Consider the following 56,952-nt stretch of genomic DNA (forward strand, 5'->3'; position numbering starts at 1 on the left):
CCCCGTGCCGCCGGTCGTGACGATCAGCTTCACGCCGCGGGCCAGCGCGCGTCGCAGAGCGTCGGAGACGGAGTCGGCGCCGTCGGCGATGATCTCGGCATCCGGGCAGTGCCATCCCGCCTCACGCAGCAGCCCGACGGCGATGGGGCCGCCGCGATCCTCGCGCTCCCCCGCGAACGATCGGTCGGACACGGTGATCACACAGGCGGAGGGCGAGGTCATGCGTCCACCCTAGGACGCGCCGGGTCGACCCGCACAGGTCAGTTGACCCGTACGAGCGAGCGCTGCCAGCCCGACGAGCCGTTCGGCGCGATCGGGGCGCGCTCCTCGATCTGCGTGTCGCCGTTCTTGTTGATCGCCCGCACCGCCACGTAGTGGGTGCCCGGCGTCGCATCCCATTCCATGAACCACTGCACCCAGGTGTCGTCGTTGATGGCCTTCGACAGCGTCACCGGCGTCCATTCGCCGTTGTCGATGCTGACCTCGACCCGGTCGATGCCCACCGACTGCGCCCAGGCGACCCCGGCGATCGGGATGCGTCCGGCCTCGACCGCCTCGCCGAGCTTCGGGGTGTCGACGCGCGACGAGAACTTGATCGGGGCCTCGGCGCTGTAGCCGCGCGGGGTCCAGTACGCCTCGTCGTCAGCGAAGGTCGTGACCTTCAGCTCGGTCAGCCACTTGGTCGCCGAGACGTATCCGTAGAGGCCCGGCACGACCATGCGCACGGGGAAGCCGTGCTCGAGCGGCAGCGGCTCGCCGTTCATCGCCACGGCGAGGATCGCGTCGAGGTTGTCGTCGGTCAGCGACGCCAACGGCGTGCTGGCGGTGTAACCGTCGACGCTGCGCGAGAGCACCATGTCGGCACCGGACTTCACGCCGGCCTTCGCGAGCACGTCGCGGATCGGTACGCCGAGCCACTTCGCGTTCCCGACCAGTTCGCCGCCGACCTCGTTCGACACGCAGGTCAGGGTGATGACGTACTCGTCGAGCCCCATGCCGAGCAGATCCTGGAAGCTCAGCTCGACCCGCTCGTCGACCATGCCGTCGATCACGAGGCGCCAGGTGTCGGGGTCGATCGTCGGAACGGTGAGCGCCGTGTCGACCCGGTAGAAGTCCTTGTTCGGGGTGAAGAGCGGGCTGATCCCCGGCACGTCGAGCTCGGCGCCGTCGGGGATGGTGACGGTGCTGGCCGGAGCGGGGATCTTGAGGGCCTTGCGGATGCTCTCGACCGACGAGACCGTCATGCTCACCGCGCGCGATGCCACCCCGACGACGACGGCCGAGATGCCGGCGATCGCGGCGAGGCCGAAGAACCCGCGGCGGCTGACGCCGACCTTCGAGTCGGCGGTGGCGAGGTCGGTGGGCGACGGCTTGGTGAGCGGGGGCGTCGACGGGTCGACGGGGGGCTTCTTCGCCGCGGCCGGGGCCAGGGCGGCCTCGCGCCAGCGGCGCAGTCGGCGGATCAGCAGGACGAGGATGAACGCACCCGCGACCGTGCCGAGCACGGGAGGCAGGAAGGCGAGGGGCGTCACGCCGGCGCGCGTCACGATCGCCGCGGTCGACAGCACGCCGGCGATGCCGAGCGCGATCACGCCGAGCGGCGCCCGAACGAGCTGCAGGATGCCGGCGATGGCCGAGGCGATGACCACCGCGAGGCCGAGTCCGGCGAGCAGGGCGATCTTGTCGTACTCGCCGAAGGTCGCGATCGCGAACTCCTTGAACGGCTGCGGCACGATGTCGATCACGAACCCGCCGACCGCGAGAACGGGACTCGCGTTGCGTGCGACGAGGAGCGCGAACAGCTCGGCGACGGCGAGGAACACCGCCCCGCTGATCAGGCCGGCGAGCGCCGCCCACGCGATGAACCGCTTTCCACTAGGCCGATCGGCCATGATGCCCTCCTCGTCCACCGGTGACGGTGCTCCCCGGTTCTTCGGAGCGGACGACCGATCGGATGGCGCCGAGGCTACACCTCGACGATGCGCGGCGGGGGCGGGGGCGCGAGCTGGCGCTTCGGCACCCCGTGCGCCTCGCGGTGCAGCCGCTCCATGCGGGTGTCGAGTTCGGCGGCGGCCTCGGCGGCATCGCTCAGGCTGTCGACGAGATGCGAGGGCACCTGATTCGAGAACTTGTAGTAGATCTTGTGCTCGAGGCTGGCCCAGAAGTCCATCGCGATCGTGCGGAACTGCACCTCGACCGGCACCGACAGCGCACCGGTCGACAGGAACACCGGCACCTCGATGATCGCGTGCAGGCTCTTGTAGCCGTTGGACTTGGGCGTGGCGATGTAGTCCTTCACGACGCGCACCGTGATGTCGTCCTGCGCGGTGAGCAGGTCGAACAGCCGGTAGACGTCGGCGACGAAGCTGCACGTGACCCGCACGCCTGCGATGTCGGTGATCTCGGAGCGGATGAGCTCGAAGTCGGGCTCGTCGATGCCCTTGCGCGCGAGCTTCTCGACGATGCTGTCGGGCGACTTCAGCCGGCTCTTGACGTGCTCGATCGGGTTGTACGCGTGGTCGTGGGTGAACTCGTCGCGCAGGATCGAGATCTTCGTCTCGACCTCGCGCATGCCGAATTCGTACTCGCGCAGGAACCGCTGGAACTGGTCCCGCAGGGCCTTGGTCTCCTGGATCGAGATCTCATCGACGGGGAGGGTGGTCATGATCTCGACGTTATCCACCCGTGATCGGAAACGGCTGTGCATCTGCGGGTTCGACCCCGCGCGTCGGGCGGAGAACTCCCCGATGGGCGGAGACCTGAGGCCGAAGCATCCGCCCGACACGGAGAACTCCGCCCGCGGCGATGGGCGCCCGCGCGCACTCGGGAGGAGATCTCGCGTTCCGCAGGAGCATCCGCCAGCATTCCTCCTGCGTTGCGAGAGATCTCCTCCTTTGCGGATGCCGCCACCCGAGCCCGCCCCCAGACTCACCGCATCGGGCGGAGAACTCCCCGATGGGCGGAGACCTGAGGCCGAAGCATCCGCCCGACACGGAGATCTCCGCCCACCGGCACGCCCCGGGCACGTCCCCTCGGGCACACCCGCTCCGGAGGAGATCTCGCGTTCCGCAGGAGCATCCGCCAGCATTCCTCCTGCGTTGCAAGAGATCTCCTCCTTTGCGGATGCCGCCGCCCGGCAGCGCGTAAGGATTCCGTCAGGGCGCCCCGGCGGCCCGTAGGGATTCCGTGAGGATGCCGTCAGGATGCCGTTCGGCAGGAGTAGTGTCGCCCGACGTGTCGGAAGAATTCAGAGAGGGCGGCGATGCGCCGGCGGTCAAGCGCATCCTCATCGGCGAACCCCTGACGAGCGCCCAGGTCGACGACCAGTTGCTGCCGAAGCGCATGGCCCTGCCGATCTTCGCGTCGGATGCCCTCAGCTCGGTCGCGTACGCCCCGCAGGAGCTCGTGATGATCCTGCTGATCGGCGGGCTCACGTTCCTCTCGTTCACTCCGCTCGTCGCGGTGGCCGTCGTCGTGCTGCTGATCGTGGTCGTGCTCAGCTACCGCCAGCTCATCAAGGCCTACCCCTCGGGCGGCGGAGACTACGAGGTCGCCTCGAAGAACCTGGGCGAGATCCCCGGCGTGATCGTCGCGGCCGCCCTGCTCGTCGACTACGTACTGACGGTCGCGGTGTCGGTCGCCTCCGGTGTCGACAACATCATCTCGGCGCTGCCCGGCCTCGACCCGTTCCGCGTGGAGCTGGCGGTCGGGTTCGTGATCCTCATCATCATCGTGAACCTGCGCGGAGTGCGCGAGGCATCGCTCGTCTTCGCGATCCCCACCTACGTGTTCATCGGCTCGGTCGCGTTGATGATCGTGACCGGTCTCGTGCGCACGTTCCTCGGCGATGCGCCGGTCGCCTCCAGCGCGGACTTCTCGGTGCAGGCCGAGAGCCTCAGCCAGGCGGCCGTGATCCTGCTGATCCTGCGCGCCTTCTCGAGCGGATGCTCCGCCCTCACCGGCGTCGAGGCCGTGTCGAACGGAGTGCCCGCCTTCCGCGCCCCGAAGGTGCGCAACGCCCAGTCGACCCTGGTACTCATGGGCACGATCGCGATCTGTCTCTTCTCCGGCCTCACCGCGCTCGCGCTCATCACCGGCGTGCACTACGCCGAGAACCCGTGCGACCTGATCGGCTTCGACTGCACGAATCCGCAACCCAGCCTCATGGCGCAGATCGCCTCCGCGACCTTCGGCGGCGGCAGCATCCTGTTCTTCGTCGTACAGGCCGCGACCGCGTGCGTGCTGCTGCTGGCGGCGAACACCGCCTTCAACGGGTTCCCGCTGCTGGGCGCGGTGCTGGCCCGCGACGGCTACGCCCCGAAGTCGCTCAACACCCGCGGCGACCGCCTCGTCTTCTCGAACGGCATGATCCTGCTGGGCATCGCCGCGATCGCCGTGCTGGTGATCTTCCAGGCGAAGCTGACGACGCTGATCCAGCTGTACATCATCGGCGTGTTCGTGTCGTTCTCGCTCGGGCAGATCGGCATGGTGCGGCACTGGCGGCGCGTGCTGCGCGGACACGATGCGGCGTCTCGCGACGGCGCAGCGGCATCCGATCGCCGATCCGCCCGCGTGGGCCTCGTGATCAACTCGGCCGGTGCGACGCTCACCGTGCTGGTGCTCCTGATCGTCACGATCACGAAGTTCACGCACGGCGCCTACCTGGTGTTCTTCGCGATCCCGATCCTGGCGTTCCTCATGCTCGGCGTGAAGCGCTACTACCGCGACGTCGAGCACGAGATCGCGATCGACGACACGACTCGGTTCGGGGCATCCGGCGACGTCGCCATCGTGCTCGTCAGCCACCTGCAGAAGCCGGTCATGAAGGCCATCGACTACGCGATCGCGGCGAAGCACGACAAGACCCTGGCCGTGCACGTGGCGGTCTCGGCAGATGAGGCGGCGACCCTGCAGAAGGAGTGGGCCGACCACCTCGTGCCGGTCCCTCTCGTGATCGTCGAGTCGCCGTACCGCTCGTTCGCGCAGCCCGTGACGCAGTTCATCACGCAGTACCGCGAGAAGCACGGCTCGTCGGTCGTGACCGTGTACCTGCCGCAGTACATCGTGGGGCACTGGTGGGAGTCGTTCCTGCACAACCGCCGCGCGCGCCGCCTCGCCAGCCAGCTCATGCTCGTGCACGGAGTCTCGATCACGCTCGTGCCCTGGCTGCTCGATTCGTCGGAACTCATCTACGGCCGTCGCTCCCGCCCGCTGCCCGGGCAGGAGCGCGCCGGGCGCCCGGTCGCTCCGGTGGTCGTCTCGGGCCGTCGGGCCCACCGCCCGGAGGGCCCGCCCCAGCAGTGACGTTCTGACACGCGCGTGCGACCGGCCGCTATCGTGAAACGCATGACCCGTCGGCGCCGCGTTCGTAAACGCCCGTACCGCACACCCGGACTCTGGTTGATCGGGATCGGTTCGCTGCTGATTCTCGCCTCGATCCCGCAGTTCTTCTTCGGCATCCCGGTGTCGGACGGTTTCGCGCCCGCCGGGCTGAGCCTCGGTCCACTGACTCTCATCGCCGGCGTCATCCTCTACTTCTCTCAGCGGCCCGGTCGCGGCGATGGAACCTTCGACGACAGCGCGACCTTCCGGTGGACCGACATCTCGCAACCATGAGCGGCGCCGATTCGGACATCACCGACGGTCGGGGCCAGGCCCTCGGCGCCGTCGCCCGCAACAGCGCCGACCTCCCGATCGAGGCCTTCATCGATCGGGAGGTGGTGTCGTGGCATCCGCCCTATGCGCGGAGGGTCGCGGCTCTACGCGCCGCGATGGAACCCGAGGCACGCGCGCGATGGGAGTCCACCGTGGCCGAGAAGATCCGAGCGAACCCCGGGGCGCGCGACGAACTCGCCCCTGCCCCGTGGCGAAACGCCCTGCGCGTGATCGGCGTCGTCGCGGCGGCGGCGACCCCGGCGGGCATCCTGGCAGGGCTCGGGCTGGGCCGCGGCAGCACGGTGCTCGATCCGGCGACAGGCGCCGTGGTGATCGCCGCGGCCGGAATCATCGCCGTCGGCGCACTCGGCGGCTCTCTGGTCCGCCCCGCCCGGATGGGCGTACCGAGTCGATTCGCGGCCGGGGCACTCTGGATCGCGACGGTCGGCACCCTCGGCTCCGTCGTCGCACTGCCGCTGCGCCGCAGCCAGTGGGCGGACGACACGTTCGCCTGGTGGTGCGCCGCGCTCGCCGCAGGCGTCCTCGCCCTCGCCCTCGCCCTCACCGTGGCCGTCTCGCGAAGGCGCACGGCTGCCGGTAATCGCTTCACCGACCGAGACGCCGATCACCTCCGCCGTGGCGTCCTGCAGTCCGTCCTCGACGAAACGGAAGGGGCCATCGTCGATGCGTGGGGGAGGGTGGACGCGGCTACCCGCGCCTCGATCGAGCGCGAGCGCGATACCGCACTGGACTCCGTGCTCGAGCGCGACCCGCGCGCGATCGACGCGGCGTGGATGCGTGCGGTGCCCCCGGGCATCCGCGGACTCCCCCACGCGGTCGACGAGATCCACAGCTCGATGCACCTCGGGGCGGCACAGCTCGCGGATCGCGAAGCCGGCGGACGATACGGGCATTTCGTCACCATGGCGCGCCGCGAGCACTGACGGTTTCAGGCGACGAGGACCAGCGCCAGCACCGCGACCGCGACCGTCGGGATCGCCGCGATTGCACCCCAGAGCATGAACCGGCCCCAGCGGATCTCGACGCCGAGCGCCGTGATCCGGTGGTGCCACAGCAGGGTCGCGAGCGATGCCCACGGCGTGATGAGCGGGCCGAGGTTCACGCCGATCAGCAACGCGAGGAGAGCGACGGGGTCGCCCGCCGCGGGCTCGAGCACGAGGTAGGCGGGCAGGTTGTTGATCGCGTTGGCGCTGACCGCGCCGAGAGCCGCGAGGCGGAACAGGTCGCCCGGTCCGTCGCCGGCGACCGGGCTGGTGAGGAAGTCCAGGATGCCGCGGGCGTGCAGCGTCTCGACGATCACGAACAGGGCCGCCGCCAACGCGAGCGCCTGCCAGGGCACGAGACCGAGCCGCAGGGCGCGGCGGCGGCGCACGGCGAACAGCACGATCAGGGCCAGGGCGGCGACGGATGCCGGGACCCACACGTCGTGGGTGAGGGCGAGCAGCGGCATGAGGACGACCAGGATGCCGGTGGCCGACCAGAACAGCACGGGATCGCCCGAGCGCCGAGGAGGCGGCACGTCGTAGGCCGAGAACAGGGTGCGCCGGTGCACGAGGGTGAGGATCGCCACGGGGATCAGGATGCCGACGAGTGTCGATGCCCAGCTCAGCGCGAAGTACGCTCCGGGACCACCGATCTGTCCTGCCGCGAGCAGGTTGGTGAGATTCGACACGGGCAACGCGAGCGATGCGGTGTTCGCGAGCCACACCGTCGCCAGCGCGAAGGGGATCGGCGGCACGCCGATGCTCTGCGCCAGCACCACGACCACGGGCGTGACGATCACGGCGGTCGTGTCGAGCGAGAGGAACACGGTGCTCACCACGGCGAGCGCGATCACGAGCGCCCAGAGCAGCAGCACCCGGCCATGACCCCAGCGGGCGAGGCGCTGCGCGACCACGTCGAACACGGCCGCATCGCGGGCGAGCTCGGCGACGATCGTGATCGCGACCACGAACCCGAGCACGGGCGCGATCCGCTCGCCGAGGGCCCCGGCATCCGTCCCCGGCAGCAGGCCGGTGAGCACGCACACGACGGCGGCCACGACGAGCCCGATCACGACCCACGTGCCGGTAGCCACCCGGCCGGCGATGTTTCCCACCTCGTGAGCATAGGCCCGTTCGCCCCGGCCGAATGCGGCGGGGCGAGACCGGGCTCTCCTCGACGCGGGCCGTCAGGCGACGGGGACGGGTGAGGTCGCGAAGCCGAAGAGGTCTTTCGGGTCCTCGGGGGCGGCGACGAGGTCGATCTCGGTGTCGAGACCCGTGCCCGCGAGGTCGGCGCGCAGGTGCCGCAGCGCCGAGAAGTCCTCGATCGCGAAACCGACCGAATCGAAGATCGTCACCTGCTCGGGCGAGGTGCGCCCCACCGCCGTGCCGTTCAGCACCTGCCAGAACTCCGTCACCGGGAAGTCCGCCGCGACGTTCTGGATCTCCCCCTCGACGCGCGTCTGCGGCGTGTACTCCACGAACACCGGACCCCGATCGAGGATCCGCGGGTCGAGCTCGGTCTTACCCGGGCAATCCCCGCCGATCGTGTTGATATGCATACCCGGGGCGACATCGGCATCCGCCAGCACCTGCGCGACCGCCTTATCGGCCGTGCACGTCGTGACGATGTCAGCACCGGCGGCCGCCTCCGACGCCGACGCGCACACCGTGATATCGAACCCGCGCGGCGCGAGATTACGCACGAACTTCGCCGACGCCGCAGGGTCGACGTCATAGATCCGCAGCCGCGAGACACCCAACACCCCCCGGAACGCGAGCGCCTGGAACTCCGCCTGACTACCCGCCCCGATCATCGCCATCGTCGACGAATCCGGCCGCGCGAGACGACGGGCGACCATCGCCGACGTCGCCGCCGTCCGCAACGCCGTGAGCATCGTCATCTCCGCGAGGAACACCGGATAACCGTTGTGCACATCCGCGAGCACACCGAACGCCGTCACCGTCTGATACCCGCGACCCGGATTGAACGGATGACCGTTCACGTACTTGAACGCGTACACGTCGGGATCGCTGATCGGCATGAGCTCGATCACCCCGAACGGCGTATGGTTCGCGACCCGCTCACTCTTGTCGAACGACTCCCACCGGCGGAAGTCCGCCTCGATCGTGTCCGCCATCTCGGTCATGATCGACTCCGCACCACGGCGCGAAATCCACTCCACCATGTCCTGCACACCCACGAACGCGGTCATGCGGTCACCTCGGAATCGTCGGCCAGCACACGGGCGACCTCGACGAGGGTCCGCACCGGCACCCCGGTGCCGCCCAGTGGCGTGTACCCGTAGGCCGAATCTGAGTTGTAGGCGGGCCCGGCGATGTCGAGATGCGCCCACGAGACTCCTTCCTCGACGAATTCGCGGAGGAAGGCCGCCGCGCCGAGCATCCCGGCCGCAGGCTTTCCGACGTTCTTGAGGTCGGCGGTGCCCGACTCGTAGGCGGCGAGCACCTCTTCCGGGATGGGCATCGCCCACATCGGCTCGCCCATCGCATCGGCTGCGCGAACCACGGCGTCGCGTGCACTCGGCACACCCATGACGCCCGAGGTCCGATAGCCGAGCGCCGTCACCTGGGCGCCGGTGAGGGTCGCGAGGTCGAGGAGCAGGTCCGGCTTCTCCTCCTGCGCGGCCACCAGAGCATCCGCGAGCACGAGACGCCCCTCGGCGTCGGTGTTGATGACCTCGACGGTCTTGCCGCCGTAGATGCTCACCACGTCGCTCGGGCGCAGCGCCGACCCCGAGGGCATGTTCTCGGCCAGCGCCAGCCAGGCGGTCACCCGCACGGGCAGAGCGAGCTCCGCGATGGCGAACAGTGCCTGTGCCGCCGCCGCAGCTCCGGCCATGTCGGACTTCATCTTCTCCATGTTCGCCGCAGGCTTGATGGAGATGCCGCCGGAGTCGAACGTGATCCCCTTGCCGACGAGCGCGAGATGGCGGGACGCGCCAGCCGGAGCGTACGAGACCCTCACCAACCGCGGTCCGCGGACGGAGCCCGATCCCACGCCGATCAAGCCCCCGAATCCTCGCTGACGCAACTCGTCGTCGTCGATGATGTCCACGTCGACGGAACGGTCAGCACGCTCCCCGGCCTGGACGATCATCGCATCGGCGAAGGATGCCGGGTACAGATGAGACGGGGGCGCGTTCACCAGATCGCGGGTCGCCGCGACGGCGCGCGCGAGAGTCGCGGCACGGTCGAGGGCAGGGCGCGCGTCGTCTCCCCCGGCGACCGCGATGGTGCGCTCGGTGGTCGTCGTCGACCTCGGGGTCCGGTGCGCCGTATGACGGTACGCCCCCAGCAGCGCACCCACCGCCACGGCTTCCACGCTCGCGAGATCGGTCACGGGGAAGGCGATCCCGACCCGCTGCACGGAGTCGAGGGAGCGCAGGGCCGAGCCGGCGGCCCGGCGCAGCACCTCGGCGGCGGCCGGGGCCTCGTCCGTCCCGGGTCCGGCGACGTCTCCGAGGCCCACGAGTACGACGGATGCCGCACCGATCGCTGCCGGCGACGGCATGCGCGCGACCGTCCCGGCGGCACCCGTATGCCCGACCGCCACGGCCGCGGCGGTCAGCGCCGAGCAGACCTCGTTCGGCAGGGCGGGGGCGGCGACGTCCGGCGCGCCGTCGCGCATCCCGACGCCGACCACGAGGACGTCGACGTCGGCCGACGCGGCGTCATCGGGCAGCGCCTCCAGCGTGGGCAGCGTCGTAGCGATGAGGCTCATGATCCTTCTTCCAGACGAGTGCGGATTCGACGCGACTGAAGCGCCACCAGGCCGAGAACGGCTCCGTACTGCACCCCGACCACGTCGCTGACGGGGATGCCCTCCGGGCGCTCGTCGGCGTCACGGCGTGCCAACCAGCCGTTCCACGATCGAGCGAGCTCATCGGCCGCTCTCCGGACGGCGACGGGGGCGAACCCCGCTGCGACCTCCGCCCGCAGAGCGCGCAGAAGAGCCCCGCCGAAGCGCAGACGGTACATCCACACGACCGACATCGGCCGCTCGGCCACGGCCGCGATCCGATCGTTCGCCGGATCGCTCGCGCGATCGACCATGTGCTGCCCCGCACGCGTCATTCCGGGCACGAACGCCGTCGCGCTCCGGAGGAAGGGCGAGTCGAGGGTGAGCGACGGGCGGACCTGCTCGAGCAGTGCGGTCAGGCGCGTACCGGTCTCGATGAGCGCCTCCCCCGCCGATCGGAGCAGGGCGGCGTAGTTCTCTCCCGAAGGCCGGGTGTCGTCGGCGCCGAATGTCCGCCAGATGGGGAGCTCGGCGATCAGCGAGAGTGTGCCGTAGCGGCTCGCATAGCTGGTCGAGGACTGGCCGGCTCCTCCGGGCGGCGCGGGGTCGAGGTCGTTCTGAACGCGCCACTCGTAGACGTCCTCCGAGGTCCCGGCGGCGAAGACGGCCGGGGCCAGTTCGGTGAAATGCGAGGCCTCGGGCTCGCCGAGGTGCAGGGGGATACCGAGTTCAGCGGGAAGGCGATGCAGCAGTGGCGCCAGGTCGCGTGCGTCCGGAGACAAGTAGTAGTAGGCGCCGCCCGTCTCGGAATTGTGCAGCGGAATGTACAGGTCGGGCCGAATCTCGTCGATGGCACGCTGTAGAGCCCGGGTCTCGGGGAGCGTGGCGTCGAAGTATTTCTGTTTGTAATCGATCGGGAACGTCCACTCCACCTGCTCGTGCCCCGGCGGACGATAGAAGTGGCGGAAGTAGGTCTCGCCGTCGAAGGGCTCGTCGAACCACCCTTCGTTCAACCGCATGCCGTCGGGATCGATGCAGGGGATGACGTGCCACACGGCGCGCAGGCGTTGCCGCAGCGACGCGTCGTACAGAAGATCGTCGAGCAGCCGGATGACCGTGTGCGAGCCGATCGGTTCGTTCGGATGGATCCCGCCGACGACCAGACACCGCGTGCGCCGATCGTCGGCATCCGACCCGCCGTCGACGATGTACTGCATGATGGGCTCCCCCAGACGGGAGGTGCCCACGCGGCGCTTCGTGACCAGGTCGGGGAACTCCTCCCGCAGCGCTTCGACGCGCTCGAGCAGTTCGTCGACCGTGGGGTACCCGTCGAGCTCCGGCAGGGAGGATGCCCGCACCACGATCTCGTCGTCCGAGACCATCGCGGTTATCGCTTCCGTCGTCATACCCTTCCTCTCTCTCTTCGTCGTCTCTGCTGGTGTTCCGGGTCCGGCACGGGCGCTGCATCGAGAAGCCGGCGAGTGTAGTCCTCCCGCGGATTCGACAGGACCTCACGCCGTTCCCCCTGCTCGACGATGCGGGCATTGCTCATCACCACGATCCGGTCCGCGAGGCTGTCGACCACGGCGAGATCGTGGCTGACGAACAGGCAGGCGAAACGAAGCTCCTGCTGCAATCGGCGGAAGAGGTCGAGAACGGTGGACTGCACCGAGACGTCGAGCGCCGAGGTCGGCTCGTCGGCGATCAGCAGGAGCGGATCGAGGGCGAGGGCGCGGGCGATCGCGACGCGCTGGCGCTGCCCGCCCGACAGTTCGTGCGGGTACCTCGTGGCCCATGACCGGGAGAGGCCCACCGCATCGAGGAGTTCGTCGGTGCGGGCCTTCAACGCCTGACCCCGCATCCGCCCGTGCACACGGAGCGGCTCACCGATCGACTCCGCCATGGTCCACCGGGGGTCCAGAGCGCCCTGCGGATTCTGGAAGACGATGCCGATCTTCTTCTTCAACGCGATCGCCTCGCGGCGGGGAGCGCGCACCGCGTCGACGCCGTCGATCACGATGCGCCCCTCCGTCACCGGCGCGAGACCGGTGATGGCCTTGCCGATGGTCGACTTGCCCGACCCCGACTCTCCGACCAGGGCCACGATCTCGCCGCGCGCGATGCTCAGCGACGCGTGCTCAACGGCGGTCACGGATCGGATCCCCCGTCGATACTCGACGCTCAGATCATCGACCTCGAGGATGGGCACCTCGTCGGCGATGGACTCGCGCTCCGCCACGTCCAGTCGAGGCACCGCCTGAAGGAGCTGCCGCGTGTACGCCGCCTCCGGGCGCTCGAAGATCCGGGCGACCGTCTGCGTCTCCTCGACCTGGCCGTGTCGCATCACGACGACGCGGTCGGCCACGTCGGCCACGACACCCATGTCGTGCGTGATGAGCAGCACAGCCGTTCCTTCACGTTCTCGGATGCGTAGGAGGAGGTCGAGGATCTCGCGCTGCACCGTCACGTCGAGTGCCGTCGTCGGCTCGTCGGCGATCAGCAGCTCGGGATCGCACGCCAACGCCATGGCGATGACCACGCGCTGCGCCTGCCCGCCGGAGAGCTGGTGCGGGTACGACCGTGCCCGCCGCTCCGGATCGCGCACCTCGACCGACGCGAGCAGCTCGATCGTGCGAGTCCTGCGCTCGCGGGCGGAGAGATCGGGAAAATGTCGGCGCAGCGTCTCGCGGATCTGGAATCCGACCGTGAAGACCGGATCGAGGGCGCTGAACGGGTCCTGGAAGATCATGGCGATCCTTCGTCCGCGGATCCTCTGCAGCGCTCGTTCGTCCAGCTGGAGAAGGTCTTTCCCGTCGAAGGTGATCCGGCCCGCCACTTCTGCCGTCCCGGGCAGCAACCCCAGCACGCTCATCGCGGTCACGGACTTCCCCGAGCCGGACTCCCCCACGACCGCGACGATCTCGCGTCGCCCGAGATCGAACGACACTCCGTTGACGGCTCGCACCGAGCCGTCACGACGCGTGCCGAAGTCGACGGTGAGATCGGAGATGCTCAGGAGGGGGTCACTCACGGTCTCTCCGTTCGCTGTCGCGTTTGATCGCGGCGATCATCTCGGCGGGCAACTCGGACGGCGGCGGCGTGTCCTCGTCCTGGTCGCGGTACGCGCGCCATTGGTCCAGCAGGTTGTGGTGGAACTGATCGACCCAGGCCATGTAGCGACTACCGTTGCGCAGCCTGCGAGCAGGGGCCGGCTCAGATCCGACGGAGGTCGACATCGCTGTGCGCAGCACCTCGCCCATCCGCTGCAGACCGACCTTCTCCCGGCTGAGGAACGCGCCCCAGACATCCTCTTCCGCCCGGAAGTGCGCGACGCGGCTGTGCGACACCGACAGCCGGGTGATGTATCCGGAATCGATGAGCGCACGTGTCGACGTCGAGATGCTTCCGGGGCTGGCATCCAGGAGCCGCACCAGGTCCGCCGACGTCAGCGAGGGCTCGTCCGTGATGATCAGCAGACCGAGAACGCGTCCGCTCATCCTCTTGCCTCTCATCAGCTCCCACGCATCGGTGAACCGATCGATGAAGTCGATCATCTCGTCGCTCAGTGCATTCAGCGCCATCTCGAGACGCCCCTTTCGTCTTCATTGGTCCGTGACTGCGGCGACGTCCGGCGTCGTCCGCGTGATTCCCACAGGCTAGCGACGCGACACATCGGTTCTCGCCGAGCGCCTCTCATGATCGACCCCGCGGGTCGAGGGCGTCCCTGAGGGCGTCACCGAGCATGATGAGGCTGATCACCGTGACGGTCAGGAAGATGCTGGGGAAGAGAACGGTGTGCGGAGCGAGCTGGAAGTACGACTGCGCGGTCGACAGCTGCACCCCCCAGGAGATCGAAGGCGGCACCAGACCGACGCCGAGGAACGTCAGCGTCGCCTCCGCGCCGATGACTCCACCCACCATCGTCGCAGCGATCGCCAGGGTGGGCGCGAGAGAGTTGGGCAACACGTGCGACATCACCACCCGCAGCTGCGAGAAGCCCAGCGCGTGCGCCGCCTGTACGAACTCCCGCTCGCGCACCTCCTTGACCGAACTGCGGATCAGTCGGGCGAACGTCGGCCACGAGAAGAAGGCCAGCACTGCCGACAGCAGCAGCGGAGTGCGGTCGGGAGCCGTGTTGAGCACGATGATCGCCCCGAGGAGGAACGGGAAACCCAGAACGACATCGGCGCCGCGCGCGATGAGCGAGTCGACCCACCCTCCGCGGTAACCGGCGAGGGTGCCGAGGACGACGGCGACGACGAGGCAGATCGCCGTCGTGGTCAGCCCGATGAACAGGGACGTCCGCGTGCCGAAGAGGACGTTCGCCATGACGTCACAACCCTGCACATCCGTCCCGAACGGGTGACCGGGCCCGGGTGGGCGGTTCGATGCGAGCAGATCGCACGCGCGGGGATCGCTCTGACCGAACAGTCCCGAGAGGAGACCCGGTATGACGGCGATGATCGCGAGGCAGCCGAGGAGAGCCACACTCACCCAGAACTGCAGGCGCCCACGGAGCGTCGCCCAGAGCCCGCGCGTGGTCGCGCGGTCGAAGTTGCCGTCGATGGCTACGGTCGCGGGCTCAGTCATTGCGGATCCTGGGGTCGAGGAGCGAGGAGATGACGTCGACGACGACATTGGTGATCAGGAAGATGAGAACGAGCGTGGTGGCGACGCCGACGACGACCGTGCCCTGCTGATCCTGAATGGCCTTGTAAAGCAACTGACCGACCCCGTTGATGTTGAAGATCGCCTCGATCACCACCGTGCCGCCCAGCAGGGAACCCAGCTGGATCGCCAGCACGTTGACCACGGGAGCTGCCGCGTTGCGCGTGACGTGCAGCCCGACGATGCCCCGGCGCGACAGCCCCTTCGCGCGGAGGGTCCGGACGAAGTCCGATTGCATCGTGTCGATCACGCTGCCCCGCATAAGACGCGACACCCCGGCCAATCCGTAGATGGCGATGATCAGCGCCGGCAGGATGAATGCCCGTGGCCACCCATCGCCGACTCCGGCGATGGGTGTCCACTTGAGCATGATGCCGAACACGTACTGGGCGGTGATACCCATCACGAACACCGGAACCGATTCGGCGATGATGGTTCCCAGAAGTACCGACCTGTCGACCGCCGATCCCTGACGCAGCCCCGCGACCAACCCCAGGACGACGCTGATCAGCACCGTCAGCGTCCACGCGGTGAGCGCGAGGGTGATGGTCGTCGGCCACCGGCTGGCCATCTGCTCGCTCACCGACTGACCGGTGAAGGTCGTACCGAGATCTCCCTGGAACAGTCCTCCGAGATAGTTGAGATACTGCTGCCAGATCGGCTGATCCAGCCCGTACTGCTCGCGCAGCTGCTGCTGCACGCTCTCGGGGAGTGGACGGTCGCCGCCCAGCGCCTCGATCGGATCACCGGGCAGCAGGAACACCGCGCAGTAGATGACGAACGTGACGCCGAAGAAGACGATGACGAGTTCGAGCAGTCGTTGGCTGAGGAATCTCCACATATGCGAGGGCGGCGGTTCAGTCGTCGGAGAGGACGATCTCGGTGAGGATGGGTTCGCCGACGCCTGAGGCGGTCACCTTCTCGACACGATCGGACGTGACGTAGTTGTAGGACTCGTCGAACAACGGCACGATCGGGAAGTCCTCGGCAAGGATCTCCTGCACCTGCGCATACGCCGTGCCGTCCTCACCGCCGGTCAGATCCGCCTGCTTCAGCGCGGCATCCACCTTCGGGTCGAGAGCTCCACCGCAGTTCTTGCACACGGGTGCACTCGAGAACATCGCTCGCAGAGTCGACTGCTGGCTCGGGTAGAGAGCGCCCCAGCGCGAGAAGAACGGGCCGTCTAGCGTCTGGGTGTTCCTGGCCTCACCGAACTCCGCCCACCCGACGGACGGTCGTGCGACGGCTTCGATACCGAGGTTCTGTCGCAGGGAGTTCGCAACCGCGTTGAAGAGATCCTCATGACCTGCTCCACCGGGGAAGTGGATCGTGAGTTCTCCATCGAATCCGCCGGCCTCTTCGAGCAGTGCCGCGGCGGCATCCGGGTCGTACTCGCAGAACTCACCGCACACGCCGTCGGGGTTACCCGGCATGACGGCGGGGGTCCAGGCGGTGGCGGGCTTGTTGAGTCCGCCGTAGATCGCCTCGTTGATGGCGTCTCGATCGATCGCCATCGAGATCGCCTGGCGCACCCGGACGTCCGAGAACCGCTCATCCCAGTACGGGATGCCGAGATAGTTCATTCCGGGGGCCGAGAAGCTGTAGATGTTCTCCTCATCGAAGTCGCCGGATACCTGCAACGACCTCGTGGCGGGGAGCGCCGTCAGGTCGAGGTTTCCCGCCAGCGCATCGGTGTACGCCGTCAGCCGATCGCTGTAGGGCACCCAGGTGATCTTGTCGACTGTGGGTTCCGTGCCCTTGTAGGCGTCGAAGCGCTCGGCGACGAGAGGCTCGCCCTCGACCCACTCTGCCGTGAGTGCGAGCGGCCCATTGCCCACCGGCTTCTTCCCGTACGCCACCAGATCGTCGAAGGCGCTCTGGGGCATCGGGTAGAAGGCGGTCTGGGCCTGGGACAGCTGCACGGGGAACTGGCTGTCGGGCTGGCTCAGCGCCACGGTGAAGACGCGATCGTCCACGACCTTCAGTCCGGACATCTGATCGGCGGTCGGTTCGCCCTCCGCAGGGTTGAGGTCGGCATAGCCCTCGATGGACGCGAGCTGACCGGAGTTCGCGAACGCGTTCGTCCCGAGCGCGACCGCGTTCCAGCTGTCGACGTAGTCCTGGGCGGTGACCGGTGTGCCGTCATGGAAGGTCCAGCCGTCGCGCAGCGTGATCGTCCACGTCGTCTTGTCGTCGCTCTCGACCGATTCGGCGGCGACGTAGCTGAGCTCGCCGTCTGCATCGATGAAGGTGAGCGGGCTGAAGATCGACATCATGAGCCCGTAGACGTTGCTCTGGCGGCCGGGCGTGAGGTCGGGCACCGGATCGGCTGATCCGATGACGAGTTCGCGCGGGGAGTCGGAGGCGTCATCCGACCCGCCGCCCGAGCATCCGGTGAGGGCGACGGCGAGCACCGCCGTCGTCGCGATTGCGGCTTTCCACAGACCTTTCATAAAACTCCTCCTCGAGTAGTGGGGGTCCGTTCACCTTACGTTTACGATTTTCTAAACGTACAGTATGTTCGAAAGACGGAACAGAAGCGATACGTCCACGAAACATAGGGAGCGCTCGTGACCTCGCACGTCGCGTACGAGTCGGAACTGACCTGGTTGAGCACCCGGGAGCTCGCTGCCCGTATCGCTTCGGGGGAGATATCCGCGCGCGAAGCGCTGGCCGACCACCTCGCGCGAATCGATGCCGTGAATCCCGCCATCAACGCGATCGTCACCCGCGACGACGATCGCGCCTTCGATCGCGCCGATCAGGCGGACGCACGACGATCCGCGGGCGCGCAACTGGGAACCCTGCACGGCGTGCCGATGACCCACAAGGAATCCACGGATGTCGCGGGGCTCCCCACCACGCGCGGCTCGGCCCTGCTCCTCGACAACGTCCCCGCCGCAGACGCCCTGATCATCGCGCGGCTTCGAGCGGCCGGCGTCGTCACGAGCGGCAAGTCCAACGTGCCGGAGTTCACCGCGGGCTCGCACACCTTCAACAAGGTCTTCGGGACGACCGTGAACCCCTTCGACACCGGTCGGTCGGCCGGAGGGTCGTCGGGCGGAGCGGCCGCAGCCATCGCCGCCGGAATCCAGGCATCCGGAGACGGCTCCGACATGGGCGGGTCTCTGCGCACGCCGGGGTCCTTCAACAACATCGTCGGAATGCGCCCCAGCAACGGGCGCATCCCGCATGCGCTGCCGGCGAACCCGTGGGAATGGCTCGCGCAGCCCGGGTTCATGGCGCGAACGGTGAGCGATGTCGCGCTGATGATGTCGGTCGCCTGCGGCCCTGCGCCGGGCGCCCCGCTATCGATACCCCAACCCGGCTCGGTCTTCGAACGGTCCGAGTTCGCACACCCCGACCGCCACGCCGAGGGTGCCGGTCTCCGAGGGCTCCGCATCGGCTTCTCGAGCGACCTCGATGGCCTGATCGCCGTCGAGTCCGACGTCGACGAGATCGTCTGCACCGCCGCCGGCGTGTTCGCGGACGCCGGCGCGCATGTCGACGACCGTATCCCCGACCTGCACGACGCGGATGAGGTCTTCCGTGTGACGAGGGCCTACGACTTCGCCGCCGACTACCGCGAACTGATGCGTGAGCATCGCGAAGAGATCAAAGACACGGTCGTGTGGAACACCGAACTCGGGCTCTCGCTCACCGCCGAAGATCTCCTCTCGGCCGATGACGCGCGCCGTCGCCTCGCCGCGTCCGTCGAAGCGTATTTCTCCGCGCACGATCTTCTCGTGCTGACCGCCGTGCAGGTCGCGCCGTTCGACGCCCGGTGGGAGTTCCCGCGCGAGGTCGGGGGCGCACGACTGGAGAACTACCTCGATTGGATGCGGGCATCGACGATCATCTCCGCGACCGGCTGCCCGGCCATCTCCGTCCCCGCGGGTTTCACTCCCGAAGGGCTCCCCGTCGGCATTCAGCTGGTGGCGGCTCCCGGCCGCGACGTCGAGCTTCTGCTCGCTGCGCAAGCTTTCGAGGAACTCACGGGTCACTATCGGCGGCATCCCGCCCTCTGAGCAGCGCGGCGTGAGCAAGGCGCATGCATCCGGCGAACCACCGTAGGGGAACCGTGAGGATCGTCGAGCGCCCGCCGCCCGCGGAGTTGTATCGGTGACGTGCTCGACATCCTCTACCTCGCGCTGACTCTCGCGCTGTTCGCCCTCGTCTCGTTCGCCGCGAAGGGGGTGGAGAAGCTGTGATCGTGTTCGAGATCATCGCCGCGGCCCTCGCCGCTGCGGCCGTCGTCTACCTCGTGATCGCCCTCGTCGCGGCGGAGCGCATCTGATGGGCGCCGAGATCTGGTTCGGCGTGCTGCAGGCCGCCGTCCTCATCGTCGCCCTCGTGCTGCTCTATCGCCCGCTCGGCGACTACATCGCCCACGTCTTCACGAGCCCGCGGGACGCGCGCATCGAGCGCGGCGTCTACCGCGTGATCGGCGTCGACCCGGCATCCGAGCAGACCTGGCGGGCCTACGCCCGCAGTGTGCTGGCGTTCTCGGTCGTGGGCCTGCTGCTCGTCTACGGTCTCCAGCGTCTGCAGGCGTTCCTGCCCGAGTCGCTCGGCCTGCCCGAGGTGCCCGAGGGCCTCGCCTTCAACACGGCGGCCTCGTTCGTCGCCAACACCAACTGGCAGTCGTACTCGCCCGAGCAGACCATGGGCTACACCGTGCAGCTCGCGGGCCTCACGGTGCAGAACTTCGTGTCGGCGGCCGTGGGCCTCGCCGTCGCGGTGGCCCTCATCCGGGGCATCGCCCGCCGTGGGTCGACCACGATCGGCAACTTCTGGGTCGACCTCATCCGCGGCCTCGGTCGCCTGCTGCTGCCGATCTCGATCCTCGCCGCGCTCGCCCTGCTCGCGGGCGGCGTCGTGCAGAACTTCGCCGGGTTCACCGACATCACCACGGTCGCGGGAAACCCGCAGACGATTCCGGGCGGACCGGTCGCCTCGCAGGAGGCCATCAAGCTGCTCGGAACGAACGGCGGCGGCTTCTTCAACGCCAACTCGGCGCACCCCTTCGAGAACCCGACGGGATTCACCAACCTGCTGCAGATCCTGCTGATCCTCGCGATCCCGTTCGCGCTCCCCCGCGCGTTCGGCCGCATGGTGGGCGACCACCGTCAGGGCTACGCGATTGCGGCCGTGATGGGCACGATCTTCCTGGTCTCGACTTTCGCGCTCTCGGCGCTCGAACTCGCCGGCCGCGGCACCGCCCCCGAGCTCGCGGGAGCCGCGATGGAGGGCAAGGAGGTGCGCTTCGGCATCTTGGGCTCGACCCTGTTCGGCAGCGCGAGCACCCTCACCTCCACCGGTGCGGTCAACTCGATGCACGACTCGTACACAGCGCTCGGCGGCATGATGCCGATGCTCAACATGATGCTCGGGGAGGTCGCCCCCGGCGGCGTCGGGTCGGGTCTCTACGGGATGCTCGTGCTGGCGATCCTCGCGGTGTTCGTCGGCGGGCTGCTCGTGGGCCGCACCCCCGAGTACCTCGGCAAGCGCATCGGTCCGAAGGAGATCAAGCTCGCGAGCCTCTACATCCTCGTCACGCCGACCCTCGTGCTCCTCGGCACGGCGCTGAGCTTCGCGATCCCCGGCATCCGTGCGGACGTCGAGGCCACCAGCATCCTGAACCCCGGCGTGCACGGTATGAGCGAGGTGCTCTACGCGTTCACCTCGGCGGCCAACAACAACGGCTCGGCGTTCGCCGGCCTCACCGCCAACACCCCGTGGTTCAACACCGCGCTGGGCGTGGCGATGCTGCTCGGTCGATTCCTGCCGATCGTGCTGGTGCTCGGGCTGGCAGGTTCCTTCGCGGCGCAGGAGAAGGTGCCCGAGACCGTCGGCACCCTGCCCACCCATCGGCCGCAGTTCGTCGGCCTGCTCCTCGCCGTGACGGTCATCGTCACCGCGCTCACCTACTTCCCGGTGCTCACCCTGGGCCCGCTCGCCGAAGGACTCGTCTGACCATGACACTCATCACCACTCCAGAAGCGGATGCCGAGGCATCCGCCCCGTCCGCCGAGAAGGCACCGCGCACCTTCGGCTGGCCGCAGCTCACCGCCGCCCTTCCCGGGGCGCTGCGCAAGCTCAACCCCGCCGCCCTCGTGCGCAACCCCGTGATGCTGATCGTCTGGGTCGGCGCCGCGTTCACCACGGTGCTCGCGATCGCGGAGCCCTTCCTCGGCGGCCCCGGAGAGTCGGGCGGCACCCCCGTGCCCGCACCGTTCACGGCCGGGATCGCCGTGTGGCTGTGGCTCACGGTGCTCTTCGCGAACGTCGCCGAGTCGGTCGCCGAGGGCCGCGGCAAGGCGCAGGCCGCGAGCCTGCGCAAGACCCGCACGAGCACGATGGCGCGGCGGGTTGTTGCGGGGTGGGACCCTTCGACAAGCTCAGGGACCCACTTGTTCGACGTGAAGACCGTCGAGATCTCGTCGGTCGAGCTGCAGCGCGACGACCTCGTGATCGTCGAGGCGGGCGAGCTCATCCCCGGCGACGGCGACATCGTCGCGGGCATCGCGACCGTCGACGAGTCGGCGATCACGGGCGAGAGCGCCCCGGTGATCCGCGAGTCGGGCGGCGACCGCAGCGCCGTCACCGGTGGCACGCGTGTGCTCTCCGACCGCATCGTCGTGCGCATCACCTCGAAGCCGGGCGAGACGTTCGTCGACCGCATGATCGCGCTCGTCGAGGGGGCGAGCCGCCAGCGCACTCCGAACGAGATCGCGCTGAACATCCTGCTCGCGAGCCTGTCGATCGTGTTCGTGATCGTCGTGCTCGCGCTCAACCCGATCGCGTCGTACGCGGCGTCGCCGGTCAGCATCCCGGTGCTCATCGCCCTGCTCGTGTGCCTCATCCCGACGACGATCGGCGCCCTGCTCTCGGCCATCGGCATCGCCGGGATGGACCGCCTCGTGCAGCGCAACGTGCTCGCGATGTCGGGCCGCGCGGTCGAAGCGGCCGGAGACGTCACCACGCTCCTGCTCGACAAGACCGGAACGATCACGTACGGCAACCGCCGCGCCCACGAGGTGCTGCCGCTGCCGGGTGTCGACGCCGACGAGCTGCTGCGCACCGCCGCGCTCGCCTCGCTCGCCGACCCCACGCCCGAGGGCGCATCGATCGTCGCGCTGGCGGCGAGCCGCGGCATCCGCCTCGACGAGCAGACGGACGCCGTCGTGGTGCCGTTCACAGCGCAGACGCGCATGAGCGGCCTCGACCTCGCCGACGGCACGCAGGTCCGCAAGGGAGCAGGTTCGGCGGTGCGGGCGTGGCTCGCCGGCGGGTCGGCGCAGACGGATGCCGAGCTGATGAGCCGCACGGATGCCGTCGCCGAGAGCGGCGGAACTCCCCTCGTCGTCGCGGTGAAGAGCCCGTCGACAGGCTCAGGGACCTCAGGGGACCGCATCCTCGGCGTCGTGCACCTGAAGGACATCGTGAAGGACGGACTGCGCGAGCGGTTCGACGAGCTGCGCAGCATGGGCATCCGCACCGTCATGATCACGGGCGACAACCCGCTCACGGCGAAGGCGATCGCCGCCGAGGCCGGGGTCGACGACTTCCTCGCCGAGGCGACCCCCGAAGACAAACTGGCCCTCATCCGGCGCGAGCAGGAGGGCGGACGCCTCGTCGCCATGACCGGCGACGGCACGAACGACGCACCGGCGCTCGCGCAGGCCGATGTCGGCGTGGCGATGAACACCGGCACGTCGGCGGCGAAGGAAGCCGGCAACATGGTCGACCTCGACTCCGACCCGACCAAGCTGATCGACATCGTGCGCATCGGCAAGCAACTGCTCATCACCCGCGGCGCGCTCACCACGTTCTCGCTCGCGAACGACATCGCCAAGTACTTCGCCATCATCCCGGCGATGTTCATGGGCGTCTTCCCGGGGCTGGCGGTGCTCAACATCATGCAGCTGCACTCCCCGGCATCCGCCGTGACCAGCGCGATCATCTTCAACGCGATCGTGATCGTGTTCCTGATCCCGCTGGCGCTGCGCGGGGTGAAGTACCGCCCGGCGAGCGCCTCGCAGATCCTGCAGCGCAACCTGCTGATCTACGGACTCGGCGGCGTGATCGCGCCGTTCATCGGCATCAAGCTGATCGACCTCGTCGTCAGCCTCCTCCCCGGCTTCTGAAAGGCCCCTCATGTCGTCCACCCGCACCACCGTCCGCACCGCGGGCGTCGCCGTCCGCGCGATGCTCGTCCTCACCCTCGTGCTCGGCGTCGGCTACACGCTCGTCGTCACCGGCATCGGCCAGTTGCTCCTGCCGTGGCAGGCGAACGGCTCACCTCTCGCCGACGACAGGGGCAGCGCTCTGATCGGCCAGCCGGCGACGGATGCCGACGGCGACGCGCTCCCCGAGTACTTCCAGTCCCGTCCCTCGGCCGCCGGCGACGGCTACGACGGCGCGGCCTCGAGCGGCAGCAACCTCGGCCCGGAGAACGCCGACCTGATCGCCGCGATCGAGGAGCGCAGGGCGACCATCGCCGAGCGAGAGGGCGTGAGCCCCGCCGAGGTGCCGGCCGATGCGGTGACGGCATCCGGATCGGGACTCGACCCGCACATCAGCGTCGCGTACGCCCTGCTGCAGGTGCCGCGCGTGGCGGCCGCGCGCGGCCTCGCCGAAGGCACGGTGCGCCAGCTCGTGGAGTCTAGGATTCAAGGGCGGGATCTGGGATTCCTCGGCGAAGAGCGCATCAACGCCGCCGAACTCAATCTCGCGCTCGATGAGCGGGAGGGCGAATGACACGAGAGCGGCGGGGCCGGCTCCGCGTTCTCCTCGGCGCGGCCCCCGGCGTCGGCAAGACCTTCGAGATGCTCGCCGAGGGGCGACGCCTGCTCGACGACGGCCGCGATGTCGTGATCGCGGTCGTCGAGACCCACGGCCGTGCCGCGACACTCGCCCAGACGATCGGCCTGCCCGAGGTGCCGCGGCGCACCACCGAGCACCGAGGCGTCGCGCTCACCGAGCTCGACGTCGACGCCGTGATCGCCCGCCGTCCCGAGATCGCCCTGGTCGACGAGCTCGCGCACACGAACGTTCCGGGCTCGCGGCATCCGAAGCGGTGGCAGGACGTCGAGGCGATCCGGGACGCCGGCATCGACGTGGTGACGACCGTGAACGTGCAGCACATCGAGTCGCTCAACGCGGTGGTCGAGAAGATCACCGGCATCGCGCAGCAGGAGACGATCCCGGATGCCGTGGTGCGGGCCGCGGACGAGATCGAGGTCGTCGACCTGGCTCCGCAGACCCTTCGCGACCGCCTCTCGGCCGGTCTGGTCTACCCGGCTGAGCGCATCGACGCCGCGCTGTCGAACTACTTCCGACTGGGCAACCTCACGGCGCTGCGCGAACTGGCCCTGCTGTGGCTCGCCGACGAGGTCGACAGCGCGCTACGCAGCTACCGCGCAGAGCAGGGCATCGAGGGCACCTGGCAGGCGCGCGAGCGCGTGGTCGTCGCGTTGACCGGCGGACCGGAGGGCGAGACGCTGCTGCGCCGCGGCGCCCGCATCGCCGCCCGTTCGGCGGGCGGCGAACTGCTCGCGGTGCACATCTCCACGCAGGACGGCCTGCGAGACGAGACCCCCGGTGCGCTCGCGGCGCAGCGTGCGCTGGTCGAATCGCTCGGCGGAAGCTTCCACCAGATCATCGGCGACGACATCCCCGGCGCGCTCGTCGAGTTCGCACAGGGCGCGGATGCCACGCAGCTCGTCATCGGCGTGAGCCGGCGCGGGCGGCTCATGGCGGCACTCACCGGACCGGGGATCGGCTCCGAGGTCATCCGCCGCTCGGGCGACATCGACGTGCACATCGTCACGCACGCCGCCGCGGGCGGACGCATCGCCCTCCCCCGCATCACCGGCGGGGCGCTCGGCTGGCGACGGCAGCTGCTCGGATTCGCGGTCGCACTCGCCTTCGGGCCGCTGCTGTCCTGGATCATGTTCGCGTTCCGCAGCCCCGAGTCGATCACCTCCGAGGTGCTCGCGTATCAGCTGCTCGTGGTCGTGGTGGCGCTGATCGGCGGCATCCGCCCCGCCGTGTTCGCGGCCGTGCTGTCGGGCATCACCCTCGACTTCCTCTTCGTCGCGCCGCTGTTCACGATCACCGTCGCGCACCCCCTGCACGTGCTCGCGCTCGCGCTCTACGTGGTAATCGCGATCCTCGTGAGCATCATCGTCGACCAGGCCGCACGCCGTGCCCGCACCGCCAAGCGCGCGACCGCCGAGGCCGAGCTGCTCGCCGCCGTCGCCGGCAACGTTCTGCGCGGCGACAACGCCGTGCTGGCGCTGGTCAGCCGCACGCGCGAGGCGTTCGGGCTCAGCGGCGTGCGGCTGCTCACCGCCGAGGGCGAGGTGCTGGCCAGCGACGGCGAGCCGCTCGCCGACGGTCGCACCACCTCGGTCGAGGTCGGCGGCTCGCACGCCGTGCTCGAGCTCAGCGGCGATGCGCTGGATGCCCCGGCCCGGCGCCTGCTCGATGCGATCGTCGCGCAGCTCGCGGCCGCGATCGAGCACACGGGTCTGCGTGAGACGGCGAAGGAGGCCGCCGCGCTGGCCGAGACCGACCAGGTGCGCAGCGCCCTGCTCTCCGCACTCAGCCACGATCTGCGCCGCCCGCTCGCCTCCGCGGTCGCGGCGATCGGCGGGCTCCGCGGAGCCCACGACCTCTCGCCCGACGACCGCGCCGAACTGCTCGCCACGGCAGACGAGAGCCTCGCGACCCTCTCGACCCTCGTCACCGACCTGCTCGATGTCAGCCGTGTCGAAGCGGGCGTGCTCGCCGTGTCGTCGACGCGCCTCGACGCGACCGGGCCCGTGCTGGCCGCCGTCGACGAACTCGGCCTCGGGCCCGCCGACGTCGAGCTCGCCCTCGACCCCTCCCTGCCCGCCCTGCAGGCCGACCCGGTGCTTCTGCAGCGCGTGATCGTGAACGTGCTCGCGAACGCGCATCGCCACTCGCCGGCGGGAACCCGTGTCCTCGTGTCGACGAGCACCCTGGGCGACCGCGCCGAGATCCGCATCGTCGACCGCGGAGAGGGGGTTCCGCTTGAGCGGCACGACAGCATCTTCCAGCCGTTCCAGCGCTTCGGCGACACCGACAACACGACCGGCCTGGGTCTCGGACTCGCCCTGTCGCGCGGTTTCGCCGAGGGCATGGGCGGTAGCCTGACTCCCGAGGACACCCCCGGGGGCGGCCTCACGATGGTCATCTCACTGCCGCTGGCCGGCGCCGACACGGAGGACACGGAGTGAAGCTCCTCATCGCCGACGACGATCCGCAGATGGTGCGCGCCCTGCGCATCACACTCGCCGCGCACGGATACGAGGTGGTCGTCGCGCCCGACGGCGCCGCCGCGGTCGCCGCCGCCGCCCAGACCCACCCCGACCTCATCATGCTCGACCTCGGCATGCCGCGGCTCGACGGCATCGAGGTGATCCAGGCCCTGCGCGGCTGGACGAACGTGCCCATCATCGTCGTCTCGGGACGCACGGGCTCGGCCGACAAGGTCGAGGCGCTGGATGCCGGAGCAGACGACTTCGTGACCAAGCCGTTCCAGGTCGACGAGCTCCTCGCCCGCCTGCGGGCGCTGTCGCGGCGCGCGGTCCCGGCCGGCGGCGAGTCGACCGTGACGTTCGGCGACGTGGTCGTCGACCTCGCGACGAAGACCGTCACGCGCGGTGGTTCACGGGTGCACCTGACCCCGACGGAGTGGCGGATGCTCGAGCACCTGTCACGGCATCCGGGGGCCCTCGTCACCCGCCAGGACCTGCTGAAGGAGATCTGGGGCAGCGAGCAGGTCTCCGACTCCGGCTACCTGCGGCTCTACATGTCGCAGCTGCGCAAGAAACTCGAGCCGGAGCCCAGCGCCCCCGTGCACCTGCTGACCGAGTCGGGGATGGGTTACCGCCTCGTCGTGTGACGGGAGACTACCGAGGCGTGACGGTCACCTGAACCTGGTCTCCGATGTCCTTACCGAGCGTCTTGCGAACCTTCGCGTTCAGCGACACCATGTGGCCGCCGGTGCCGGTGACCATCGCCCCCACGTTCTCCAGAACGACGTCGTCGACCTGAGCGTCGACGCGCACGGTCTTGCCGGTCCCGAAGAAGTCCACGGATTCGGGGATCTCGACGCAACTCCACGTCTCGCCCTTGACCTCGACGCCGATCGTCGCGGTGAATGTCTTCGTCGCAGTGGTCATGCGCACACCATACCGAAGTGATGTCTCAGCGAGCCGCCCGCCCTCGCACGACTCCGATCACGCCCGCCAACACGAGCACGACGGCGACCACCAGTGCGGCGATGCCCGTCGGCACGCTCTCCGGGGCGTCGGTGAAGCGTCCGACGGCGAGCCAGACGAGACCCCATGCCGTCGCGAGCGCGGGGGCGATGCGTCCGGTCACGAAAGCCGCGGCGACACCGATGACCGCCACGACGACGAGCACGGCCACGGCCCAGATGTCGGCCTGCTCGGCCCAGCTCTCGGGCGCCATCTGCGTGAACCACGCGGCGGTGTTGGCGACGGTCGCGATCGTCACCCAGCCGAAGTGCAGACCGTTCGCCCCGTCGGTGAGGATGCGGTCGGCGAGGTTCTTCGCGGGGAACCGCCCGAGCAGCACGATGATGCGGGCGAGCGTCGCGAGCAGCAGCGCGATCACCAGCACCGTCAGCCACAGCGTCAGGAAGCGCGCGGTCACCAACCAGAGACCGTTCAGCACCATCGAGAGGGCGATCCATCCGCCGACGGCCTGCTGCCGAGCATCCGTCCGCTGGGCCGGCAGGGCCTGCCAGACGGTGTACGCGAGCAGGCCGAGGTAGATCAGCGACCAGATCGAGAACGCGGGGCCGGCCGGAGCGAGGTACGAGCCCTGCGCCGAGAGCGCGCCGTCCTGCAGGTCATCGACGGATGCTCCGCCGAATGCGCCGGCGCCGACGGCGGCAGCGATCAGCATGAACGCGGCCGCTGCGATGATGAGGCTCTGGCGGGCGATGCCCGTCGTCGGGGTCTTCGTCTGCGTCTCCATGCGGGGCACGCTACCTACCTCGCCACTGCTGCGCAGGACCCTTGACTCTCGCCTGGCAATTGTCTAGCCTGGCTAGCGAATGGGCGTGGAGATCAGCGAGCGACCGCCGCGTCGATCAGCACCTCGGCAGCGCTGCGCGCCTGCACCGCGACAGCCGCGTCGCCCGAGATCGCGGCCGTGCTCTGAGCGCCCTCCGCGAGGATCGACAGTTGCGCGGCGAGGAGCGGCGAGGCCCCGGTGCCCGCGACGAGCGACGTCATGTACTCCTGGAACGAGGCCTTGTGCGCGCGCACGATCTCGGCGACCTCGGGGTTGGTGCCGCCGAGCTCTCCGAAGGCGTTGATGAATGCGCAGCCGCGGAAGTCGTCGGTGCAGAACCAGTTCTCGAGGTATCCGTAGACGGCGAGCAGCCGCGTGCGCGCGTCGCCACCGGCATCCGCCACCGCGGCTGTCAGGCCGGATTCCCACTCGCCGTGCTTGCGCGCGAGCACGGCCGCGACGATGTCGTTCTTCGCGGGGAAGAGGCCGTAGAGGCGGCGCAGCGACACGCCGGCGGACTGGCGCAGCTCATCCATGCCGACGGCAGCGTATCCCCTGCGGTAGTAGAGCTCCTCGGCGGCGGAGAGGATGCGTTCGCGTGCCTCGTCGTCGGTCATGTCAGAAGTCTACTTGACATGAGAACGATCGTTCTCTAGATTGATCACATCAAGCGAGAACGATCGTTCTCGCGGCACCGAAAGGATCAGGATCATGGGTTACATCACCGTCGGAAACGAGAACAGCGCCCCGATCGAGCTCTACTACGAAGACCAGGGATCGGGCCAGCCCGTCGTCCTGATCCACGGCTACCCGCTCGACGGCCACAGCTGGGAGCGCCAGACCCGCGAACTCCTCGCCCAGGGCTACCGCGTCATCACCTACGACCGCCGCGGCTTCGGCGGATCGTCGAAGGTGAACGTCGGCTACGACTACGACACCTTCGCCGCCGACCTCAACGCCGTGCTCGAGACGCTCGACCTGCGCGATGTCGTGCTCGTCGGCTTCTCGATGGGCACCGGAGAGCTCGCCCGGTACGTCAGCCGCTACGGCGCCGACCGCGTCTCCAAGCTCGCCTTCCTCGCCTCGCTCGAGCCGTTCCTCGTTCAGCGCGACGACAACCCCGAGGGCGTGCCGCAGGACGTCTTCGACGGCATCGAGGCCGCAGCCAAGGGCGACCGCTTCGCCTGGTTCACGCAGTTCTACAACGACTTCTACAACCTCGACGAGAACCTCGGATCGCGCATCAGCCAGGAGGCCGTCACCGGCAGCTGGAACGTCGCGATCGGCAGCGCCCCCGTCGCCGCCTACGCCGTCGTCTCGTCGTGGATCGAGGACTTCCGCGCCGACGTCGAGGCCGTCGCCGCCGCCGCGAAGCCCACGCTGATCCTGCACGGCACGAAGGACAACATCCTCCCGATCGACGCCACCGCCCGCCGCTTCCACCAGGCGGTTCCCGCGGCCGAGTACGTCGAGGTCGAGGGCGCCCCGCACGGCCTGCTCTGGACCCACGCCGACGAGGTCAACGCAGCGCTGAAGGACTTCCTCGCGAAGTAAGGCCGGCTCGCCGGCATCCGCTGCGGGATCGATATGTCACGCCTCAGAGGCATTTGACGTGACATATCGATCCCGCACCGTGCGTGACGGGCGGCCTACCGGAATACTCAGCCGCGCATGGCGACGCCGCGACGCCAGTAGCCCATGAAGGCGACCTGCCCGCGGTCGATGCCGAGGTCCTTCACAAGATGGCGGCGGAGGGTCGTGACCACACCGCTCTCGCCTGCGATCCAGAAGTAACGGTCGCCGGGGGCATCGGATGCCGCGATCTCCTCGCCGAGACCCGAATACGCCGGCGTCTCCCACAGCAGGTCGTCGCTCTCGATGTCCTTGACGGCGATCTCGTCCGAGGCATCCGCGTCTCCGAGGTGCGCGAGCACCGCCGGGATGACTCTGAGCCCGTGCGCCTGGTCGGCGTCGCGCGCCAGCCACCGCACGTCGACCCCGGCGGGGGCGTCGATCGTGAGCTCGTCGGCGGCCGACGGCACCTCGATGAACGCCGTGCCGCGCAGATCGCGCGGAGCGTCTTCGAGGATGCGCGCGATCGCGGGGGCCGCCGTCTCATCTCCCACCAGCACGACCGACGGCGCATCGCCGGGCCGGTATTCGGTGCCGCCCGCGACCACGCCGCGACGCGGTCCGATGATGATGAGCTCCTGGCCGGTCTCGGCCGCGCTCGCCCAGCGCGACGCGGGACCGGTGAGACCGGGCGCGAGATGCAGCACGAAATCTATGTCGACCTCGGTGCCGCCCGAGGCGGGGTCCACCCGCAGATCCCGGATCGAATACGTGCGCATGGTGCCGCGCTCGTTCTCGGGCACGGCGAGGAACGACGCCCACCAGTCGGGGGTGTCGCGTTCGAGCGGCGGAAGGATGCCGGATGCCGGCGGGAAGATCAGCTTGATGCGGGCGTCGAACACCCCGCCCGGGGTCCCGAAGTCGTCGAGGTCGGCGCCGCCGAAGGTCACCCGCACGAAGTTGGGCGAGACGCGTTCGACCCGGCGCACCTCGGCACGGGCGAGGATGTACGCCGGCTTCTCGGTGGTCGTGGTGGTCTCAGCGGACATGGTGCCTCCCGATGGGTGTGACCATCGGCTTGCCGGAGACCGGGTCGATGGTGATCTGATTGGGGAGGCCGAAGACCTCCTCGACGAGCTCGGCGGTGACGACGTCGGCCGGGGCGCCGATGGCATGCACGCGCCCCTCCTTCATCGCGACGAGCTCGTCGGCGTAGCGTGCGGCGAGATTCAGGTCGTGCAGCACCATCACGATCGTGGTGCCGCGGGCGACGCTGAGGTCGGTGAGCAGGTCGAGCACCTCGACCTGGTGGGCGACGTCGAGGAACGTGGTCGGCTCGTCGAGCAGCAGGATGTCGGTCTCCTGCGCGAGCGCCATCGCGATCCACACGCGCTGACGCTGGCCACCCGACAGTTCGTCGACGCTGCGGTCGGCGAGCTCGGTCACCCCGGTGGCATCGAGCGCGTCGGCGACGACCTCGTAGTCGTGGGCGCTCCAGCGCGCGAGCGTCTTCTGGTGCGGATGCCGCCCGCGGCCCACGAGGTCGGCGACGGCGATCCCCTCGGGGGCGACCGGCGACTGCGGAAGCAACCCGAGGATGCGGGCGACCTCCTTGGTGGGCCGCGCGTGCACGGACTTTCCGTCGAGCACGATCTGTCCGGCCGCCGGCGAGAGCAGGCGCGCCAGCGAGCGCAGCAGCGTCGACTTGCCGCATCCGTTCGCGCCGACGATCGTCGTGATCTTGCCGGGCGCGACCGTGAGGTCGAGGCCGTCGATGATGGTGCGGTCGCCGTAGGAGAGGGTGACCCCTTCGGCCGACAGGCTGTGCGAGACGGTCACAGCGATCCTCCCGAGCGGTTGGTGCGGATGAGCAGGTAGATCAGGTACGGGGCGCCGAGCACACCGGTGACGACGCCGACGGGGTAGCGGGTGCCGAGCAGGAACTGTGCGATCAGGTCGCTGCCGAGCACGAGCACCGCGCCGACGAAGGCGCTGGGCACGAGCAGGTTGGCTCCGGGGCCGGTGATGCGCGCCGCGATCGGTCCGGCCATGAACGCCACGAACGCGATCGGGCCGGTCGCTGCGGTCGCGAAGGCGAGCAGGGTCACGGCGCCGAGGATGAACAGCAGCCGGGTGAGGTTCACGCGGATGCCGAGGCCGGAGGCCGAGTCGTCGCCGAGCTGCAGGGCGCCCAGCGCCCTGCCCTGCGACAGCATCAGCGGCATGATGACGGCCGCGGCGATCGCCATCGGCAGCACTCGCTCCCACGAGGCGTTGTTGAGACTGCCGGTGAGCCACTGCATCGCGGCCTGGATGTCCCAGTTGGCGGCGCGCGACAGCATGTACGAGATGAGGCTCTGCAGCATGGCGGCGACGCCGATGCCGATCAGGATGAGCCGCGTGCCGGCGAAGCCGCCCTTCATCGACAGAAGGTAGATCGCGAGCGCGGTGAGCACGGCACCGGCCAGCGCGAAGACCGAGACCACGGGCCCGTTGAGCGACAACACGATGATGCCGAACACGGCCGCCGCGCCCGCGCCCGCCGAGATGCCGATGATGTCGGGCGAGGCGAGCGGGTTGCGCAGCAGGGTCTGGAAGCTCACACCCGCGATGCCGAAACCGAAGCCGGTGAGGATCGCCAGCACCGCGCGCGGCAGACGCAGGTCGCCGACCGTGAACGAGGCTCCGGGAACGGTCTCGCCGAAGATCACGCGGATGACCTCGACGGGCGTGTAGAAGGTGTTGCCGACCATGAGCGCGACGGCGAACAGCACGAAGACGAGGATGCCGAGCACGATCGTCGCGGTCGCGTGGCGGCGGTGGCGCGCACGGCGCCCGGCGACGATCGCGGCGACGCGGGCGGATGCCGTCTGCTCCGGGCGGTCGAGCGTATGGTCGGGGACGCCGGCGGGGCCGGTGCCTCCGGCGGGGTTCGTGCGGTCGGTCGTGGTCACAGCTCACGCACCTTCTGACGGCGGACGATCCAGATGAAGAACGGGGCGCCGATGATCGCGGTGATGATGCCGACCTGGATCTCTTCGGACGACGGCGAGATCACACGGCCGACGATGTCGCTCGCGGTCAGCAGCGCGGCGCCGGCGACCGCCGAGAACGGCAGCAGCCAGCGGTGATCGGTGCCGATCAGCATGCGGCAGACGTGGGGGATGACGAGGCCGACGAACCCGATCGGTCCGGCGATGGCCGTCGCGGCCCCGGCGAGGATGACCGCGCCCAGGGCCGACAGCATCCGGGTGCGGAAGACGTGCTCGCCCAGGCCCTTGGCCATGTCGTCGCCCAGCGCGAGCGAGTTCATGCCCCGCGAGCTGGCGAAACAGATGAGCGCCCCCACGAGGAGCACCGGGGCGGTGAGGGCGATGCGGGGCCACTCGGCGCCGCCGACGCCACCGACCTGCCACGACTGGAACGTCTGCAGCAGATCGACGCGCGGCAGCATGATGGCGCTGATGAGCGAGGCGAACGCGGCCGAGGTGGCGGCGCCCGCCAGTGCGAGTTTGAGGGGGGTCGCGCCGCCGCGTCCGAGCGACCCGACGGTGTAGACGAAAGTCGCCGCGACGGCGGCGCCGACGATCGCGAACACCATCTGCCCGTACGGGTTGGCCAGCCCGAAGAAGGCGAGGCCGATGACCACGGCGAGCGACGCGCCGTTCGAGACGCCCAGGATTCCCGGGTCGGCGATCGGGTTGCGGGTGACGGCCTGCATCGTGGCGCCCGAGAGGGCGAGCGCGGCGCCGACGAGCAGAGCGAGCACCGTACGCGGGATGCGCTTCACGATCGCGGCCTGTTCGATCGTGTCGCTGTGGCCGCTGAACGCCGCGGCGATGTCGTCGAACGACACCGCGCGCACGCCGAACGACACCGACAGGATGCTGAGGACGAGCAGGAGCGCGACTCCGGCGAGAAGCCAGAGCGTGCGCACCAGCACCGGGCGCCGCAGGTCTGCGGCGCCCGGTGCGATGGTGGTCGTAGCGGTCACTGAGAGGTCACTCCGCGCGAGCGGACCGATCGATTACTGAGCGAGCGGTGCGGCCAGCAGGGCGAGGTAGTCGCTGAGACCCCACGGGATCGACAGCGGCGAGGGGTTGGCGGATGCCGCGATCGGGGTAGCATCCGGGAGGATCGCGATGCGCCCCTCGGCGATGGCCGGGATCTTCGACAGCAGCGGGTCGGCCTGCAGGGTCGCGATGAGCGACTCGTCGCCGTAGGTCGCGATCACATCGACGTCGTCGAACTTCGCCGCATCCTCGGCGCTCACCGACAGGTAGAACTCCTGGGAGTCGGCCGAGTCCTCGACGATCGACGGGAACGGCAGGCCAAGATCGTCGTGCAGGTAACCGGGGCGCGTGTCGACGGCCGTGTAGTAACCGATCTGGCTCAGGTCGGTCGGGTCGAAGAACGCGAAGAGCACCTTCTTGTCCTTGAGGACGCTGTTCTCTTCGAGCGCTGCCTCGGCGTCGGCGTGGAGGTCTTCGATGAGGGCCTCGCCCTCCTCCTCGAGGCCGAGGGCCTTCGAGTTCATCTCGATCATCTCGTCGACCGGAGTGCCCCAGGCGATCTCGGGGTAGGCGACGACCGGCGCGATCTTGGAGAGGGTGTCGTACTCCTCTTGCGTCAGGCCGGAGTACGAGGCGAGGATGACGTCGGGGTTCGTGTCGGCGACGGCTTCGTAGTCGATGCCGTCGGCCTCGTCGAAGAGCACCGGCTCCTCGCCGCCCAGCTCGTCGAGCTTCTCCTCGACCCAGGGCAGAATGCCGTTGTCGTCGTCGTCGCCCCAGCTGGCCTTGCTGAAGCCGACCGGCACGATGCCGAGGGCGAGCGGCACTTCGTGGTTCGCCCACGCCACGGTCGCGACGCGCTCGGGCTTGGTCTCGATGGTGGTCTCACCGTAGACGTGCTCGATCGTGACGGGGAAGGCGTCGTCGGCGGCCGGGTTGGCGCCGCCATCCGAACCGCTCTCGGAGGCGGACGTCGCACAGGCCGTGAGGCTCAGCGCGAGTGCCGCGGCGGCACCGACGGCGAGGAGACGAGAAGTGCGCACAGCAGATCCCTTCGGGTTGAGGAGGGGTGAGGCGCAGAGTCGCGCCGGTTTGGTAAGGCTGACCTAATGTAACCCGAAGTAAGGCGAACCTCAATTCGAACGGTCGCTTCGTTACCCGTATTCCGGTGACCCTCACCCGTCGGCTGCGCACCCTCGCCCGAAACGAAGAAGCCGGCCGGCTCCCGAAGGAGCCGACCGGCTTCGTACGATCACGAGGGATCAGAGGGCGCGGATGTTCGCAGCCTGCATGCCCTTGGGGCCGCGCTCGGCGTCGAATTCGACCTTCTGGTTCTCGCGCAGCTCCTTGAAGCCGCTTCCGGTGATCGCCGAGTAGTGGGCGAACAGGTCGTCGGTGCCGTCATCGGGAGCGATGAAGCCGAAGCCCTTTTCCGCGTTGAACCATTTCACAGTGCCAGTGGCCATGTGTTTTCTTCTTTCTTTTTTGATGTGGCCGCTGTTGTACACGGCCGCAGCACCGCATCGGAGCATCCGATGGGTACAGGGTGACGCTCTCCGGAGGGAGGCGTGAGCTGAGAGTTTTTCGGAATCCGTGCCGAACCGATCGGCGCAGAAGTCGGATCCGTGTAGAGGGCCGCACACGTCTCGTGGAGATTCGCGGGCCGGTGATGAACGTTCCCCCGGAAGGAGGAGCAAGGTCACCGTATCACGCCCACTCGGGAGTTCACCTGGGCGGGCGTGCGCGCGCCCAGGGCGACGGCCGCTTCGGTGCGCGTGCTGACGCCGAGCTTGCGCAGCACGGCCGAGACGTGCACGCTCACCGTCTTGACACTGATGAAGAGCTGCTCGCCGATCTGGCGGTTGCTCAGGCCCTCGGCCAGGAGGTCGAGCACCTGCCGTTCGCGGGCGGTGAGGGCGTCGGGACCGGAAGCGGATGCCCTCGACGGCGCGTCTCCGTTCACCGCATCGAGCGAGAGCCCCGCCGCGTGCGCGAACGTCGTGACCGTCGTCGTGAGGCGGGCGTGGCCGAGCGTCTGCGCGATCGCCGCGGCTTCGGCCAGCAGCGTCGCCACCGCCACGCGGTCAGCCGCGCGCAGCAGCAGTCGGGCTCGCTCGAGACGGGTGATCACGCGGAACACCACGGGCACGTCGTCTCCCTCGGCCAGGTCGATCGCCCGCTGCAGCGCAGGGTCGGACGGCGAGAGCAGCGCCGCGACGATCGGCGACCACGAGTCGGCGAGCAGTTGGGTGGGCTGTGCCGCCCAGGCGTCCGCCACCCGTTCCGTCACCGCGGCGGTGTCGTCGCCTCCGGCGCGCAGCTCGGCGATGATCGCCGCCGCCTGCAGCAGCAGCCGCCTCTGGTGCAGCAGCACGGGCCCGTCGTCGTCGAGCATCGCGACGATCTCGGCGAGCGCACCGTCGAGATCTCCCGCGCTCTCGGCCACGGCGACGGTCATCGTGATGAGGTCGTACCAGATCTGCCGCTCGGTCTGCCCGGTCTCGAGAAAGGCCGGGCGCCACTCGCGCAGCATGTCGGCGGCCTCGATCGACCGCCCGCGCCAGGCGAGAGCGCGCACCCGCGTCATGCTCGAGTACATGCGGAAGACCCGCAGCGCTCCCTGCCGATGATCGCGCGACATCATCTCGTCGACCCGCTCGATCTCGCCGCGCTCGAACAGCGCGACCGACATGTTCTGCATCATGATCGAGCCCGAGCTGCGACCGACGCCGAGCGATCGCGCGAGGGCGAGGCCCTCTTCGGCGATGAGCACGGCCTCGCCGTAACGACCGAGCAGGGTGAGGGCGTCGGAATAGTTGACGCGGTAGCGCAGGTCGGCGTTGGAACTGAGGGCGAGGTCGCGCGCGCGATCGAATTCCACGATGCTGCTCGCGAGGTCACCCAGGTGCGCGAGTGAGACGCCGTGCACGTTCGCGGCGATCGACATCTGATCGCGGTCACCCGCCCGGCTCGCGATCTGCTCGGCCTCGTCGGCGACGCGGAGCGCGTCGTGCAGTCGCCCGGCGACCATGTAGCGGCTGGCGAGCTGGTTGAGAACGGTGGCGTGCAGGGCATCGTCGCCGACCCGCGCCGCCAGGTCGAGTGCCTGCTCGGTGAGCGGGATCGCCCCGGAGCGGCCGAGGTTGGCGAGGTACTGGGCCCTGTCGCGCAGCAGGCGGGCATGGAGCCGCGGCGCGACCGTCGCGGGGTCGATCTCATCGAGCGCCGCGCTGATCACGGCGAGCGCGCGCTCACCGTCGCCGGCGTTGCGGAGCACCGACCCGAGCGTTTGCAGCAGATCGACGTGCGAGAGGCCGGCGACCGCCGCGGCGTCGGGCACACTCGGCCAGATCTCGAGCGCGAGCTCGCCGAAGCGCGCGGCGGCGGCGAACGCGAAGCGCCCCTTCGCGTCGCGCATCGCGTCGATCGAGGCGACGAGAGCCCGCGGTTCGTCCTGCGCGAGGTGCCAGTGGTGCGCGAGCGACGCCGTGTCGACCCCGTCGGTGCCGTCGCGCTGCGCCTCGAGCGCCTCGGCGTAGGCCCGGTGCAGACGAGACCGCTCACCGGGCAGGAGGTCGTCGTGCACGGCCTCGCGCAGCAGCGCATGCCGGAACCGGTAGAGGTCGGAATCGATCACCAGGATGCCGCCGCGCGCCGCCTCGCGGATCGCCTCGTCGAGCCGGTCTTCGGGCAGCCCCGCCAGCGTCGACAGCAGCGGGTGCGAGAGGGGGCGCTCGGCTCCCGAAGCGACCTGAACAACCCGCTGCGCGTCGTCGCCGAGGCGGTCGAAACGGGTGAGGAGCACATCGCGCAGACCGTCGGGCAGCGGGCCCGCCGTGGAGTCGGCGATCTCTTCGACGAAGAACGGCACCCCCTCGGCACGCTCCTGCATGCGGGCGAGAGCACCGTCGGAGACCGAGCGGCCGGTGAGCTGCTCGGCCAGGGCGCGCACGGCGTCGCCGTCGAGCCGCGGAAGGGTGACGCGCTCGATCAGACGGGAGCGCGTCGCCTCGACGATGAACCGGCTCACGGCGTCACCCCGACGCACATCGTCGCTGCGGCAACTGAGCAGCAGGAGTACCCGGCCCCGCGCGAGAGTGCGCAGCAGGAAGGAGAGGAGCGCGAGCGTAGACTCGTCGGCCCAGTGCAGGTCTTCGATCACGAGCACCTGCGGGGCCGCCTCGGCCGCGGTCTCGATGAGCGTGGCGATCGCGTCGCGCAGGCGGTCGGGGCTGGTGCGTGCCCGGTCGGCCGGTTCGTCGACGAGCTCGGGCAGCAGCATGCCGAGCGCCTCGGCGCCGACGCCGACGGCCTCGCGCACGCGCTCGGCGCCCAGATGCCCCACGATCGAGCGCAGGATCGCCGTGAGGGGCCCGTAGGCGGTGCGGGCCGCGCCGAGATCGAGGCACCAGCCCACGTGCACGTCGGCGCGCGCCGAGACCTCGGTCGCGAACTCGCGCAGCAGCCGTGACTTGCCGATGCCCGCCTCGCCGTCGATCAGCACACCGACCGGGACGCCCTCGGCCGCACCGTCGAAGAGCCGGCGCACGAGGCCGATCTCGGCGTCGCGCCCGACCATCGCAGGACTCGGCGCGAAGGAGGACATGCCTTCATCGTGCCACTCCCCTCCGACATCCGCCGGGCTCGCCCGATCGCCGGCATGGGCTCGGTCTCGGCGCAGCGCGACGACCGGGTTCACCGGGCCGCGACCGGCTCGCTCGGCGCACCGGCGGCGCGGCTGCGTGCCGGGGCGGCATCCGTCACCGGCCCCTGCGGCGCGCGCGCCCCGCGGCGATCACCCGGCACAGGGAGTGCGCTCGCCCGCCGCGCCAGCATCCGCCCGATCACGCCCATCGGACGCGGCACGATCTGGTCGGCGTGCTCGCGGACCGACCGCCGCCGCTCGATCTCCTGCGCGAGCCGCTGCTGCTCGAATGCGGTGACCACCTGGTGGGAATAGGTCTGCTCGTACATGACGCCTCCTCGTTGTCGTATCCCTAGACAACGCTCTGAGGCACCCTCCCGGCATCGGGCGGATTCCCTATCTTCGGCCGACGCACCCCCTCACACGCGAGCCACCCCCTCCTGCGCGAGGCGGAAGGGGGTGGCTGGACTGCAGGGGGTGGCTCGGCGATCGAGCTCGCGCCGGTTACGCGTCGACGTCGCCCCGCCATTCGCCGGTCTCGGCGCCGCGCGTCTCGATGAACTCCTTGAAGTTCTCGAGGTCCTTCTTCACGGCGTGCGACCCCGCACCCACGAGAGAGCCGACCTTCTCGACGAAGCCCTCGGGCTCCCAGTCGATCTGAACGGTGACCCGCGTCTGGATGTCGGAGAGCTTGTGGAAGGTCACGACACCCGCGTGCTCGGTGTCGCCGCCGATGCTGTTCCACGCGACGCGCTCGTCGGGGTGCTGCTCGGTGATCTCGGCGTCGAACTCGCGCTCGACACCGCCGACCTTGACCTTCCAGCGGTTGTGGGTGTCGTCGATCTGCGTGATCGACTCGACCTCCGACAGGAACTGCGGGAAGCTCTCGAACTGCGTCCACTGGTTGTAGGCGGTGGTGACGGGGACGTCCACGTCGATGGTCTCGATGATCTGCGCCATGGTGATTCCTCCTTGTAAGTCGGAGTCCTATTCAGCACGGCATCGCCGATCGAGACGACGGGGTTGACAGCACCCGTTCGAAGGCGGATGCTCGGCGCCCGGGTCAGGCGTGCAGGAGGTACGCACGCCCCGACGCACGCGGCACGTCGGGAGAGAGGATCGCGAGCACACGCACGAGGGTCGTCATCCAGAGCAGCCCGAGGCCGACCGCCATCGCCTCGAGGGCGGTCATCGTGATGAGTCCGAACACCGCGAACAGCACGAACGCGACGATCACCAGTGCACCCACCCCGATCGTGGTGATGCTCAGCGCGCGCGGCGCCCCGGGCACGACGACCGCAGTCACGGTCATCGATGCCGCGAAGAACAAGAGCGTGATGGGCGCCACGATGTTGTGCGCGTCGGGGAAGCGGTGCAGCGGCAGCAGCCCCACCCCGGCGAGCGCGAACCCGGTGACGATCCACAGCCCCGACGTGACCGCGATCCGCCCGAGCGCCGGGTCGCCGAGGATCCGGTGCAGGTCGCGGCCGATGTACGCGCCGACCGTACCGACCAGCGCACCGGCGACGACCAGGGTGCCGTTGAACGCCCAGGCGTCGTCGCCCATGCCGAGCTGCGAGAAGTTGATCTCCCACCATCGGGGGTCTGCGGCGGTGACCATCGCGAAGAGGGTGCCGATCACCAGATAGCCGAACAGGATGCTCGACAGGTCGGCCGTGCGCAGCCCGATGCCCGCGGCGAAGGCGAAGCGTCCGCCGACCGCCGCGGCGAATCCGGTGACGAGGGCGCCACCGACGAGGGTCAGTTCGAGACCCTGCAGCCCGATCGCCAGCACCTGGGTGCCGAGGAGCACGCCCATGCCCGCGACACCGGCGAAGGCGACGGTGAGGGCGATCGCCGAGATATCGGTGATGATGCGCTGCCAGCGCGGCATGGGCGCGGTCTCGTTCCGGCGATGCCGGAGCGTGCTCACGACGAACGCGCCACCGGCGATGACTCCGGCGGCGGAGGCGGCGGGAAGCGCCAGGGAGCCGCTGCCGATGAGCATCCGCGGCTCGGGCCCCAGCAGCAGGAAGCCGGCAGCGGTACCGAGCACGAAGCAGACGACCGTGGCCCAGACCGCGACGGTTTCACCGCGCAGCCGTTGTCCCTGGTCCATGGGTACATCGAACCACTAACTGGTTACGCCGGTATATCAGCAATCTTCGAAACCATCCACCCCTTCCCGATCAGCAGATGCGGGAGCGGCGCGCGGGTCTACCGTGGACTCATGCGCATTCCCGCCGCGATCCGCGCCAGCCAGCGATCCCCGCTGCTGCAGGTCGTGAAGTCCGCGGCGGCGACCATCGCGGCCTGGCTCATCGCCGGGTGGGTCTTCCCCTCGCAGCTTCCCGTGTTCGCTGCGATCGCCGCCCTCCTCGTCGTGCAGCCGAGCGTCAACCAGTCGCTCTCGAAGGCCCTCGAACGCAGCATCGGCGTGATCGCGGGCGTCGTGATCGCGATGGGCCTGGGGCTGCTCCTCGGCTCGCCGAGTTGGATCGTGCTGCTCGCGATCGTCGTCGCGATGCTCGTGGCCTGGATCTTCCGAGCGTCCCCCGGCACCGGCAACCAGGTCGCGATCTCGGCCATGCTCGTGCTCGCCCTGGGCTCGTCGAGCCCCGAGTACGCGTTCGCCCGCATCATCGAGACTCTCATCGGCGTCGCGATCGGCATCGTGGTGAACGCCCTGATCGTGCCGCCCGTGCTCGTGGCCCCCGCTCGTCACCACCTCGGCCTGCTCGGAGCCGAACTCGCGGCGAGCCTCGACCGACTGGCCGACGCCCTCCCGAACCCGCAGCCCCCGGCACGGATGCAGGAGCTGATGCTCGAGGCCCGCCTGCTGCGCCCGATGAAGGATGCCGCGGATGCCGCCATCGCCGCGGGAGAGGAATCGCTCACCCTCAATCCCCGCAGATCCACGCACCGTGCTGACCTGCGCGAGATGCGCGCGCTGCTCGAGCGGCTGTCGCCGATCGTCACGCAGGTGATCGGCATGACCCGCGCCTACGCCGACCACTACGACGACTCGATCGGCGAGGAACCCGCAGTGATCGCGATCGCCGAGCAGCTGCGGCGCGCCGGGCACGACGTGCGCCTCGCCGTACAGATCGCCGACGTCGCCCCCGAACCCGAGACGCTGACCTCGGCCATCCCCGCCCTCACCGCTCCGCTCGTGATCCGGCCGCCGTCGAGCCAGCACTGGATCCTCATCGGATCACTCATGGAGGACCTCCGTCGCATCCGCGGCGAGCTCCTCGACGAGGACTGATCCGCCGGCATCCGCACGTCGCAATGTGGGCGAGGCGGCCTACTCTGGTCCCATGAGCGATGTGACCCTCGACCAGGCGCTCGCCGAGCTCGCCGCCCTGGAGGATCCGAAGATGCGCGCGGCCAACGAGAAGCGCGGCGACGACCACGGCATCCACCTCAGCCGCCTGCGCGCGTTGGCGAAGACCGTCAAGGTCGACCAGCCGCTCGCGCAGGAGCTGTGGGCAACCGGCGAGACGCCCGCCCGCCTGCTCGCCCTCCTCGTCTGCCGCCCGAAGGACTTCACCGCCGACGAGCTCGACGCCATGCTGCGCGAAACCGATGCGCCGAAGGTCAACGACTGGTTCGTGAACTACGTCGCCAAGAAGACCCCGCTCGCCGAAGAGATGCGCCTGCGCTGGTTCGACGACGCCGATCCGACGGTCGCCGCGGCGGCCTGGTCGCTCACGTCGGTGCGGGTCGTCACAGACCCCGACGGCCTCGACCTCGACCATCTGCTCGACCTGATCGAGGCGCACATGAAGGATGCCCCGGCACGGCCGCAGTGGGCGATGAACGAGACGCTCGCGCAGATCGGCATCCATCATCCGCACCTGCGCGAGCGGGCCCTCGCGATCGGCGACCGCCTGCAGGTCCTCGCCGACTACCCGACGGCTCCCGGCTGCACCTCGCCCTTCGCCCCGATCTGGATCGGCGAGATGGTGAGGCGGGCGGGGGGCTGACCTACTTCGCCGCCACCATCGCCCCGGCCTCGGCGAACTCCTCGTCGATCTCGGGGTTCGAGCGATACGTGAGCAGACTCACCACCACAGCGGCGATCAGCGCGAAGACGAACGCCGGAAGCAACTCGTAGAGCCCCGTGTTCAACGGTTTCCAGAGGAACACGGTCGCCGCGCCGACGACCATGCCGGCGAGCGCACCCCAGTTCGTGAGCCGTCGCCAGAAGAGGCTGAGCAGGATGATGGGGCCGAATGCCGCCCCGAAGCCGGCCCAGGCGAACGAGACGAGGCCGAGGATCGTGTCGTTCGGCGTGAGTGCGAGCACGGCCGCGATGACGGTCACACCCAGCACCCCTATCCGTCCCAGCCGCACCAGTGTCTTGCTCGACGGAGGGGTCTTGCGGAAGACCTTGTAGATGTCTTCGACCAGAGCCGACGAGCTCACGATCAGCTGACTCGAGACGGTGCTCATGATGGCCGCGAGCACGGCCGCGAGCACGAGACCGGCGACGAACGGATGCAGCAGGGTCTGCGACATGAGCAGGACGACGGTCTCGGGGTTGGCGAGATCGATCCCGCGCTGAGCGATGAACGCGATGCCGACCAGGCCGGAGAACACGGCGCCTCCGAGCGAGAGCACCATCCACGAGATGCCGATGCGACGGGCGCTCTTGGCCTCCTGCGGCGAGCGCAGCGCCATGAACCGCACGATGATGTGCGGCTGGCCGAAGTAGCCGAGGCCCCAGGCCAGTGCCGAGACGATCGCCAACACGGTGCCGCCGGTGAGGGCGGTGCCCGACAACAGCGAGAGGTGGTCGGGGGCGGCCTCGGCGATGAGCGCGCCGGTCTCGCCGAAACCGCCGATCGCCACGATGGCCGCGACCGGCACCACGATCAAAGCGATGACCATCATCAGTCCCTGGACGACGTCGGTCAGAGAGGCGCCGAGGAAGCCGCCGAACAGCGTGTAGGCGAGGGTGACTCCGGTGACCAGGAGCATGCCTACCAGGTAGTCGCCCTGGAAGGAGCTCTCGAAGAACACACCTCCGGCCACCATTCCCGACGAGATGTAGAGCGTGAAGAACACGAGGATGACGACGCCGGAGATGATGCGCAGCAGGCGGGTGCCATCGCGGAGTCGGTTCTCGAAGAAGCTCGGCACGGTGATCGAATTGCGCGAGACCTCGGTGTAGGCGCGGAGGCGCGGGGCGACGAGCAGCCAGTTCAGGTATGCGCCGATCGTGAGTCCGACGGCGATCCACGCTTCGATGAGTCCCGAGACGTAGATCGCGCCGGGCAGACCCATCACGAGCCACCCCGACATGTCGGATGCTCCGGCGCTGAGAGCCGCGACCCACGGCGGCAGGTTGCGACCGCCGAGCATGTAGTCCTCGTGGTCAGAGGTGCGGCGGAACGCGAACCACCCGATGAGCAGCATCCCGGCGAAGTACAGCGCGAGGGCGGCGAACGTGAAGATCTGGTCTGGCATGGTCTTCCTTTCGGCGGCGTCGTATGCCGCATCGCGGCGCGGCATCGTCGCCGCGTCGCGGTCCGATGATGTCAAACGAGGACGCGATACGCCAGATCTGCAAACAAAGAGCATCGGTACATTGGAATGATGAGCACCCACATCGCGGCGGAGCCCGGCCGGATCGCCCCCATCGTCCTCTTCCCCGGCGACCCGCTGCGAGCGAAGTGGATCGCCGAGACGTTCCTCGACGACGCCGAGCTGTACTCCGAGACCCGCGGGATGCTCGGCTTCACCGGCACCTGGCAGGGCCACCGCGTCTCGGTGCAGGGTTCGGGCATGGGCCAGCCCTCGATGGCGATCTACGCGAACGAACTGTTCCAGGACTACGACGTGCAGACGATCGTGCGCGTGGGCTCGTGCGGTGCGCTGACCGAGAAGCTGAAGGTGCGCGACATCATCATCGCGAACGCCGCGAGCACCGACTCCGGCATCAACCGGGTGCGCTTCCACGGGCTCGACTACGCCCCCGTCGCCGACTTCTCTCTGCTGCGCGCAGCGGTCGAGGCGAGCGAGACGGAGGATCTCGACTCGGCCGTGCACGTGGGGCAGCTTTTCTCGAGCGACCAGTTCTACAGCACGCGCCCCGAGCTCACCGACCCGTTCGTGAAGCACGGCATCCTCGGCGTCGAGATGGAGGCCGCGGGCCTCTACACGCTCGCGGCGTTCCACGGCCGCCGCGCACTCGCGATCTGCACCGTCTCCGACCACATCGTCACCGGCGAGGAGACCACGGCGCAGGAGCGCGAGCAGACCTTCGGCGACATGATCCGCATCGCGCTGCGCGCCGCGACCTCGGTCTGAGGCATCCGCCGCCCCAGACGGATGGGATGATCGAAGCACCATGGCATCCCTCCTCGACCCGGCCACCCTTCCCGACGGATCCGATGCGGATGCCGTCTACACGGCGTTCGTCGAGTGGGCCGAGTCGACCGGCCTCACGCTCTACCTCGCGCAGGACGAGGCGATCATCGAGATCGTGTCGGGCAACAATCTGATCCTGTCGACCCCCACCGGCACCGGAAAGTCGCTCGTCGCGATCGGCGCTCACTTCGCCGCCCTGCTCGACGGACGCCGCAGCTACTACACCGCACCGATCAAAGCCCTGGTGAGCGAAAAGTTCTTCGCACTCGTCGAAGTGTTCGGCGCCGAGAACGTCGGCATGGTCACCGGTGACTCGTCGGTCAACACGGATGCCCCGATCATCTGCTGCACGGCCGAGATCCTCGCGAACCTGTCGCTACGCCAGGGGACGGATGCCGAGGTCGGCCAGGTCGTGATGGACGAGTTCCACTTCTACGGCGACCCCGATCGTGGGTGGGCGTGGCAGGTGCCGCTGCTCGAACTGCCGCAGGCGCAGTTCATCCTGATGTCGGCCACGCTCGGCGACGTGACCGAACTCGCGTCCGACCTGACTCGCCGCACGGGCCGCGACACGGCCACGGTGACCGGTGTCGAGCGCCCGGTTCCCCTGCACTTCTTCTACGAGCAGACCCCGATCCACGAGACGATCGAGGAACTGCTGAACACCCACCAGGCGCCGGTCTACATCGTGCACTTCTCGCAGGCTGCGGCGATGGAGAGGGCGCAGGCGCTGTCGAGCACGAAGGTCGCGACGCGCGAGCAGCGCGACGCGATCGCTGATCTGATCGGCGCGTTCCGGTTCACGACGGCGTTCGGCAAGACGCTCTCGCGCTTCCTGCGGGCGGGGATCGGCGTGCACCACGCCGGCATGCTGCCGAAGTACCGGCGCCTCGTCGAGCAGCTCGCGCAGCGCGGTCTGCTGCGCGTGATCTGCGGCACCGACACGCTCGGCGTCGGCATCAACGTGCCGATCCGCACGGTGCTGCTCACCGCACTGACGAAGTTCGACGGCACGAGGATGCGACAGCTCAACGCCCGCGAGTTCCATCAGATCGCCGGCCGTGCGGGTCGTGCGGGGTACGACACCGCCGGAACCGTGGTCGCGCAGGCACCCGAGCACGAGAGCGAGAACCTCGCCGCCATCCGCAAGGCCGGTGACGACCCGAAGAAGAAGCGCAAGATCATCCGCAAGAAGGCACCCGACGGCTTCGTGTCGTGGGGCGAGCCCTCGTTCCGCAAGCTCATCGACGCGACGCCCGAGACGCTCACCTCGCACATGCAGATCACCAGCGCCATGATGCTCAACGTCATCGGACGCGGGGGCGACGTGTTCGGCAATATGCGCGCGCTGGTATACGACAACCACGAGCCGCGCGCACGCCAGCGCGAACTCGCCCTGCGTGCGATCGGCATCTACCGCACACTGCTCGAATCGGGCGTGGTGGAGCAGACGGATGACGAGGATATCCGGCTCACGGTCGACCTGCAGCCGAACTTCGCCCTCAACCAGCCCCTGTCGCCATTTGCCCTCGCGGCATTCGAGCTCGTGGGCGAGGAGTCGCCCAGCTACGCCCTCGACATGATCTCGATCGTCGAGGCCACGCTCGACGATCCGCGCGCGGTGCTGAGCCAGCAGGAGTTCCAGGCCCGCGGCGAGGCGGTCGCGGCGATGAAGTCCGAGGGCATCGAGTACGACGAGCGCATGGAGCTGCTCGAGCAGGTCACCTATCCGAAGCCGCTCGAGGAGCTGTTGACCGCCGCGTTCGAGACGTTCAGCGCCGCGCAGCCGTGGATCCGCGACTTCGAGCTGCACCCCAAGTCGGTCGTGCGCGACATGTACGAGCGGGCCATGTCGTTCGGGGAATACGTCGCCTTCTACAAGATCGCTCGCTCGGAGGGAGTGGTGCTGCGCTACCTGTCGGATGCCTATCGCGCCGCATCCCAGACCATCCCCGAAGAGCTCAAGACCGAGGATCTGCGCGATCTGATCGAGTGGCTCGGCGAGCTCGTGCGCCAGGTCGACTCGAGCCTGCTCGACGAGTGGGAGGAGTTGCGGGCCGGAACCGACAACGGGCGCGTCGATTCGCCGGACGAGATCGTGCCGCCGGCACCGAAGCGTCTGACGAGCAATGTGCGGGCGTTCCGCACCCTCGTTCGCAACGAGCTGTTCCGCCGGGTGCAACTCGCCGCGCGCGAAGACGTCGACGCCCTAGCCGAGCTCGATCCCGCCTTCGGAGCGGATGCGTGGAACGACGCCCTCGACGACTACTTCGCCGAGCACGACGAGATCCTCACCGGGGCGGATGCCCGCAGCTCCGCGCTGCTCATCCTGACCCCCGGCGAGACGGCGTGGACGGTGCGCCAGATCTTCGATGATCCCGCCGGCGACCATGACTGGGGCATCTCGGCGACCGTCGACCTCGCGGCATCCGACGAGGCCGGGGAAGCGGTCGTGACGATCACGGCGGTCGACCGGCTCTAGCCGTTCACGCGGCGGGGCCCTTCCACAGGCTCAGGGGCCCAGAGCCCCGGGTACCTTCGCTCCCTTCACGAGCCGAGCCACCAGGTCGGGATACGCCACCCCGGCCGCGGCGAACATGCGCGGTGCCTGCGACGCGGCCGTGAGCCCGGGCATGGTGTTGACCTCGTTGAGCACCGGCCCCTCGTCGGTGAGGAAGAAGTCCATACGGGCGAGGCCCCCGCACCCGAGGGCATCGAACATCGCCAGCGCCGCTCGCGTGAGCCCGGTCAGCTCATCGGCCGCGAGCTGCGCCGGCACCGTGAAGCGCGCCGTCCCGTCGTATTTCGTCGCCGTGTCGAACAGCCCCTCGGCATGGATCTCGAGCGGCGGTGCCGCCCAGCGGATGCCGCCCGCCTCGCACAGGACGGCGACGTCGATCTCGCGTCCGCGCACGACCTCCTCCACGAGGATGCGCCGGTCGAGTCGCGCCGCCGCACGCAGCGCGGGAAGGAGTTCGGCCTCCTCGCGCACGAGGGCCACCCCGTGACTCGATCCGGCCGAGACCGGCTTGACGACCACGGCACCACCCGACCGGGAACCGTCGAGGAGCACGTCGTCGAACTCGAGGTCGCCGATGTCATCGGCCGAGATCACGCGCCCCCGGGCGGTGCGGATGCCGACGGCATCCGCCACCAGCTTCGTCGCCCACTTGTCCATTCCGAGCGCTCCGGCGCGCAGCCCCGATCCGACCACGCGCACTCCGGCGAGTGCGCAGAGCGCCGCGAGCGCGCCGTCCTCGCCCGGGGCCCCGTGCACCGCGGGGAAGACGACATCGGCCTGCGCGATCAGGGGCATCACCAGCGCCAGCGATTCCGCCGCCGAGACACCCGCCCGGATGCCGTCGGCCCGCCAGATCCCCTCTCGGTCGATCGTGACGCAGGTCACCGTGTGATCCCCCATCCGCAGGGCCGCCGCGACTGCGGCCGCCGAGGCGAGCGACACGTCGTGCTCGGCGTTCTGCCCTCCCCCGATCACCAGCACGTGCACGGTCATGCGATGCTCCTCTGCACACGCGGGCCGATGCCCGTGATGATGGTGTGCGGGATCGTTCCGGCCCACCGTGCCCAGTCCCGCAGAGACGGCACCGCACCCCCCTCCGGTCCGAGCAGCACCGCCTCCGTGCCGCGCGGCACCGCGGCATCGCCCGTGTCGACGACGATCTGATCCATCGACACCCGCCCGACGATCGGATGCCGAGCACCGTCGATCGCGACACCCGCCGCCGGCGACAGCTCGCGGGGGATCCCGTCGGCGTACCCGACGCCGATCACGCTCAGGTGGGTCGACCTCCCCGTGACGTGGTCGCCCCCGTAGCCGACGGCCGTCCCCGAGGGCACGCGAACGCTGTGCACGACGGATGCCGTCCACCGTGCGGCCCCCGCGAGCGCGACGGTCTCGGAGGGGTCGATGCCGACCAGCCCCGCGCCGATGCGCACGAGGTCGAAATGGGTGGCGGGGTCGGTGAGCGCCCCCGCGGTCGCGGCGAGGTGCACGGTCAGCGGGCCGAACCCGGCACGCAGCACGGTGTCCCTCCCCTGCCGCAGCCACCGCACCGCCGCCGCGTTCGCGGACGGATCACCCGCGTCGGCGGACGGCAGGTGCCCCATCACGCCCACGACCTCGATGCCCCCGCGGGCGCCCCGCGCGACCCGCAGCAGTTCGGCCCAGTCCTCGACCGGGCATCCGCCCCGGGCCATCCCGGTGTCGAGGTGCAGATGCACGCGCACGGGCGGTCCGGCATGCTCGGCCACATGTCGCAGCTCCTCGACCGATCCCACCGCGATGTCGACGCGGTGCTCGTGGGCGAGGCGCGCATCGACACCCGTGGGATTGAGCCACGCGAGGATCGGCTCCATGAGCCCGGCTTCGCGCAGCTCGACGGCGTCGGCGGCATCCGTCACCCCCAGCCAGGTCGCGCCGGCGGCGACCGCGGCGCGCGCGACCGGCACGGCCCCGAGGCCGTAGCCGTCGGCCTTCACGACTGCCATGATCGCGGCGCCCGTCGCCGCGCGCATCCGCGCGACGTTCGCCGAGACGGCTGTCTGCAGAGTGGTGAGCGTCGGTGCGTGCAGCCGCGAGAGCGCGACTGTCTCGACGACGGCGCTCACCGCTGCATCCGCGGGTCGGTGGTCGGGTCGTCGAACATCTCGGGGCAGCCCTCAGAGACGGCATCCGGTCGGAGTTCGTAGTGCCAGGGCTCGTTCGCGTAGATCTGGCACAGCCCGTACCCGGCACCGTGCCGGGCGAGCCAGTCGAGGGTCGGCAGACCGCCGAGGTCGACCGCCTCGCCCGATACGTGCAGCGAGGTCTCGGGCGTCGCGACCCACCGCGCCGCCTCCTCGGCCGAGCCGTAGCTGATCACGGCCTGGTCGAGCATGTGCTGCTGCAGGGCCACCGAGCGCCAGCCGCTGTTGACGAGGAAGGTGACGTCGGCGTCGGATGCCGCGCGCTGCAGTGCGTCGAGCAGCGCCGGGTCGAGGTTGCCGACCGCGACCCGGCCGGTGTCGAACACCGTCGGCTGGTCGCCGTCGCGGATCACTCCGTCGGCCTCGCTCGGGGCGAGCACCGATCCTCCCGGCGGGATCGAGGGGGTGCCCGCCGAAGTCTCGGCGGCGCTGTCGTCGGTGGCGGCCTCCTGCCCGGCGCCGGCCGTGAAGCTGTGCGAGAGCACGGCATCCGCTGCGGCGAGCGACTGCTGCACGGCGAAGGCGGCGATGACGGCGACGATCAGTGCGATCGCCGTCCAGACGATCCGCCGCACGCGACGGGTGGTGGGGGTGATGCTGTTCATACCCCCAGTGCAGTCGGCGGGCTGTTGCCGGGGCGTATGCGGTTCTGCATATGCTCCCGATATGCGCGGGTGCGTAGGATCGCAGCCATGCGTGTGCTGATCGTCGAGGACGAGCCCTACCTCGCCGAGGCCGTCCGCGACGGGCTGCGGCTCGAGGCGATCGCCGCCGATATCGCGGGCGACGGCGACACGGCCCTCGAACTGCTGAGCATCAACTCCTACGACATCGCCGTGCTCGACCGCGACATCCCCGGCCCCTCCGGCGACGAGGTCGCCCGCTCGATCGTCGACTCCGGCAGCGGCATCCCGATCATCATGCTCACGGCCGCCGACCGCCTCGACGACAAGGCCTCGGGGTTCGAGCTCGGCGCCGACGACTACCTCACCAAGCCCTTCGAGCTGCGCGAACTCGTGCTGCGTCTGCGGGCTCTCGGTCGGCGGCGCGAGCGCGCCCGCCCGCCGGTGCTCGAGGTCTCGGGGTTGCGGCTCGATCCGTTCCGCCGCGAGGTCTTCCGCGGTGAACGGTACGTCGCGCTCACCCGCAAGCAGTTCGCGGTGCTCGAGGTGCTGGTCGACGCGGCGGGCGGAGTCGTGAGCGCCGAAGAACTGCTGGAGCGCGCATGGGACGAGAACGCCGATCCCTTCACGAACGCCGTGCGCATCACCGTGTCGTCGCTGCGCAAGCGGCTCGGGGAACCCCGGGTGATCGAGACGGTGCCGGGCGTCGGATATCGGATCGCAACGGATGCCGGGGGCGCTCTCGCCGGAGGGGCGGATGCCGATGCCTAGGCGTCGCGGGCCGAGCGCCCGGCTGCGACTCGCCGTGAGCTACGCCGGGGTCGTCGCGCTGGCGGGTTTCGTGCTGCTGGCGGTCGTGTGGTTGTGGCTGCTGCGATACGTGCCGGATCAGAACATCGATCCCGGCAACGGCATGTTCGTGCCCAACCGGTCCGACCTGGTGCGGGCGTTCACCCCCTTCGCGACCTGGGCGATGATCGGGCTGATCGCGGTGGGGCTCGTCGGCGGGTGGCTGCTGGCCGGACGCATGCTCGCGCCGCTGTCGCGCATCGGCGCCGTGGCTCAGCTCACCGCCCAGGGGTCGCTGTCGCACCGGGTGCGGTTGGAGGGGCCGGGCGACGAGTTCCGCGATCTCGCCGACGTGTTCGACGCGATGCTCGAGCAGATCGAGGCGCACGTCGAGGAGCAGCGCAGGTTCGCCGCGAATGCCTCGCACGAGCTGCGCACCCCGCTCGCGATCTCGCAGACGCTGCTGGAGGTCGCCCGAACCGATCCCGATCGCGACGTCGACGCCCTGATCTCGCGGTTGGACGAGGTCAACGCCCGGGCGATCGAGTTGACCGAGGCGCTGCTGCTGCTGAGCCGTGCCGACCGGCGGTCGTTCGCACGGCAAGACGTCGATCTGTCGCTCGCCGCGGAGGAGTCGGTCGAAACCCTGCTGCCGCTGGCCGATCGCCGCGGTGTCACGGTCGAGGTCGGCGGGGTTCCCGCGGTCGTCGCGGGGTCGGCGGCGCTGCTGCAGCAGTTGGTGACGAACCTCGTGCACAACGCGATCGTGCACAACCTCGATTTCGGCGGACGCGTCGCCGTGCGCACGCACGACCTCCCCGACGGTCTCGCGGTCGTGGTCGAGAACACCGGCCCGGCCGTCGATGCCGAGCGCGTCGGGATGCTGGTCGAGCCGTTCCAGCGGGGCGCCGAGCGCGCCCGCGGCGACGACCACGTCGGCGTCGGTCTCGGACTCGCGATCGCCGAGCGGATCGCGCAGGCCCACGACGGGAGTCTCGTGCTCACGCCGCGTGCCGATGGCGGCCTCATCGTGACGGTGTGGCTGCCTCGGCCCGCCTGAACTGGGTCCCTGAGCGAGCGCAGCGAGCCGAAGGACCCGCGCCCCGCGGAACTGGGTCCCTGAGCCTGTGCAGCGAGACGAAAAACCCGCGCCCCGCGGAACTGGGTCCCTGATCGAGCGCAGCGAGACGAAAGACCCGCGCCCTGCGGAACTGGGTCCCTGAGCCTGTCGAAGGGTCCCGCCCCGTGATGCCCGATGATGGCCTGTGGATAACTCCCGCGGGTGCGCTCAGATCCGGGCTACTTTGTGGCGGTGATGTCGACTCGATACCCCACTGCCACGCTCGCCCTAGCCGTAGTCGCCGCCGCCCTCAGCGGCTGCGCTCTCGTGCCGGAACCCTCACCTACGCCGACCGCGGTCTTCGCCAGCGAGGAGGAGGCGTTCGCCGCCGCGGAGGAGGTGTACCGGTCGTACAACGAAGCCGGGAATCAAGGGAGAGACGTGACAACCTTCCTAGTGGGGCGTGCGCTCGAAGGAGAACTCGACACCATCCGATATCTCAACCAGAACAAGCTCACGTTGGATGGGCCGAGTGAGATCACGTCGTTTAAGGGAACGAAGGTCTCCGGGGACGATGCGACGCAGACAATCCACTCCTCGCTTTGCCTCGATGTGTCGGCAACGCGTGTTCTGGACGTCGATGGCGCGGATGTCACCCCCTCGGACCGCGCGGAGAAGATGAAGCTCGAGGTTACGTTCTCGTTCGTGGACGACGAGCTACTCATCTCCGACTCAGTGACCTCTGAGGATCAATCGTGCTGAAATCAACTGCATTCATCAGCCTCATCGCTGTCCTGGTTCCGCTCGGTCTGGCGACGCCTGCCGGAGTCTGCACACCCGCTTCGACGAAGGCGGGAGTCTGCGGCTCCACCAACGGCACCTCAGTAACCGTCACCGGAACGCAGCCCGCCACCCAGTCCTCCGGCTCACCGTCCTCGTCCTGGTCTCCCCCGGGCTCCAGCACCCCCGGTACCTCCGGCACCCCGGTCGACACCGGCCCGAGCGAACTGGAACGCTGCCGCGCAGACGCCGGCCGCGCACGCGTCTGCCTCGAGCCCCGGCGCCGCACCGAACCGTCAACCCCAGCCCCGGCATCCGCCCCCGCCGCCCCGACGATCTCCATCACCGACCTCGTCACCCTCACCCCGGCGACCGCGACCCCCACCGCCGACCCCTCCAACGTCGGCATCGCCGGACTCCCCACCAACGTCGTCACCACCGCATCGGTGCACACCCGCACCGGCACCCTCTTCGGCGCACCCCTCACCGCCCGCTTCACCCCCGTCGCGTACGACTTCACCTACGGAGACGGCACCACCGCCCGCACCACCACCCCGGGCGCCGCCTGGGAACACCTCGGACAGCCCCAGTTCACCCCCACCGCCACCAGCCACACCTACCGCGACCGCGGTACCTACGACACGACCGTCACCATCCACTACACCGCCGAGATCGACCTCGGCACCGGCTGGATCCCCCTCGACGGCACCCTCACCATCCCCGGACCCATCCAACCGATCCGCATCTACGAAGCCCACACCGCCCTCGTCGCCCACACCTGCACCGAACAACCCACCGCCCCCGGCTGCTGAACGATCGCATGCAGAACAACTACACCTGCAGGTGCGATGCACACGTGCAGGGAGAATCCCCCCGGTCCTCCCTGCACGTGCGCATCCTCCCTGCCGGTGCACAAGAGGTGGGGCCCTTCGACAAGCTCAGGGACCCACCTCGTGCAGGACCGACGAGCTCACGACACAGGTTCCGCGCCCCCTCGCCTCAGGCGACGTTGCCGCGCAGCGCCGCGATCTCGCGCCCGTAGGTGCGGGCATCCGTCTCGGCGTTCTCCTTGAGTTCGCGCGCGGTGTCGGCGAAGGCGTCGAGCGCGGGGTTCACACCGACGAGCGTGAACGGACGCTCCACGACCCGCAGGTCGAGGCCCCACACGTCTGCGAGCACGCGGCGCAGCCAGCCGGTCGAGTGGTCCCAGCCTTCCTTGGGGGTGCCGGGTGCGTAGTTGCCGCCGAGCACCGTGACGAGGGTCGCGGGCTTGCCGCGCAGCGCCGTGCCGGTCGGGTCGATGCGCGGGTCGGTGTAGGCCACGTCGAACCAGGTCTTGAAGTGCTGCGAGACGCCGTAGTTGTAGAGCGGAACGGCGAAGAGCAGCGCGTCGGCGCCGATCAGCTCGTCGGCGAACGAGGTCGCGAGGGCGCGGGCCTCGACCTGTCCGGGAGTGCGCTGCGCCTCGTCGACGAAGCCTCCGGTGACGGCATCCGCCCACACCGTCGCGGGCACGGGGTCGGCGGCGAGGTCGCGGCGGGTGACGGTGGAGTCGGGGTGCGACGCGGTCCACTCGGCTTCGACGAGGTCGGCGAGCGACCGGCTGGCGGACGACGCGGGAAGGATGCTCGCATCGAGGCGGAACAGGGACATGGATGACACCTCTCGTTTTCGTAGTCGCTCGGTTTTTCTTAGCGACATCGGTTAACGTAGCACGCTAGAATGGGGGCATGGCCGAGATCGAGCACGATCTGCACCGGTGCGACGCCGCCGTCACACTGGCCTTCAGCGTGCTCGGCAAACGCTGGAACGGCATGATCGTGTCGTCGCTCGGCGGCGGCCCCTCGACGTTCGTCGCCCTGCGCCGCGCGGTCGCCGGCATCAGTGACACCGTGCTCTCCGACCGCCTCGCCGAACTCGCCGACGCGGGTCTCGTCGCGCGCACCGTCGACGCCGGCCCGCCGGTCACCGTCTCCTATGCGCTCACACCCGGCGGCGCGGGACTGCTGCCGATCCTCGACGACCTCGGCACCTGGGCCTCCGCCAACCTCGCACGTCGCTGACGGCATCCGCTATCGAGTGGGTCACTGAGCCTGTCGACGGGCCCGGCCGCGGGGCGGGGCGCTTCGACAGGCTCAGAGACCCAGGACAAGAGCCTCCGACTCACCAGGGGCTGGGCTCGTAGTCCTTCAGGAAGACGCCGTGGATGTCGTCGCCGGCCTCGCCGCGCACGATCGGGTCGTACACGCGAGCCGCGCCGTCGACCAGGTCGAGCGGGGCGTGGAAGCCCTCCTCCGCCAGGCGGACCTTCGTGTAGTGGGGGCGCTCGTCCGTGATCCAGCCGGTGTCGACGGCGGTCATCAGGATGCCGTCCTTCTCGAGCATCTCGCCCGCACTCGTGCGCGTGAGCATGTTGAGTGCGGCCTTCGCCATGTTGGTGTGCGGATGCCCCGGCCCCTTGTACCGGCGCGAGAACTGCCCCTCCATCGCCGACACGTTCACCACGTACTTGCGGTGCGCCGGCGACGCCGCCATCGACGCGCGCAGACGGCTGATGAGCAGGAACGGCGCGGTCGTATTGGCGAGCTGCACCTCGAGCATCTCGAGCGGATCGACCTGATCGACCGACTGCACCCAGCTGTTGACGCGGTTGACGTCGGGCACGAGTCCACCGGCGTCGATCGCGGTGCCGTCGGCGTGCTTCTCGAGCGACGACGACCCGGGCGCCATCGCGACGCGGGCGAGGTCTTCGGCGGTGAGTGCCTGGCCGCCCTGCTCGGCGACGGTTCCGCCGAGGGCCGCGACCGACAGCAGCGGGTGCGCATCGACGGATGCCTGCAGCGCCTGCGGGTGCGGATCGGCGGTGTGCCCGAAGGTCTCCATCTCGGGAAGGGGACCGTCGGGGAGCGGCTGCAGCTCGGCATCCGCCAGCAGTGAATAGGCACCCGGCGAGCGCCGAACCGTCTGCGCGGCGTTGTTGATGAGAATGTCGAGCGGGCCCTGAGCGGCGACCGAGTCGGCGAGGCCGATCACCTGGGCGGGGTCGCGCAGGTCGATGCCGACCACGCGCAGGCGGTGCAGCCAGTCGGCCGAGTCGGGGAGCGCGGTGAACCGGCGCACCGCGTCGCGCGGGAAGCGCGTGGTGATCGTGGTGTGCGCGCCGTCGCGCAGCAACCGCAGTGCGATGTGCATACCGATCTTCGCGCGACCGCCCGTGAGCAGAGCGCGCTTGCCGGTGAGGTCGGTGCGGGCGTTGCGCTTGCCGTGGCTGAAGCGAGCGCAGTCCGGGCACAGCTGGTGGTAGAACGCGTCGACCAGCGTGTACGGCTGCTTGCAGATGTAGCAGTTGCGAGGCTTGAGCAGCTCGCCCGCGATGGGGGCGTCGACGACGCTGGTGGCGAGGTCGTTGCCACGCGTCTCGTCGTCGATGCGGTCGGGGGCACCGGTCGCCGTGCGGGCGACGACGGCCTTGTCGGCCTCGGCGATGGCGTCGCGGATCTCCTTGCGGCGCACGCGCTTGACGGCCTTGAACATCGCGGCCGTCGCGTGACGCACGGCCACGAAGTCGGGGTGCTCGTTGTCGATCGCGTGCAGCTCGCTCAGCACGCGCAGGGTCGTAGCGAGATCGTCGGGATCGATGCCGGGGCCGAGGTCGCCGGAATCGCTGAGGTCGTCGCGGGGCGCATCGGTCATTGTGCCGATTTTACGCGAGAAACCCGGGCGCGCCCTGCGGGTGGGAGCGGGTCGGGGCGGCGCGCTGTACCCAACTCAGGAAGAAACGTGATCTTGGGCGCGAAAGTGGGCCGAAACGGCATTCGGGCGCGCGTTCTTCCTGAGTTGGGTACACCCTCGACCCGAGCCGTCCGACGGGGGCACAATGTCTGCATGCCCACTGATGCGCATGTCCTCGGCCCCGGCCTGCTGCCGACGCCGTTCACGGCTGACGAGATCCGCGAGGCGACCGGCGCCGGCAAGACGATCCGCCTGTTCGTCGAGTCGCCCGACGGATCGCAGCACGAGCGGTTCCACCGGTTCGAGCAGACGGATGCCGAGGGCGCCACGCTCCGCGCCTGGTTCGCCGAGAACCCCGACGACGTCGTGACGAGCCGGGTCACCTGGATCGATCTGCAGCACCACGCGGCGTTCCCCGCCGACCACACCACCGTCGCGGCCGAGGCGCTCGACATCCCCCTCGGCCGTGTCGAGTGCACGCGC

Annotated in this window: 52 protein-coding genes (2 of these 52 cut by a window edge); 21 read left to right on the forward strand and 31 right to left on the reverse strand. The window is 69.4% G+C overall.

Going from position 1 to position 56,952, the window contains the following annotated elements; genetic code table 11:
* The 3 genes from ACIPVN_RS08410 to ACIPVN_RS08420 form a co-directional block, all read right to left on the reverse strand.
* Positions 1-222, reverse strand: partial view of a molybdenum cofactor biosynthesis protein B gene (locus ACIPVN_RS08410; RefSeq protein ID WP_400442000.1) — the beginning only. 267 nt of this gene lie to the left of the window's left edge; 222 of the gene's 489 nt are visible here — the first part of the coding sequence; it begins with the start codon at positions 220-222; its stop codon lies beyond the left edge, outside the window.
* Between the two features lie 38 nt (positions 223-260).
* On the reverse strand, positions 261-1,892 hold the full coding sequence (locus tag ACIPVN_RS08415; RefSeq protein WP_400442001.1) for a molybdopterin-dependent oxidoreductase: 1,632 nt from the start codon (positions 1,890-1,892) through the stop codon (positions 261-263).
* A gap of 74 nt (positions 1,893-1,966) precedes the next feature.
* Positions 1,967-2,665, reverse strand: a complete 699-nt coding sequence (locus tag ACIPVN_RS08420) for a GTP pyrophosphokinase family protein (protein ID WP_400442003.1) — start codon at positions 2,663-2,665, stop codon at positions 1,967-1,969.
* A 557-nt stretch (positions 2,666-3,222) separates the two neighbouring features.
* Here ACIPVN_RS08420 and ACIPVN_RS08425 point away from each other — a divergent pair.
* From ACIPVN_RS08425 to ACIPVN_RS08435, 3 genes are read left to right on the forward strand one after another with little or no spacing between them, the layout of a single operon-like run.
* Positions 3,223-5,304 carry an APC family permease gene (locus ACIPVN_RS08425; RefSeq protein WP_400442005.1) on the forward strand — a complete coding sequence of 694 codons (2,082 nt, stop codon included), beginning with the start codon at positions 3,223-3,225 and terminating at the stop codon, positions 5,302-5,304.
* Between the two features lie 42 nt (positions 5,305-5,346).
* Positions 5,347-5,616, forward strand: coding sequence for a hypothetical protein (locus ACIPVN_RS08430; RefSeq protein ID WP_400442007.1), 270 nt, complete (start codon positions 5,347-5,349; stop codon positions 5,614-5,616).
* Positions 5,613-6,599, forward strand: coding sequence for a hypothetical protein (locus ACIPVN_RS08435; RefSeq protein ID WP_400442009.1), 987 nt, complete (start codon positions 5,613-5,615; stop codon positions 6,597-6,599). Before ACIPVN_RS08430 ends, ACIPVN_RS08435 begins: the two co-directional genes overlap by 4 nt.
* A gap of 5 nt (positions 6,600-6,604) precedes the next feature.
* Here ACIPVN_RS08435 and ACIPVN_RS08440 read toward each other — a convergent pair whose 3' ends face one another.
* The 9 genes from ACIPVN_RS08440 to ACIPVN_RS08480 form a co-directional block, all read right to left on the reverse strand.
* Positions 6,605-7,774, reverse strand: a complete 1,170-nt coding sequence (locus ACIPVN_RS08440; protein ID WP_400442011.1) for an SLC13 family permease — start codon at positions 7,772-7,774, stop codon at positions 6,605-6,607.
* A gap of 72 nt (positions 7,775-7,846) precedes the next feature.
* Positions 7,847-8,875, reverse strand: coding sequence for an ornithine cyclodeaminase (locus ACIPVN_RS08445; RefSeq protein ID WP_400442012.1), 1,029 nt, complete (start codon positions 8,873-8,875; stop codon positions 7,847-7,849).
* The gene (locus ACIPVN_RS08450) at positions 8,872-10,404 is read right to left on the reverse strand and encodes a leucyl aminopeptidase (RefSeq protein WP_400442014.1); all 1,533 of its coding nucleotides are present in this window, start codon (positions 10,402-10,404) and stop codon (positions 8,872-8,874) included. The genes ACIPVN_RS08445 and ACIPVN_RS08450 overlap by 4 nt, the downstream gene beginning before the upstream one ends.
* Positions 10,401-11,828: a M14 family zinc carboxypeptidase gene (locus tag ACIPVN_RS08455; RefSeq protein WP_400442015.1), complete on the reverse strand. Its 1,428-nt coding sequence runs from the start codon at positions 11,826-11,828 to the stop codon at positions 10,401-10,403. Before ACIPVN_RS08455 ends, ACIPVN_RS08450 begins: the two co-directional genes overlap by 4 nt.
* Positions 11,825-13,453, reverse strand: coding sequence for a dipeptide ABC transporter ATP-binding protein (locus ACIPVN_RS08460; protein ID WP_400442017.1), 1,629 nt, complete (start codon positions 13,451-13,453; stop codon positions 11,825-11,827). Before ACIPVN_RS08460 ends, ACIPVN_RS08455 begins: the two co-directional genes overlap by 4 nt.
* Positions 13,446-14,003 carry a GbsR/MarR family transcriptional regulator gene (locus ACIPVN_RS08465; RefSeq protein WP_400442019.1) on the reverse strand — a complete coding sequence of 186 codons (558 nt, stop codon included), beginning with the start codon at positions 14,001-14,003 and terminating at the stop codon, positions 13,446-13,448. The genes ACIPVN_RS08460 and ACIPVN_RS08465 overlap by 8 nt, the downstream gene beginning before the upstream one ends.
* A 112-nt stretch (positions 14,004-14,115) precedes the next feature.
* Positions 14,116-15,012, reverse strand: a complete 897-nt coding sequence (locus ACIPVN_RS08470) for an ABC transporter permease (protein ID WP_400442021.1) — start codon at positions 15,010-15,012, stop codon at positions 14,116-14,118.
* On the reverse strand, positions 15,005-15,931 hold the full coding sequence (locus tag ACIPVN_RS08475; protein WP_400442023.1) for an ABC transporter permease: 927 nt from the start codon (positions 15,929-15,931) through the stop codon (positions 15,005-15,007). Before ACIPVN_RS08475 ends, ACIPVN_RS08470 begins: the two co-directional genes overlap by 8 nt.
* A 16-nt stretch (positions 15,932-15,947) precedes the next feature.
* The gene (locus ACIPVN_RS08480) at positions 15,948-17,543 is read right to left on the reverse strand and encodes an ABC transporter substrate-binding protein (RefSeq protein WP_400442025.1); all 1,596 of its coding nucleotides are present in this window, start codon (positions 17,541-17,543) and stop codon (positions 15,948-15,950) included.
* Positions 17,544-17,660: 117 nt separating this feature from the next.
* On the opposite strand from ACIPVN_RS08480, the gene ACIPVN_RS08485 reads away from it, so the two are divergent.
* The 7 genes from ACIPVN_RS08485 to ACIPVN_RS08515 all read left to right on the forward strand — a co-directional run bounded on the left by ACIPVN_RS08485 (position 17,661) and on the right by ACIPVN_RS08515 (position 27,028).
* Complete coding sequence (locus ACIPVN_RS08485; protein ID WP_400442026.1) at positions 17,661-19,118, forward strand: amidase; 1,458 nt, start codon at positions 17,661-17,663, stop codon at positions 19,116-19,118.
* Between the two features lie 179 nt (positions 19,119-19,297).
* Positions 19,298-19,387, forward strand: a complete 90-nt coding sequence (locus ACIPVN_RS08490) for a potassium-transporting ATPase subunit F (protein WP_247623718.1) — start codon at positions 19,298-19,300, stop codon at positions 19,385-19,387.
* Positions 19,387-21,066, forward strand: coding sequence for a potassium-transporting ATPase subunit KdpA (kdpA, locus tag ACIPVN_RS08495; RefSeq protein WP_400442028.1), 1,680 nt, complete (start codon positions 19,387-19,389; stop codon positions 21,064-21,066). The genes ACIPVN_RS08490 and kdpA overlap by 1 nt, the downstream gene beginning before the upstream one ends.
* A gap of 2 nt (positions 21,067-21,068) precedes the next feature.
* Positions 21,069-23,240, forward strand: coding sequence for a potassium-transporting ATPase subunit KdpB (gene kdpB / locus ACIPVN_RS08500; RefSeq protein ID WP_400442030.1), 2,172 nt, complete (start codon positions 21,069-21,071; stop codon positions 23,238-23,240).
* A 10-nt stretch (positions 23,241-23,250) separates the two neighbouring features.
* Positions 23,251-23,853, forward strand: a complete 603-nt coding sequence (gene kdpC / locus ACIPVN_RS08505; protein WP_400442032.1) for a potassium-transporting ATPase subunit KdpC — start codon at positions 23,251-23,253, stop codon at positions 23,851-23,853.
* Positions 23,850-26,360, forward strand: a complete 2,511-nt coding sequence (locus tag ACIPVN_RS08510; protein ID WP_400442034.1) for an ATP-binding protein — start codon at positions 23,850-23,852, stop codon at positions 26,358-26,360. Before kdpC ends, ACIPVN_RS08510 begins: the two co-directional genes overlap by 4 nt.
* On the forward strand, positions 26,357-27,028 hold the full coding sequence (locus tag ACIPVN_RS08515) for a response regulator (protein WP_400442036.1): 672 nt from the start codon (positions 26,357-26,359) through the stop codon (positions 27,026-27,028). The genes ACIPVN_RS08510 and ACIPVN_RS08515 overlap by 4 nt, the downstream gene beginning before the upstream one ends.
* 7 nt (positions 27,029-27,035) lie before the next feature.
* On the opposite strand, the gene ACIPVN_RS08520 is transcribed toward ACIPVN_RS08515, so the two are convergent.
* The 3 genes from ACIPVN_RS08520 to ACIPVN_RS08530 form a co-directional block, all read right to left on the reverse strand.
* The gene (locus tag ACIPVN_RS08520; RefSeq protein WP_400442038.1) at positions 27,036-27,308 is read right to left on the reverse strand and encodes a DUF1905 domain-containing protein; all 273 of its coding nucleotides are present in this window, start codon (positions 27,306-27,308) and stop codon (positions 27,036-27,038) included.
* Positions 27,309-27,333: 25 nt separating this feature from the next.
* Entirely contained in the window at positions 27,334-28,131 is a 798-nt protein-coding gene (locus tag ACIPVN_RS08525) for a tryptophan-rich sensory protein (protein ID WP_400442039.1), read from the reverse strand.
* A gap of 92 nt (positions 28,132-28,223) precedes the next feature.
* Entirely contained in the window at positions 28,224-28,787 is a 564-nt protein-coding gene (locus tag ACIPVN_RS08530) for a TetR/AcrR family transcriptional regulator (protein WP_400442041.1), read from the reverse strand.
* A 94-nt stretch (positions 28,788-28,881) separates the two neighbouring features.
* Between ACIPVN_RS08530 and ACIPVN_RS08535 the strand changes: the two genes are divergently transcribed.
* The gene (locus ACIPVN_RS08535; protein WP_400442043.1) at positions 28,882-29,724 is read left to right on the forward strand and encodes an alpha/beta fold hydrolase; all 843 of its coding nucleotides are present in this window, start codon (positions 28,882-28,884) and stop codon (positions 29,722-29,724) included.
* A gap of 107 nt (positions 29,725-29,831) precedes the next feature.
* Here the strand turns inward: ACIPVN_RS08535 and ACIPVN_RS08540 are convergent, their stop codons facing one another.
* The 10 genes from ACIPVN_RS08540 to ACIPVN_RS08585 all read right to left on the reverse strand — a co-directional run bounded on the left by ACIPVN_RS08540 (position 29,832) and on the right by ACIPVN_RS08585 (position 40,519).
* Complete coding sequence (locus ACIPVN_RS08540; RefSeq protein ID WP_400442045.1) at positions 29,832-30,791, reverse strand: siderophore-interacting protein; 960 nt, start codon at positions 30,789-30,791, stop codon at positions 29,832-29,834.
* Entirely contained in the window at positions 30,781-31,581 is an 801-nt protein-coding gene (locus tag ACIPVN_RS08545) for an ABC transporter ATP-binding protein (RefSeq protein ID WP_400442046.1), read from the reverse strand. The genes ACIPVN_RS08540 and ACIPVN_RS08545 overlap by 11 nt, the downstream gene beginning before the upstream one ends.
* The gene (locus ACIPVN_RS08550; RefSeq protein WP_400443337.1) at positions 31,578-32,588 is read right to left on the reverse strand and encodes a FecCD family ABC transporter permease; all 1,011 of its coding nucleotides are present in this window, start codon (positions 32,586-32,588) and stop codon (positions 31,578-31,580) included. Before ACIPVN_RS08550 ends, ACIPVN_RS08545 begins: the two co-directional genes overlap by 4 nt.
* 104 nt (positions 32,589-32,692) lie before the next feature.
* A complete protein-coding gene (locus tag ACIPVN_RS08555; protein ID WP_400442048.1) occupies positions 32,693-33,736 on the reverse strand; it encodes a FecCD family ABC transporter permease in 1,044 nt (347 codons plus the stop codon).
* Positions 33,737-33,769: 33 nt separating this feature from the next.
* On the reverse strand, positions 33,770-34,798 hold the full coding sequence (locus tag ACIPVN_RS08560) for an iron-siderophore ABC transporter substrate-binding protein (protein WP_400442050.1): 1,029 nt from the start codon (positions 34,796-34,798) through the stop codon (positions 33,770-33,772).
* Positions 34,799-35,017: 219 nt separating this feature from the next.
* On the reverse strand, positions 35,018-35,221 hold the full coding sequence (locus ACIPVN_RS08565) for a cold-shock protein (protein ID WP_042538190.1): 204 nt from the start codon (positions 35,219-35,221) through the stop codon (positions 35,018-35,020).
* A 233-nt stretch (positions 35,222-35,454) separates the two neighbouring features.
* The gene (locus tag ACIPVN_RS08570) at positions 35,455-38,361 is read right to left on the reverse strand and encodes a helix-turn-helix transcriptional regulator (protein ID WP_400442052.1); all 2,907 of its coding nucleotides are present in this window, start codon (positions 38,359-38,361) and stop codon (positions 35,455-35,457) included.
* A gap of 89 nt (positions 38,362-38,450) precedes the next feature.
* Positions 38,451-38,729, reverse strand: a complete 279-nt coding sequence (locus ACIPVN_RS08575) for a hypothetical protein (RefSeq protein ID WP_400442054.1) — start codon at positions 38,727-38,729, stop codon at positions 38,451-38,453.
* Between the two features lie 175 nt (positions 38,730-38,904).
* Complete coding sequence (locus ACIPVN_RS08580) at positions 38,905-39,360, reverse strand: SRPBCC family protein (RefSeq protein WP_400442056.1); 456 nt, start codon at positions 39,358-39,360, stop codon at positions 38,905-38,907.
* A 103-nt stretch (positions 39,361-39,463) separates the two neighbouring features.
* Positions 39,464-40,519: a DUF998 domain-containing protein gene (locus ACIPVN_RS08585; protein ID WP_400442058.1), complete on the reverse strand. Its 1,056-nt coding sequence runs from the start codon at positions 40,517-40,519 to the stop codon at positions 39,464-39,466.
* Positions 40,520-40,630: 111 nt separating this feature from the next.
* Here ACIPVN_RS08585 and ACIPVN_RS08590 point away from each other — a divergent pair, with 111 nt between their 5' ends.
* Both ACIPVN_RS08590 and ACIPVN_RS08595 read left to right on the forward strand, forming a co-directional pair.
* Positions 40,631-41,668 (forward strand): aromatic acid exporter family protein, encoded by a 1,038-nt coding sequence (locus tag ACIPVN_RS08590; protein ID WP_400442060.1) that lies wholly within the window; start codon positions 40,631-40,633, stop codon positions 41,666-41,668.
* 52 nt (positions 41,669-41,720) lie between these two features.
* On the forward strand, positions 41,721-42,389 hold the full coding sequence (locus ACIPVN_RS08595; RefSeq protein WP_400442062.1) for a DNA alkylation repair protein: 669 nt from the start codon (positions 41,721-41,723) through the stop codon (positions 42,387-42,389).
* 1 nt (position 42,390) lies between these two features.
* Here the strand turns inward: ACIPVN_RS08595 and putP are convergent, their stop codons facing one another.
* Positions 42,391-43,875, reverse strand: coding sequence for a sodium/proline symporter PutP (gene putP, locus ACIPVN_RS08600; protein ID WP_400442064.1), 1,485 nt, complete (start codon positions 43,873-43,875; stop codon positions 42,391-42,393).
* A gap of 129 nt (positions 43,876-44,004) precedes the next feature.
* Between putP and deoD the strand changes: the two genes are divergently transcribed.
* Both deoD and ACIPVN_RS08610 read left to right on the forward strand, forming a co-directional pair.
* A complete protein-coding gene (deoD, locus tag ACIPVN_RS08605; RefSeq protein ID WP_400442066.1) occupies positions 44,005-44,718 on the forward strand; it encodes a purine-nucleoside phosphorylase in 714 nt (237 codons plus the stop codon).
* A gap of 40 nt (positions 44,719-44,758) precedes the next feature.
* Positions 44,759-47,260, forward strand: coding sequence for a DEAD/DEAH box helicase (locus ACIPVN_RS08610; RefSeq protein WP_400442068.1), 2,502 nt, complete (start codon positions 44,759-44,761; stop codon positions 47,258-47,260).
* A 30-nt stretch (positions 47,261-47,290) separates the two neighbouring features.
* Here the strand turns inward: ACIPVN_RS08610 and ACIPVN_RS08615 are convergent, their stop codons facing one another.
* The 3 genes from ACIPVN_RS08615 to ACIPVN_RS08625 are packed head-to-tail and all read right to left on the reverse strand — an operon-like array spanning position 47,291 to position 50,090.
* The gene (locus tag ACIPVN_RS08615; RefSeq protein WP_400442070.1) at positions 47,291-48,292 is read right to left on the reverse strand and encodes a D-alanine--D-alanine ligase; all 1,002 of its coding nucleotides are present in this window, start codon (positions 48,290-48,292) and stop codon (positions 47,291-47,293) included.
* Positions 48,289-49,407, reverse strand: coding sequence for an alanine racemase (gene alr / locus ACIPVN_RS08620; protein ID WP_400442072.1), 1,119 nt, complete (start codon positions 49,405-49,407; stop codon positions 48,289-48,291). The genes ACIPVN_RS08615 and alr overlap by 4 nt, the downstream gene beginning before the upstream one ends.
* Positions 49,404-50,090, reverse strand: coding sequence for a M15 family metallopeptidase (locus ACIPVN_RS08625; protein ID WP_400442074.1), 687 nt, complete (start codon positions 50,088-50,090; stop codon positions 49,404-49,406). The genes alr and ACIPVN_RS08625 overlap by 4 nt, the downstream gene beginning before the upstream one ends.
* Before the next feature lie 87 nt (positions 50,091-50,177).
* Between ACIPVN_RS08625 and ACIPVN_RS08630 the strand changes: the two genes are divergently transcribed.
* The 4 genes from ACIPVN_RS08630 to ACIPVN_RS08645 all read left to right on the forward strand — a co-directional run bounded on the left by ACIPVN_RS08630 (position 50,178) and on the right by ACIPVN_RS08645 (position 53,549).
* On the forward strand, positions 50,178-50,879 hold the full coding sequence (locus ACIPVN_RS08630; RefSeq protein ID WP_400442076.1) for a response regulator transcription factor: 702 nt from the start codon (positions 50,178-50,180) through the stop codon (positions 50,877-50,879).
* Positions 50,872-51,957, forward strand: a complete 1,086-nt coding sequence (locus tag ACIPVN_RS08635) for a sensor histidine kinase (RefSeq protein ID WP_400443338.1) — start codon at positions 50,872-50,874, stop codon at positions 51,955-51,957. Before ACIPVN_RS08630 ends, ACIPVN_RS08635 begins: the two co-directional genes overlap by 8 nt.
* A 255-nt stretch (positions 51,958-52,212) precedes the next feature.
* Positions 52,213-52,719 carry a hypothetical protein gene (locus tag ACIPVN_RS08640; protein ID WP_400442078.1) on the forward strand — a complete coding sequence of 169 codons (507 nt, stop codon included), beginning with the start codon at positions 52,213-52,215 and terminating at the stop codon, positions 52,717-52,719.
* Positions 52,713-53,549, forward strand: coding sequence for a hypothetical protein (locus ACIPVN_RS08645; RefSeq protein ID WP_400442080.1), 837 nt, complete (start codon positions 52,713-52,715; stop codon positions 53,547-53,549). Before ACIPVN_RS08640 ends, ACIPVN_RS08645 begins: the two co-directional genes overlap by 7 nt.
* A gap of 187 nt (positions 53,550-53,736) precedes the next feature.
* Here ACIPVN_RS08645 and ACIPVN_RS08650 read toward each other — a convergent pair whose 3' ends face one another.
* Positions 53,737-54,390 (reverse strand): FMN-dependent NADH-azoreductase, encoded by a 654-nt coding sequence (locus ACIPVN_RS08650; RefSeq protein ID WP_400442082.1) that lies wholly within the window; start codon positions 54,388-54,390, stop codon positions 53,737-53,739.
* A gap of 77 nt (positions 54,391-54,467) precedes the next feature.
* On the opposite strand from ACIPVN_RS08650, the gene ACIPVN_RS08655 reads away from it, so the two are divergent.
* Entirely contained in the window at positions 54,468-54,800 is a 333-nt protein-coding gene (locus ACIPVN_RS08655; RefSeq protein ID WP_400442084.1) for a winged helix-turn-helix transcriptional regulator, read from the forward strand.
* Positions 54,801-54,900: 100 nt separating this feature from the next.
* Here ACIPVN_RS08655 and ACIPVN_RS08660 read toward each other — a convergent pair whose 3' ends face one another.
* Positions 54,901-56,430 (reverse strand): SDR family NAD(P)-dependent oxidoreductase, encoded by a 1,530-nt coding sequence (locus ACIPVN_RS08660; protein ID WP_400442086.1) that lies wholly within the window; start codon positions 56,428-56,430, stop codon positions 54,901-54,903.
* Between the two features lie 192 nt (positions 56,431-56,622).
* On the opposite strand from ACIPVN_RS08660, the gene ACIPVN_RS08665 reads away from it, so the two are divergent.
* Positions 56,623-56,952, forward strand: the 5' portion of a protein-coding gene (locus ACIPVN_RS08665) for a hypothetical protein (protein ID WP_400442088.1). Its footprint extends 141 nt past the window's final position; 330 of the gene's 471 nt are visible here — the first part of the coding sequence; its start codon is at positions 56,623-56,625; its stop codon lies beyond the right edge, outside the window.

The sequence above is a fragment of the Microbacterium sp. NPDC090003 genome, assembly GCF_044748385.1.
Taxonomy (GTDB): domain Bacteria; phylum Actinomycetota; class Actinomycetes; order Actinomycetales; family Microbacteriaceae; genus Microbacterium.

Excerpts from the sequence above, each read along its gene's own strand:
- ACIPVN_RS08585 (WP_400442058.1), bottom strand. The coding sequence starts at position 40,519 with ATGGACCAGGGACAACGGCTGCGCGGTGAAACCGTCGCGGTCTGGGCC.
- ACIPVN_RS08525 (WP_400442039.1), bottom strand. The coding sequence starts at position 28,131 with ATGGAGACGCAGACGAAGACCCCGACGACGGGCATCGCCCGCCAGAGC.
- ACIPVN_RS08530 (WP_400442041.1), bottom strand. The coding sequence starts at position 28,787 with ATGACCGACGACGAGGCACGCGAACGCATCCTCTCCGCCGCCGAGGAG.
- ACIPVN_RS08445 (WP_400442012.1), bottom strand. The coding sequence starts at position 8,875 with ATGACCGCGTTCGTGGGTGTGCAGGACATGGTGGAGTGGATTTCGCGC.
- ACIPVN_RS08590 (WP_400442060.1), top strand. The coding sequence starts at position 40,631 with ATGCGCATTCCCGCCGCGATCCGCGCCAGCCAGCGATCCCCGCTGCTG.
- putP (WP_400442064.1), bottom strand. The coding sequence starts at position 43,875 with ATGCCAGACCAGATCTTCACGTTCGCCGCCCTCGCGCTGTACTTCGCC.
- ACIPVN_RS08415 (WP_400442001.1), bottom strand. The coding sequence starts at position 1,892 with ATGGCCGATCGGCCTAGTGGAAAGCGGTTCATCGCGTGGGCGGCGCTC.
- ACIPVN_RS08535 (WP_400442043.1), top strand. The coding sequence starts at position 28,882 with ATGGGTTACATCACCGTCGGAAACGAGAACAGCGCCCCGATCGAGCTC.
- ACIPVN_RS08540 (WP_400442045.1), bottom strand. The coding sequence starts at position 30,791 with ATGTCCGCTGAGACCACCACGACCACCGAGAAGCCGGCGTACATCCTC.
- ACIPVN_RS08480 (WP_400442025.1), bottom strand. The coding sequence starts at position 17,543 with ATGAAAGGTCTGTGGAAAGCCGCAATCGCGACGACGGCGGTGCTCGCC.
- ACIPVN_RS08470 (WP_400442021.1), bottom strand. The coding sequence starts at position 15,012 with ATGACTGAGCCCGCGACCGTAGCCATCGACGGCAACTTCGACCGCGCG.
- ACIPVN_RS08635 (WP_400443338.1), top strand. The coding sequence starts at position 50,872 with ATGCCTAGGCGTCGCGGGCCGAGCGCCCGGCTGCGACTCGCCGTGAGC.
- ACIPVN_RS08625 (WP_400442074.1), bottom strand. The coding sequence starts at position 50,090 with ATGAACAGCATCACCCCCACCACCCGTCGCGTGCGGCGGATCGTCTGG.
- ACIPVN_RS08430 (WP_400442007.1), top strand. The coding sequence starts at position 5,347 with ATGACCCGTCGGCGCCGCGTTCGTAAACGCCCGTACCGCACACCCGGA.
- deoD (WP_400442066.1), top strand. The coding sequence starts at position 44,005 with ATGAGCACCCACATCGCGGCGGAGCCCGGCCGGATCGCCCCCATCGTC.
- ACIPVN_RS08575 (WP_400442054.1), bottom strand. The coding sequence starts at position 38,729 with ATGTACGAGCAGACCTATTCCCACCAGGTGGTCACCGCATTCGAGCAG.
- ACIPVN_RS08630 (WP_400442076.1), top strand. The coding sequence starts at position 50,178 with ATGCGTGTGCTGATCGTCGAGGACGAGCCCTACCTCGCCGAGGCCGTC.
- ACIPVN_RS08640 (WP_400442078.1), top strand. The coding sequence starts at position 52,213 with ATGTCGACTCGATACCCCACTGCCACGCTCGCCCTAGCCGTAGTCGCC.
- ACIPVN_RS08595 (WP_400442062.1), top strand. The coding sequence starts at position 41,721 with ATGAGCGATGTGACCCTCGACCAGGCGCTCGCCGAGCTCGCCGCCCTG.
- ACIPVN_RS08465 (WP_400442019.1), bottom strand. The coding sequence starts at position 14,003 with ATGGCGCTGAATGCACTGAGCGACGAGATGATCGACTTCATCGATCGG.
- ACIPVN_RS08450 (WP_400442014.1), bottom strand. The coding sequence starts at position 10,404 with ATGAGCCTCATCGCTACGACGCTGCCCACGCTGGAGGCGCTGCCCGAT.
- ACIPVN_RS08655 (WP_400442084.1), top strand. The coding sequence starts at position 54,468 with ATGGCCGAGATCGAGCACGATCTGCACCGGTGCGACGCCGCCGTCACA.
- kdpC (WP_400442032.1), top strand. The coding sequence starts at position 23,251 with ATGTCGTCCACCCGCACCACCGTCCGCACCGCGGGCGTCGCCGTCCGC.
- ACIPVN_RS08660 (WP_400442086.1), bottom strand. The coding sequence starts at position 56,430 with ATGACCGATGCGCCCCGCGACGACCTCAGCGATTCCGGCGACCTCGGC.
- ACIPVN_RS08520 (WP_400442038.1), bottom strand. The coding sequence starts at position 27,308 with ATGACCACTGCGACGAAGACATTCACCGCGACGATCGGCGTCGAGGTC.
- kdpA (WP_400442028.1), top strand. The coding sequence starts at position 19,387 with ATGGGCGCCGAGATCTGGTTCGGCGTGCTGCAGGCCGCCGTCCTCATC.
- ACIPVN_RS08510 (WP_400442034.1), top strand. The coding sequence starts at position 23,850 with ATGACACGAGAGCGGCGGGGCCGGCTCCGCGTTCTCCTCGGCGCGGCC.
- ACIPVN_RS08570 (WP_400442052.1), bottom strand. The coding sequence starts at position 38,361 with ATGTCCTCCTTCGCGCCGAGTCCTGCGATGGTCGGGCGCGACGCCGAG.
- ACIPVN_RS08565 (WP_042538190.1), bottom strand. The coding sequence starts at position 35,221 with ATGGCCACTGGCACTGTGAAATGGTTCAACGCGGAAAAGGGCTTCGGC.
- ACIPVN_RS08475 (WP_400442023.1), bottom strand. The coding sequence starts at position 15,931 with ATGTGGAGATTCCTCAGCCAACGACTGCTCGAACTCGTCATCGTCTTC.
- ACIPVN_RS08420 (WP_400442003.1), bottom strand. The coding sequence starts at position 2,665 with ATGACCACCCTCCCCGTCGATGAGATCTCGATCCAGGAGACCAAGGCC.
- ACIPVN_RS08580 (WP_400442056.1), bottom strand. The coding sequence starts at position 39,360 with ATGGCGCAGATCATCGAGACCATCGACGTGGACGTCCCCGTCACCACC.
- ACIPVN_RS08455 (WP_400442015.1), bottom strand. The coding sequence starts at position 11,828 with ATGACGACGGAAGCGATAACCGCGATGGTCTCGGACGACGAGATCGTG.
- ACIPVN_RS08435 (WP_400442009.1), top strand. The coding sequence starts at position 5,613 with ATGAGCGGCGCCGATTCGGACATCACCGACGGTCGGGGCCAGGCCCTC.
- ACIPVN_RS08610 (WP_400442068.1), top strand. The coding sequence starts at position 44,759 with ATGGCATCCCTCCTCGACCCGGCCACCCTTCCCGACGGATCCGATGCG.
- ACIPVN_RS08615 (WP_400442070.1), bottom strand. The coding sequence starts at position 48,292 with ATGACCGTGCACGTGCTGGTGATCGGGGGAGGGCAGAACGCCGAGCAC.
- kdpB (WP_400442030.1), top strand. The coding sequence starts at position 21,069 with ATGACACTCATCACCACTCCAGAAGCGGATGCCGAGGCATCCGCCCCG.
- ACIPVN_RS08650 (WP_400442082.1), bottom strand. The coding sequence starts at position 54,390 with ATGTCCCTGTTCCGCCTCGATGCGAGCATCCTTCCCGCGTCGTCCGCC.